The following is a 57,671-nucleotide window of genomic DNA, read 5'->3' as shown; positions in this document are numbered from 1 at the left end:
TTGTGTTAAGCGCCACGATTGCGTATGCCCTGGAGCCTGACACCTTTAACAGCTGGTTTAATGCGTTCTACTGGGTTATGACGACAATGTCCACTGTAGGCTATGGTGATTATTTTGCCGCCACGCCTTCAGGCAAGGTATTTACGATATTTCTGTACATCTTCGGTATCGGCCTTCTGAGTCTGGTGATCGGTAAGGTTGTCGAGGCAATGGGAGAGATACAGAGAAGGAGAGGGGCTGGAACCTTGAGCTTTCACGGGACAGACCATGTGGTGCTTATTAACTGGAGCCGGAAAACGCAGGCAGCCGTGGATGAAATTCTGTGCTATGCGCCGAAATGCCAGATTGTCATTATTGACGAATCGGGCAAGCATCCGCTGGAGCAGATGGAGCAGGTACATTTCATCAGCGGGGATGCCTCAAGCGATGAGATTCTGCTGAAGGCCAACATCGGCAGAGCGAGAGCGGCGATTGTATTCAGTGACATCCGTATTGACGAACCCTCGCTGGTTGACGGCAAATCGCTGCTAATCATTTCCAGTGTTGAGCGGATTGCTCCGCAGGTACATACGACAGTGGAGATTATGCAGGAGAAGCATATTCAGAATTTCCGGCATGTCCAGGTGAATGAATTTGTGCTGTCGCATGATGCCGTTTCCAGGCTTGCCGTAAGATCGGCGCTGCAGGAAGGGAATTCGGAGGTAATCAGCCAGCTGCTCAGCCGCGAGCATGGGGACGACATCTATGAGGTGCCGGTAAATGCAGGCTGGCGGACGTATGGGGAGGCCTTCCAGGCGCTGCTGCTTCAGGGGGCCACCCTGCTGTCAGACCGCGGCGATCTCGGAATCAACCGCAAGCTGGACCAGCCGATTCCGCCGGATGCCAGACTGTATGTCGTGTCAGATGAAGAAACGTATCGCAGAATTAAAGGATAAATGTTCTCATTTAATAGAGCTGCCCGGGTAGGCATAACCTGCAGGCAGTTTTTTTGTGTCCGGAAAAGCTTAGATCCCCGTTTAAAACTAGGAAAAAGGAATCATTTTATTATTTTGGCACAAAATGATGGAAAAAGAATTCAACTTTGTGACTTATATTACCGTAATATAATTATCGACAAAAAATTCCCTTTATGTAGAGGAGTGATGGTTTGGATAGAGGACGCAGCACATTTCTGGTCTGTCTGATGTTTATGGTCTTACTGGCTGGCTGCAGCAACAAGGCACAGCCTGCACCTTCAGCAAGTACAGCGGCTTCTTCTTCCCCGTCACAGGCTCCGGTCCAGCCGACTGAAGGGAAAGCTGCGGACATACAGAAGCTGTATAGCTTTATCGACAAGCAGCTTACCGGTCCCTATGGGGTGTATACGAATCTGCTGGAAACAGACCAGTCCGCAGAGGTGGCAACCGGCCATGAGATACTTAGTGAATCCGCCTCGCTGATGATGCTGAGTGCCGTCCGCAACAGGGATGCCGGGCGGTTTGCCGGGGAGTGGGCGCTCGCCAAACGGGTCTTCGCCATGCAAGGCGGGTTCAGCTACCGTTACAGCCCCGAACGGGATAAGCAGTATACGGTTAATGCCGCTGTGGATGATCTGCGGATGATCGGGGCCTTATATGAGGCCGGAGAGGTATTTGATAATCAGGAATATAAAGAGGAAGCCGCAGAGTATTCCAAGAAATTTTATAACAATAATGTTAAAGATGGCTATATGTTTGATATATATGACAATTATTACCACGACAACAACGGGTTTATAACTTTGTGTTATATTAATCTAAGTATTTTGCGAAATTTGTCGATTAGTAGCGAATCGAAAGGTATTTTGTTGCACAATATGAGTGAAATCATTGAGGGCGGGTATCTGTCCGATTCCTTTCCTTTCTATGAGACGAGATTTGATTATACATCGGGAGCTTACAGCTCAGACGGTATTAATACAGTAGAATCGCTGCTCAGCATTCTGAATCTGACCGAGGTCGGCCGGCAGAATCCGGAAAGCCTCCGCTTTATCAGGGAGCAGGTCGCGGCGGGTACGCTGTACGGGCAGTATACGCGTGACGGCAAGCCGGCGAATGATATACGCTCCACGGCGATCTATGCGCTGGCAGCGATGATTGGTGCAGCAGCCGGCGATGATGCACTTTATGCCGACAGCATCCGGAGGATGAATGAATTCAGAGTTACAGACCCGGAAAGTCCGCTGTATGGCGGGTTTGGGGACACGAATACCGGACAGGCATACTCTTTTGACAATCTGATGGCGCTGCTGGCTTATTCCTACTCCGCCAAAAACGAATGATAACGAAGGTGAATCCGCTTGATCTACAACACTGTTAAAACAACCTTGCGGCAGAGCGTTATGCTTGCCGGCTTCCGCTCTTCTCCGGCCTTCGTTGCCGCCTTCGGGGTGCTGCTGATCACGGTGATCGGACTGTTCACTGCACCCTATATCGGGATGGCCGATAACGGCGATTTTTTCCGGAATATATACAGCAACGGACTTTATTTCAGCCAGCCGGATTATGACAGCCAGTACTTTGGCTATTTCGTGAAGCAGTTCGGCATCTATCAGTACTATAACGAAAACGGGGCAACGCTCGCCTCATCCCAGTCCCTGTTCATCAGTCTGGCCATCGGCCTGAACAAGCTGCTGTTCAGCAGCACGGTGTTCGATATCCGCTTTCAGGCGGCCATTTATACTTTGCTCTATGCTGCTGCCGTTTATCTCCTGGTAGAAGCCATTACATGCCGCATGACCCGCAAACAGGGGATGCTGTGCGCTCTTCTGGCCATTTTTGTGTTTGGTGATACGGGTTATACTGCCTATTTCAATTCTTTTTACAGTGAGAGCATTGTACTGATCATGATGCTGTACGTGTTTGCCGCATGGCTGCTCCTGTACAGGAAGCGGTACAATGATTATTTTCTGCTGGCCCTGTTTGTCATCAGCGGGCTGCTCCTCACAACCTCGAAACAGCAGAATGCCCCGGTGGGCATTATTCTGGCTGGACTCGGAATTATGCTCTTTTGGGTAAGAAAGGACCGGATCTTCCGAGTAATGACGGTGATTTCACTGGTTCTGCTGTTTGCAGCCGGAATCGGCACTTACCTGAACATTTCCAAGGAGTTCGTCAACATCAACCAGTATCATGCCATGACCCGGGGAGTGCTGAAGGATTCTGCCAATCCGGAGACCTCGTTGAAGTCCTTCGGGATTAATGAACAGTACGCAATCCTGAAAAACAATATTTACTATGAGCAGTACGGAACAGTTGATGTCAATTCGCCTATTCTGGAGCAGGACTTCTACAGCAAATACGGATTTGTCTCCATCCTGAAATATTATCTTGCGAACCCGGACCAGTTCAGCTCGATTCTGGATGTGGCTGCCCAAAGCGCGTTTTCAATCAAACCGGCAGCCATGGGTAACTACGAGCAGTCAGCGGGCAAGGAATTCCGGGCCCAAAGCCACTTTTTTGCCCTGTACAGTCTGCTGAAGGGGATTCTAGCCCCTAAAACCTTCGGCTTCATCCTGCTCTGGATGGCGCTGGTGACCGGGCTCTATATGCCATCCTTCATCAAAGCGCTCAAGGCGCGGGATTCACGGGGGATGCAGCGCATGGCACTGATTGTAGCCAGCATGGCAGTAGGCTTGTCCGGCATCATGGTGTCCATTATCGGGGCAGGCGACGCGGATATCTCGAAGCATGAATTCCTGTTCACCCTGTCCTTTGATCTCGTATCGGTGCTGGGCCTGTCCGGTGTAATCGGGCGCAGAGTTTCCGGCAGTAGTGAGCCGGCGGCAGGGATGTCTGCCAACATGCCAAAGGTGCAGAAGGGCGTCAGCATATGAGCCGCCGCAGCCCGGGACTGCTTCTGCCGCTGCTGCTGATGTTAGCCGTGTTGCTGCAGCCGTCAGCGCCGGCAAAAGCGGCTGCGCCGCAGACCGCCGCTCCGCAGCCCGGCGTGCTGCTGCTGTATGACAGCCTGGCAGCAGGAACCCCGCGCGAAGGGAATGTGCGGGAGCTGGAGCGACTGCTTGCCGCCTATTCTGTTCAGGTGACCGTGGTTTCGCTCGATCATTATGAGCAGGGGATGATGGAGGCATACGCCAGGGTCATTACCGTTATTAACGACCCTGTGCTGACTGCCAGCGCATCCTTTGAAGCTGATGTTGACCGTTACCGGGGGCAATACCTGCATATCGGGTATAATCCTCCCGCCCGGCTGCAGCAGACCCTGCAGCTGTCTGCCGGCCTGATCGAGGAGGGAAGCGGCGGACTATCGGCCGGTGATTTCCGGTTGCCGGGTATCCAGCTGCAGCAGGTTCCGTATATTGCAGCTGGCAGAGCGGAGAAGACTTACGGCAGTCTGACGCTTCCGGGAACGTATGGCAAGGTTCCATACGCCATGAACTCAGGCAGCTATACCTATGCGCCTTATCTGGACGCAGGCTATGCCGGGAGGCTCGCGATCGCTTATGTGCTGAAGGACTGGCTGGGAGCAGCTGCTGCCGCCGGGCCTTATCTGGTTATTAAAGAGATCTATCCGTTCTCGGATCTCTCCCTGCTGGAGAAGCTGGCCGGCAGGCTGTATGATGCCGGGATTCCGTTCATTGCCAGCGTGCGCCCGGTATTCAGCAATACGGACTTTCCGGCCATGCAGCGTTATCTGGATGCGCTCAAGGTAGTGCAGTCCAAAAACGGGAGCATTTTGGTCAATGCTCCCGTTGTGATGCCCTCCATTAACAGCAGTGATCACACGCTTGGCGATAAAATGAACAGCTTTATTAATCTGCTGGCAGAGAACGGCATTGCGCCGCTGGGCATGGGGGCTGACCTTTATTGGACCTATGATAAGGAGTATTCCTCGGCCGGCATGAGGTTTTTTGACTCGGTCGTGCTGTTCCCGGACGAAAACGTGATCCATATGGAGAAAACCAATGTTTCCGCCGCCTTCACATCCTCGCTCTACAGCATGACGCCCGAATTTATGGCGGACCTTACGCATGAAGGCAAAGCCATGCCCCAGCTGCCGGTGAGTACAGCCGTGACCTTGAATCTTCCGGAGGATGAGGCTGGAATGGAGGTATTGCTGGAGACGGTGGATGCTTACTGGATCTCCTTTGCCGACTATAAACAGGCTGTGCATAAGACGGTTACAGACAGCTATACCGTTACCTCCGCAGACGGAGTGCTCAGAGTGAACGGTGAAGCGCTCAATGTGGATTATGTTCCCAAAGCAGTAAGCAGTGATTTTCAATATAAAGAGGAGCAATACCAGAGCTTTAAAGGGCTGTTCAATGTGCAAAACCAGTTTTTTATCGTTGTCATTATTATCGCCCTCCTGTTCTTCGGGGGATTGCTGACGGTCGGCTACAGGCTGTACCGCCGAAAATATTTGAAATAAGCTTGGTCAGGAGGCTGACATGACGATCTCGGACGTGCTGATGGTAATTGCGGTGATCTGTATCTGGTCGCTGCTGCTGGTCAATGTTGCCCTGATTATTGCGGGATACTTGTATTACATTCAAACGGAGCGGGAAAAGGTTCCGGAAATCAAGGGTGAATATCCGTTTGTGACGGTCATGGTTCCTGCCCACAATGAGGGTGTAGTAATCAGTAAGACTGTAGAATCGCTGCTTGCGCTGGATTATCCGCATGACCGCTATGAGATCATTGTCATTAATGACAATTCCTCGGATAACAGTGCAGTGCTGCTGGGAAATATACAAGATAGATATCCGGAACGCAATCTGCTCATCATCAATACCGATTCCGTCACCGGAGGAAAAGGAAAGTCCAATGCGCTGAACATCGGCTTTACCCGCAGCAAAGGGGAGCTGATCGCCATTTACGATGCCGACAATACGCCTGAGCGGACGGCGCTGAAATATCTGGTCGCCGAGATCGTATCCGATCAGCGTCTCGGCGCTGTCATCGGCAAGTTCCGGACACGCAACCGTGATGCCAGTCTGCTCACCCGGTTTATTAATATAGAGACGCTGTCTTTTCAGTGGATGGCCCAGGCCGGACGGTGGAAGCTGTTCAAGCTGTGCACCATTCCGGGAACCAACTTTATTATGCGCAGGTCCATTGTAGAGGCGATCGGCGGCTGGGATGTCAAAGCGATTGCCGAGGATACCGAAATCAGCTTCCGCATTTACATGATGGGCTACCGGATCAAATTCCAGCCGAAGTCGGTCACCTGGGAGCAGGAGCCGCAGACGGTAAAGGTCTGGTTCAAGCAGCGGACCCGCTGGGCCAAAGGCAATGTCTATGTCATTGTCAAAAATCTGCCGCTGCTTTTCGACCGCTCCGCCTCCAAAATCCGCTTTGATATTCTGTATTATGTGTCGATTTATTTTCTGCTGCTGATCTCACTGATCACCTCTGACCTGCTGCTGGTGCTGCATGCGATGGGATACGTGCATACCACAATTGCCGGCCTGAGCAGCTTTCTGTGGCTGCTGGCCATTGTGTTGTTCGTGGTCGGAATTTTTGTCACGCTGACGACAGAAAAGGGGGAGATGAGCTTATCCAATCTGGGCATTATTCTGCTGATGTATGTTTCTTACTGCCAGCTGTGGATGGCCGTTGCCGCATACGGGATGTATAACTACCTCAAGGACGTTATTTTCAAGCGGGAAGCCAAATGGTATAAAACCGAGCGCTACTAGGCGCTGATGGAAGATAAATAAGGGACACAGGAGATACGGATGACAATAAAAAAACAGATCATGCTGCTTACGCTCTGCCTCGCTCTTTTCCTGTCTCTGCTGCCCCCGGCTTCTGCAGCCGCAGTGCTTCCGGGTGCCGGCAGACTGACCTATGAAACCTCCTTCACCGGCACGGATACTGCGCTTTCCGGCGGAGCATCGTCACAGCAGTTTTTTACAGTGATGGATTACTGGAATGTGGAAGACGTAAAGATCAACCTGCATTTTCAGGTTTCGCAAATCACAAGGGAGCAGATGTCGAGTATAACGCTGTCACTGAACGGTATCCCGTTCCACTCCTTCCGGCCGTCGCCTGGAGACAACGGGGAGCAGATTATCAGCATTACTGCGCCTAGGGGTTTTTTGAAAAAAGACAGCAACACGCTGACCCTTCAGGGCGATCTGAAAACGGCGGCAGACAATAATCAGGTGTGTTACGTGGATCATTCGCCGGACAACTGGCTTCATTTCTTCAATACCTCAAGTATAGCTGTAACCTATAGCACCAAGGCGCTTACCGGCGGCATCGGCGATTTCAGCGAGCGGTTCTCCGGCATTGATAACGTGAAGAGCGGCAAGAGTCTGATCACCGTACCGGCGGGGGCTTCCGGTGCTGAGCTGGAGGCGGCTACTTATGCTTTGTCGGGCTTCGCCAAAGAGAATGCGCTGACAGACAAAACGATCGGTATGCTCCCTTACCGGGAGGATACTGTGAAGGACAAGAATGCTGTAGTGCTGGTGGCCATGTACGGCCGTGTACCCGCTGAACTGAAGCAGCAGCTTAGTACAGAGGAGGATCTGGGCACGCATGCGCTGATCCAGCTGATAAATAAGGACAGCCGGCCGACGCTGGTCGTGACCTCGCAGGATGAGAGCCTGCTGATCAAGGCCGGGAGAATGGCAGCCAGCACCGAGCTGATGAGCCAGCTTGCAGGTGACCTGAAGGTGATCGACGACTCAACGCAGGTGGACGAGCCGGCGGGCAGCATCAGCTCGGATGTAACCCTCACTGAATCCGGTGACAAGCTGTCCGGCCCGAACCACCGGGAGCAGACCTATTTCGTCGCCCTGCCGTCCAACCGGTCGATCGCTGATGCCGGAAGGATCAGCCTTGATTTCCGCTATGCCGGCAATCTCGACTTCTCACGCTCGCTGGTTACCGTGAGCATCAACGGTACACCGATCGGCAGCAAGAAGCTGGCGAAGGAGCTGGCCAACGGCGATACGCTCACTCTGGCAGTGCCTAAGAATCTCAATATCTCCGGCAATTTCTCGGTTACGGTGGCCTTTGATCTGGAGATGGAAAACGCCGTATGTACACCGAATACCGAACAGATGCCGTGGGCGTACATCGATAAGGAATCGCTGCTGCATCTGAATACCAAGGACCGGACAGACCTGCTGTTCAATAACTATCCGTATCCGTTTCTGCGGGACGGCATTTATAATCATGTAGCGGTGGTGCTGCCTCAGGAAATGGATGACTATGCCTATCAGAGTCTGGCCAATGTCTTCAATCTGCTGGGTCAGTATTCGGAAGGCAACACCGGTGACATCCACTATTATACTGACGAGGTCAGTGCCGATAATTTGAAGAATAACAACATCCTGGCCGTCGGCTCCTATCAGAACAACCGGATTATCCGGGATAACAACGATAAGCTGTTTTTCCGGTACAGCAAGGACGGGACAACCTTTGTTTCCAATGAAAAAATGAGCATTGAAGAGCAGTACGGCTCAGCGATAGGAACACTGCAGCTGGTGGAATCCCCTTACGGGAACGGCCGCGGCTATATGGCGGTTACTGCGGTAAATGCCGAGGGTTATTATCTTGCTTCCCGGCTGATTGCCAGCGAAAAGGACAAGTGGAAGGTATTCGGCGATGCTGTGGTTGCCGACAAGGATGGTACTGTCAGTGCCTACCGGTTCAAGACCGATACAGGGGCACAGCAGGATTCGGCGCTGGAGCAGATTGTGCAGCGCAGCGATGTGCTTAGCTTCGTCGTTGCTGTAGTCCTTGTAGTTGCCCTCGTACTTGCAGCTCTTCTTCTGCTGCTCCGCAAACATATGAAGAAACGTGGTGATAGACGTGAGACGTAACCGCAGCAGCCTGGCATCAGACCTTGGCTTCCTCGGCTTTCTGGTGCTGATGTTCATCTGTGTTGTGTTTATCGCCGGTTCCGGCAGCGGGTATATGCAGAATATCATCATTCTGAATATCGCGTTCCTGCTGGCGCTGGTAACGTACTTCACCACGGTAACCGCGGGGCTGACGCTGAACCTTGCTTTTATCTTCATCTACGGCCTCTTTACTGTATATCAGACGGTATCAAGGGGAGAGACGATCGGAGTCAGCACTTACTTCTGGCTGGTTATGGTTCCGCTTATCACAGTGATGCTGTGGATCTTCACCTCAAGCTCCAGGGAGCTGCAGGCAGAGAATGAGCGGCTGAAGAAGACAACCGCCAATCTGGCTACGGTGGATGAGAATACCGATCTGCGCAACAGCGTCGCTTTTCAGAAGGACGCCAGCCTGTTTACGGGGATTTCCACCCGCTACGGGATTCCGCTGACGCTTCTGGTCGTTAAGGTGAAATACTGGAGCGAGATCCGCAGGCTCATCCCGGAGGAGCAGCTGTCCGAGGCGATCTATGACGTCTCCCAGCTAAGCCAGTCGAGTATCCGCACGAATGATGCGCTCTATCTGCTGGATAAGGACGATGCGACCTGGGGGCTGCTGCTCTTTACGGACCACGATGGTGCGAGGATTGTAATTGAACGGATTAAGCTCAAGCTTCAGCAATTGAACGAAAATGAATTCTCCGGCAAATACAAGGTTAATCTTGGACTCAAGATCGGAGCTGTACAGTATGATGCGGCGGCGATCGAGAATCCGCTGGACTTCATTGTCCAGGCCAAGAAGCAGCTGGAATACGATGTGTAAAGGGGAAGCCGGACTGGATATCCTTTACGCTCTCTTTTACAATTGGTTTATCCCGCTGCAGACAGCCGGCGGAACTTGAACCAGGAGGCGGAAAAGAGATGGATCTAGGTCTGGCAGGCAAATCGGTATTTGTAGCGGCTGCGAGCAAAGGGCTGGGACTGGCTACTGCGCTGGAGTTCGCGCGTGAAGGGGCTAAAGTGACGATAGCCAGCCGCAGCCAGCTGCAGCTTGAAGCAGCTGCGCAGCGGATTGAGGCGGAGAGCGGCGCGGAGGTGGCGGTGGTAGAAATGGATGTTACAGACCCGGAGGCCGTACGCGAGGCCATTGCTGCTGCGGCCGGATGGGCCGGAGGCATTGATGTGCTGGTCACTAATGCCGGCGGGCCTCCGGGCGGGGGCTTCTCCGATATGGCCGAAAGCGACTGGGCCGGCGGCTTCGAGCTGACGCTGATGAGCACGGTGCGGCTGATCCGCGAGGCGCTGCCCTTCTTGCGCGCAGCCGGAGGCGGAAGAATTGTCACGATCAGCTCCGCATCCATCAAACAGCCGATCGACGGGCTGATTCTATCCAATGTGTTCCGCGCCGGCGTTCAGGCGCTGAATAAAAGTCTTGCCGCCGAGCTCGCGCCTGACGGCATTCTGATCAATACGCTCGCCCCCGGTCGGATCAGCACAGACCGGCTGGCCCAGCTGGACAGCAAGCGGGCCGAGGCCCAGGGCCGGGCGCTTGAAGAGATTCAGCAGGCCTCGCTGAAGAATATCCCGCTTGGCCGGGCGGGGACGCCGGAGGAGTTCGGAAAAGCGGCGGTTTTCCTCGGTTCTTTTGCCAATACGTATATCACCGGTCAGGCGCTGCTGATTGACGGAGGTGCGGTAAGATCGCTGTAATTGCAGCTGGTTTATGTTTGAAAGTCTGCTTTTACGGGTAATGATAAGCAGGTGGGAAGTGGAAGGCATCAATTAACGGATGGAACGGCATGTAATGTGTATTCCGAAAGGTAGTTGATTACCCATGTACTATCTGAAAGGGAAACAGAAAACAAAATCGAGATTTCGTCGGTTGTTTTCAGGATTTGTCCCCTAGCAACTGGAAACTGGCATAACTAAAAATTCGCTTCTCACCTTTAATATGACCCTGCGGGCTGCCCGCAGGGTCTTTGTCTATTTTGGGCAGAAGGTTCAATTGTGAACAGGAGTAGGATATAATAAGGCAAAGCTATTACTAAATTAGGAGAAATATGACATGCCATGGATGCAGGGTTATCCCTATTATTTAATTATGGGCAGTGTTCTAAGTCTCTACATGGGCGTCAGCTCCTGCCGGTACCGCAACACACCGGGAAGGCGTTACTTATGGATTCTCTTGCTGCTGGTCAGTGTAATTTTTGCGGCTACCGCCGGAGAAATTCTCTCGGAATCCTTCCGGGCCAAGCTGTGGTGGAGGAATCTTCAGCAGGCTCCGCTGTTCCTGAGCACCATCTTTACTTATGCTGTAGTCAAAGAATACATATCACGTTCATCGGACGGGCTGAACAGGCGGCTGGCTCTTTTTTGCATTCCGGTAGCTCTTTATGTGCTGCTGATTTTCACTGATTCGTGGCATCATCTGATGCGTAACGGGGTAGGCATGAATACCGTGGCGGGTGTGAGCGGGATTGTCGTACATCCGACCGTTCTTAATATGGCGCTCATTGCGTATGACCAGCTGTTTGGCGTATACGCAGTTTTTCTGCTGGCCGTTTCCTTGCAGAGTGCGTCCAAATATCATTTTAAATGGAATGTCCTCATGCTGCTCAGTCTGCTTATTCCCATCGGGTCTATCTTTCTGCTGCCGCTGCTCAGAATTACAATGACCGGCTTCATTGCCTTTACCTACCTGCCTCCGGTGATTGTGGGCTACTTCTCCATGTTCCGCGACCCGGAGCTCTCGCTCTATCCCCATGCTAAAAAGCAGATTATCGAAAATATGAAGGATGGCATTGTGCTGACCGACCGCTTCAACAATATCATTGATATCAATGAGGCCGGTGAGCTTATGCTGTCAGCACTGGCAGAGAGGACCGAGAAATCGTGGCTCGGCAAAAATATTTTTCTGCTGCTGGAACGCTACGGTGAGGTGGCGGTACATTATTACCAGCGGCTGGAGGGCCAGTTCGAACTTGATGTCCCCGGTACGGACGGGTCCTGTTATGGCCTGTCTCTGATTGCCACTGAGCCGGGACCAGGGATGTCGGCGGGGATGCTTATTGTATTCAGTGATCTCAGTGAGAAAAAAAGATATGAGCGTGAGCTCCTTTATCAGGCTACGGTGGACGATCTGACGGGACTGTATAACCGCAGGCATTTTATGCGGCTGATCGAGAATTATGCATTGCAAAATGAAGCGGGGATAGCCCTGCTGCTGTTTGATATTGATGATTTCAAGCTGATTAATGATACATATGGCCATATGGCCGGAGACCAGGCTCTGACTGATTTCTCGGACAAAATACTCCGGATGTACCAGAACCGGGGCATTGCCGGACGCATCGGAGGCGAGGAATTCGCCGTCTGCTTCTTTGCAGACCATGAAGAAGCTGCACTCGCGGAGGCAGAGAAGTTCTGCAGCGAGATGTCCCGTCATCTTGTCAGGCTCGACGGCGGCCAGCGGATCAGTCTTACGGTCAGCGCCGGCATTGCCTTTACGAAAGACAGCGGCGCAACGTTTGAAGCGTTATACCGCGAGGCGGACGAGGCGCTTTACCTGTCCAAGACCGGCGGCAAAAACAAAGTTACACTGGGACGGCAGCCTGCCTTACGGGAGGCCCGCAGCCTGTAGCTGAATGGATATGCTCCCGGCATGTGCCGGAACGTTAATAAACCGCTGACCCTGTCAGGATGACTAGGCCAGCGGTTCCTGCTGCTGCTTGTTCTACTGCTGCTGTGCTGGTATCACGACAATCTTCCAGGCTGTCCCGATAGCCGGGAGGCTTCTGGTCAGCATCGGGCCATAGAAGCCGATGACCTTTGCGCCCTGGACAATAGCGTCAGCCATGGCAGGCTCGCCGCTCTCATTGACGATAGCTGCGTCAGCGGGCAGGCGGAGCACGATTTCGCTTTGTGAGGTTTCCGTCAGGCCGGTACCGTTAATCCGGATCAGCAGCGCTCCGTCCTGAGAGGTGTTTATACTTTCTACAGTACCTTCTGTGCCCAGCAGACCTTCCGGCTGTGCGGAATCCAGAACGGTGATCTGATAAGCCGGCGTCTGCGGCGGCAGGCTTCTTGTAGAGAACAATGCATGCTCGGCTTCAATAGTCATGCCGATTTGCAGATCGGCTACAGTCAGCTTGGTTCCATCTGCCTTCAGGAGGACAGTATCTTCACTTAAGTTAAGTACAAGGCCGGAGGTGCCGGTTCCTTTAATCTGAATGGACGGGAACTTTGCGTCGGCATTAATAGCAGTAATAACACCATTTTCCGTCATGGCTGAGGCGATCACGATCTTTTGTCCCTCCACGGATACAGTCTGCTGCAGCACTTCGCTCACAAAGGAAGCGGGTACAAACAGCTTATTCTCAAGCGTCTGCGGTGCTGCTCCGAGCGTAGTGGACATTTTATTTACGGTGTAACGGTTCTCACCGCTCTTAACGCTTGTGAAGATATTGCCTTTGGTCACTTCTGCCGTTTTACTGGACTGGTTCCAGGTAAGGCTGAAGCCCAGGGCTTCTGCAACCGCGCGCAGCGGCACAAGCGGCTCTTTGGCTGCGGAAGGCTGGAAGCCTTGTTCTGTGAGCACTGAGCCGTTTAATTCAATAGTAAATGTGTTGGCGGCGGCAATGGTGCTTATGCCTGCAGCCTGCGGCGTTTTGCCTGTATTCAGGGAAGTGACCACAGGAGCGGCTGAAGCAGCTCCGGTAGACAGGGCAAGGGATAGGGTTAAAAGGGCTGCGCTTGTTTTCAGGGTAGTTTTCATCGTTGTAAGCTCCTTTGGTTTAATTTATCAGGTGTTAGTCATGTACTAAACGGCAGCGGCCTGGATTTTGTTGCATATATATTCAGCTTACCTGTTTATTTGTAGTACACTAGGGATGTTTATGTCCGGAATGCCGGCAGACCAGGCCGGATGATGTAGAGCCGATAAGGAAAGGGGAGAACAGGTATGTACGACACTTATATCTTTGATTTGTACGGTACTCTGATCGATATTGAGACAGATGAGGAGCATAGTGAGGTATGGGAGCGGCTGTCGCTGCATTTCAGCTATCACGGGCTGAATATTAACGGAGCAGAGCTGAAGAAGCAGTTTCTGGCAGAACGGGACCGGCAGCTTGCCGCTGCAGCCCGGCACTGTGAGTTTCCTGATTTCGTTATGGAGGAGGTCTTCCGGGAGATCGCCCGGGATTTGGGAGGTGAGCCCGGACAGGCCTGGCTCCATGAAACCGTACGCTGGATGCGGACCTTATCCATGATTCACATCTCTCTCTATGAGGGTGTGGCGGAAATTCTCGGGCGGCTTAGAAGCAGCGGCAAAAAGGTCTTCCTGCTCTCCAACGGCCAGAAGACCTTTATCGAAGCAGAGCTGACGATGCTGGACATCCTGCACCTGTTCGACGGGATTGCCATCTCCTCAGAGGCGGGGGTCAGCAAGCCTGATCCGCTGTTTTACCGTTATCTGACCGACAATTACGGTGCTGATCTGAGCTCGGCAATCATGATCGGTAACGATCCCCGCACGGATATTGCCGGAGCGAACGCAGTGGGCATTGCTTCCTGCTATATAGAGACGGCCTCCTCGCCGCGCGGTCTTCCGGTTAACAGCACGGTTCAGATTCTGAACGGTAGTCTGCGGCAGATTCCCGGCTGGAACGGGTAAGGCGGGCTGTACATTTGCCCGGCCGGGTGCAGCGCCGTATAATATGTCCATGATCTTAATCCAGCAGGAGAGAAGGACAAAAGGATGACCGTTATTATTATCATTGCAGTGTTAATCCTGGCGCTGATTGCCGCTGCATATATCGTTATGAGCCTCTATCCGGCCTTTGGCGGCCGGGCCTCAAAGGCCGAGCAGGTACGTACAAGCCGCTCGCTTCAATACCGGCAGGGAAAGTTTGTCTACCCCTTTGAGACGGCCGCAGCCGAGGACAAGCCGGAGGGCGGCCTCTCGATTCTCAGGGATTTCCTGAAGGGTAATCCCAATTCCAGGCCGAAGCAGCCGCTTCAGCCCGTGCCGCTGGTGGCCGGCTCTATCCGGCAGGGCAGGGATACCCGGGCCACCTGGTTCGGCCATTCGGCTGTACTGCTGGAGATTGCAGGGGCCGCCATTTTCCTTGATCCGATGCTGGGACGGGCACCCTCTCCGTTTCCGTTCATCGGCGGCAAGCGCTACAGCAGTCAGCTGCCGGTTGAGCTGAACGATCTGCCGCAGCTGGATGCCGTTGTACTGTCCCATGATCATTATGATCATCTGGATTACGGGACAATCCGCGCGCTGCAGCAGAAAACAGCATTGTTCATTGTCCCGCTTGGTGTCGGTGCCCATCTTAGACGGTGGGGAATAAACGCGGAGCGTATCCGCGAGCTGGACTGGTGGGAGGAGACTTCCTTTGCCGGGCTGACGCTAACCAGCGCCCCTGCCCGCCACTTCTCCGGTCGCAGCCTGCTGGACCGCAATACTACACTGTGGTGCTCCTGGGTGATCCAGGGCGGGCAGGATAAGATTTTCTTCAGCGGAGACAGCGGCTACGGGCCGCATTTTGCGGAGATCGGGCAGCGGTATGGCCCGTTTGATCTGACGCTGATGGAATGCGGGCAGTATGACCTGCGCTGGGCAGACATCCATATGATGCCTGAGCAGACGGTCCAGGCGCAGCTCGATCTGCGGGGCAGGCTGATGATCCCGATTCATTGGGGCGCCTTCACGCTAGCCATGCATGACTGGACGGATCCTGTAGAGCGGGTGCTGCGCGCGGCGCAGCAGCAGGGACTGCGGCTGGCTACGCCGAGAATCGGCGAGCCTGTTCAGGTAGGGGCTGCCCACTACCCTTCTATCCCCTGGTGGAGATGAGGCAGGAGCAGCGGTATGCTACAATAGATATTCATGGCGCATGCCTGCGCTATTTTCAGATAATGTAACGCTAAGGAGTGACTGAATAATATGAGCGATAAGATAAACGAACAAGAGCTGCTGGAGGTGCTGGCTGCCAAGACCAAGGTGGATCCCAAGCTGATCAAGCTGGTGCTGAAGCATGAGCAGACCTTTATCAACAATGCCAAAGCCAACAGCAAGGGCGAGGTTGATATTGATAATGATGATCTGGTCGATTATGTGACCGCCCAGCGCGATGTGAAGCTGGACGAGCTGACCGTTGAAACCATCCTTGATGCCGAAATGGATTATCTGATGGACAAGGGGCTTGCCGGGTATATCGATTAGAAGGCACTACCGGGCCGGAGGGCTGCTGCAGGGCCATGAATTCCTGAGTCACAGCAGCTTTCCTGGGCCGTTTTGTACGGCATATGTAGCTCTTTGGAATTAATTATAAAGTTTAATTTGCTTTTGGTAACGTTACGTGATATGATGTTGTTAATCATAAATTTAACCCTTAATTCACATATTGTAAAAGGTTATCATTTGTGCATATGAACCTTTTCCAATGTGTGAATTTTTATTTGTTCGTACAATACGTAAGAATAAAAGGACATGTGTTAAATAATCTATTGGAGGTAATACAAATGCAAACAGGTACAGTTAAATGGTTCAACGCAGACAAAGGTTTCGGTTTTATCGAGGTTGAAGGCGGAAGCGACGTATTCGTTCACTTCTCCGCTATCACTGGCGAAGGCTTCAAGTCTTTGGACGAAGGCCAACGCGTTGAGTTCAACGTAACTCAAGGCGCTCGTGGACCACAAGCCGAAAACGTTGTAAAACTGTAATAAGCCGCGACAAGCAAACGAAGCTGTCCTTAACATCTGTTGAGGGCAGCTTTTTTTATAAGCCATCTGCCTTAAGTTTCTGTATAGACTTAACAAATATGTGATTTAACTTGAGGAGGGTTTATTTATGTATTTTCGCAAAAAAGCTCAGGAAGATTTGCCGCAGGAGTCTACAGCGATCTGGTCATGCACGAAAGAGGGCTGCACCGGCTGGATGCGTGACAACTTTGCTTTTCAATATGTGCCGACCTGCTGGCAGTGCAATTCGCCGATGTCCCGCAGTATGAAGATCCTGCCTATGCTCGTGAATACAAATCATGACATGAAAGCAATCAAAAAGGGCATTTCAATTAAATAGGCCGCACAGGTCAGGCCTGTTCCTTCAGTGGAGCAGGCTCTTTTTTTGTTAGGACCGTTGACATTACGTGGATGTTCAACCATGATTAGGATACGGAACTTAAATTACATTAATAGAGAATAATTCAAATACTAGGAAGGGGAGAAGCCGGTGTTCATTAAAATTACGCTCAGAGTACTGCTCGGAATCATGATTGTAATAAATGTTTTAAATTTCAGCTATAAGAATCCGTGGCTCTTTATCATTACTTGTGTGCTAGGAGTAATTGTTGTTTGTCTGGATTTGTACCGGGAGTTATCCCGTAAGAAAGTACTCACCTATATGGCTGGAGCTGTTCTCTTAGCTGTATTATATGTGGCGATTGACCAGGGCTGGATTACGGCGCTGACGTTTGTGTAGGCTCTGATATGTTTTCAGTCAAAGGACCGGGAGAGAGCAGGAGAACCGGAACAGCTCCTCATCCTGTATAATAATCTGCTGAAAACCGTACCGGACGGCCAGCTCTGCAAGTATGGAATCTGCAGGAATCGGGTCATGGGCAGGGCGATAGCCAATCCGCGCTTGATGCTCCCGCAGGCCTTGCCTTGTACGTGAATGGGCAATCATAAAGGTCCCCCCGGATTTCAGGCAGGATGCTGCATTGGCAAACAGCATATCCAGCCTTGTAAAATGGGGGATGCTGTTGTAGAGCAAAACGAAATCAAAAGCATGTCCCTCATCAAAAGGCTCCTCGAAATCGGCAGCCTTTGTCTCTGCTTCCGGATAGTTACGGCGGAGTACCGCAAGCATCGCTGAGGAGATATCAACGGCCAGATAACGGCCCGGAAGGATACCAAGCGACTTCAGGGCTGCCGGGACAACGCCTGTGCCGGAGGCTACATCCAGCAGACTGTTGCCGGACTCCAGGCCAAGCATCCGGACTACCTTTTGTGCCAGAGCAATATCCAGGCCGGAGTTGCTCCAGTCTGCTGCGAGTGAATCGAACTGCTCTGCCGCGGTTTCTTTATGGGAATGCATGGTTATCATCCGTCCTTACCGTTATATATGTATGAATATGGGATTTATTATATACGCAAAAAGGCGGCCCGTCAGGTACATATACCTTGGCGGGCCGCCTTGTGTTTACAGATCAGTGAGCTGCAGCAGGTGCAGGGGCCACCGTCTGTGCATTAGCGTCATGCTGGATCAGGCCATGCTTTTCCCAGGCTCTGCTCTTCCAGCGGAAGTACATAATAACGGCTCTGACCCACTCGTCAAAAGCAGTGGCAATCCACACTCCGGCCAGTCCCATGTTCATCTGGAACACCAGCACGTAGCCGAGCGGCAGGCTCATGCAGACCATGGAGATCAGGCCCATGTAAACGGGAAACTTGGCGTCGCCGGAAGCGCGCAGGGAGTTGATGATGACCAGATTGCAGGTCCGGCCTGTCTCCAGAAAGAAGCTGAGCAGAATAACCTGCGCACCCATCATCACGATGGTCTCATTATCGGTGAACAGCCCGAACAGCGGAACACGGAACGCGATGACAATCACATCGATTACGACGGTGACGAGCAGGGCCCATTTTACACTGGTGAATACCCGGCTGTAGGCTGATTGTGTCTGCTTTGCACCTACAAGGTGACCGACAATAATCGAAGTCCCCATTGATACAGCTACACTGAAAAGGTAGATATAGTTAGAGATATTCAGCGCGTACTGGCGGGTAGCCATGGCTTCAGCGCCCAGATAAGTGATGTAGAGCGTGAATACGAGCTGGCAGGACTGATAAGTAATGGATTCAAAAGCGGCCGGGATGCCGATTTTGAGGATTTGCATCACATATTTTTTGGACAGGGAGATATAATAGCTCCACTTGACCTTTACTTCCATGATCTGATAGAGCAGGAGGAAGAACAGGACGAGACAGATCAGCCGGCTGGCTACCGTTGAGATAGCAGCTCCCTGCACGCCAAGTGCGGGCAGTCCGAAATGTCCGTAGATGAGTATATAGTTACCTGCTACGTGAATTACGTTCATCAGCAGCGAAACCATCATCGTCTGCTTGGTGAAGCCGTAGGTACGGATGGTAGTAGCCAGCGCATTCAGCAGGGCCTGCAGGAATATCCCGCCGCCGACAATATTCATGTAGACTTTAGCATGAACAAGAATATCACCCTGCACATTCAGTGCAGTCAGCAGATTACCGCCGAATAGAAGCAGCACTGTACTGAGAACAATACCCACGAGCAGGTTTAGCGTAATAGCATTGCCGGTGACATTTGCCGCCTCCAGCGGCTTCTTGGAGCCCAGGTACTGTGAGACGACGATAGCTGCACCATTGCCGATCACACTGAGGATCAGGATCGCCATGGCAATAATCTGATTGGCCGCCCCGACCCCGGATACCGCATCATCGGATACGGAGCTGATCATAAAGGTATCCACACTACCCATAAGCATGAACAGGAATAGCTCCAGAAAAATCGGCCAGGTCAGCTTAAAGAGATTGAACTGTTGGTCTTTCGTTTTCATCTATGCACCTCTTCGGATCATTACTGGGAGTCGTTTATTTTCAAATCTAATGTATGTTAGCACAGCTTTTATGAAATTGCAGTATTTTTCGTGAAAATAATGAAAGGATTGGTAGGATTTCTTTCATTAGTGCTATTAGCTGAAGCCGGTAACGGTCCAATAGTATCCTCCGGGTAACTACATCACGGGAAAGTGCCTACTTCCTTTTTTGACTGCATGAACTTACACTAAGTACAGAACTTACAAATATATATCAAAAAAGGAGCCACTATATATGAAATTGCAATTAGCGCTTGATCTTGTTGATATCGCCGGAGCCAAGGAAATCGTCTCGGAGGTTGCTGAATTTATTGATGTCGTTGAAATCGGAACTCCGATTGTTATTAACGAGGGCCTGCATGCGGTAAAAGCGATCAAGGACGCTTTTCCGGCGCTGACTGTGCTTGCTGACCTGAAAATTATGGACGCTGGCGGTTATGAAGTGATGAAGGCGGCGGAAGCTGGCGCAGACATCGTGACCGTGCTTGGCGTATCCGATGACTCCACGATTAAAGGCGCAGTGGAAGAAGCCAAGAAGAGCGGACGTGAGATCCTGGTTGACCTGATCAACGTTAAGGATATTGCCGGCCGTGCTGCTGAAGTAGATGCGCTTGGCGTTGACTATGTCTGCGTCCACTCCGGTTATGACCACCAGGCTGAAGGTAAAAACTCCTTTGCAGACCTGCAGGCAATCAAAGGTGTGGTGAAGCAGGCCAAAACAGCTATTGCCGGCGGCATCAAGCTGAGCACCCTGCCGGAAGTAATCGCAGCCGGACCTGATCTGGTTATCGTTGGCGGCGGAATCACCGGGGAAAGCGACCAGAAGGCGGCGGCGGCTGAAATGAAGCGCCTCGTTAGCCAGGCTTAATTCTCTATGGATACCGCGGGCTACGCACAGGAGATTGTAGGAGAGCTGCAGCGCTCGGCGGTGCAGCTGGATGCCGGAGGGGCGGAGCTGTTCGCTGAGCTGCTGCAGCGGTCGGGCCAGATTTTTGTGGCCGGGGCCGGCCGCTCGGGGCTGATGGGCCGGGCCTTCGCCATGCGGCTGATGCATGCCGGCCGGGCGGCTTACGTCGTCGGCGAGACCGTGACTCCGGGAATCGAAGCCGGCGATGTGCTGGTGCTCGGCTCCGGCTCCGGCGAGACGAAGGGTCTGATCGCCATGGCCGAGAAGGCCAAGGCGACCGGCGCAGCAGTCGCGCTGGTCACTATCGCGCCGGAGTCCACGCTTGGCAGGCTGGCCGATTACACCGTGCAGCTGCCGGGTGCAACGAAGGAGGCCAGCGGGGAGCGGGCCACCATCCAGCCGATGGCTTCGCTCTTTGAGCAGACGCTGCTGGTGTTCTACGATGCCGTCATTCTGCGGCTGATGGAATGGACCGGCCAGACCACGACCCAGATGTTCGGCAAGCATGCGAACCTTGAATAGAACAAGCGCCTGTCCGGTGTATCCGGGCAGGCGTTGTTTGATTTGTTGGCCTGCGTGCAGGGCGGATGGCCAGAGTTTTGGCTATTGCTTCATATGGGCTGATACAGAGAGCACAGCTTACATAGGCAGACCGACTGTACGCATATACATTCTTTGTATAGATACAGGCAACGCGCCAACGTAGAACGGCTCGAGAAAGCCGGAATTACGGGGCTCCGACTACACTGGCGGAAATGGTTAAGGATGTCTAGAAGATTACCGAAGCGGATAAAGACATCGGCGCTTAAGGCATGGCCGGCAAATTCAAGAGCGGCAGCGGCTTTGAACGGATCGCTCATTCGATTACAACGCTGAGTAAGGCGGAAAGACAGGTTTTTGTGCTGTATTGGCATATCCGGCGCATTGGGGCGGCGGTTTGGATAACGGTGGCGGTACCAGGACGGATGGCGTTGATGTGCGGGGGCCGGGTGTTTTGTAGTATGATAAGTAAGGATGAAAGGGGGCCGCATACCTTGGCAACTGAAATTAAAGACCGTATCAATCTGCAGGAAATTAACTGCGAGAAGGAGCTTACGCTTGCCGTTATCGGCGGTAAATGGAAGCTGATCATCCTGTGGCATCTGGGCCTAGAGGGCACCAAGCGCTTCAGCGAGCTGAAGAAGCTCATTCCCCATATTACGCAGAAAATGCTGACCAACCAGCTCCGCGAGCTGGAGGAGGATCAGCTTGTGCTGAGAAAAGTGTATGCCGAGGTCCCGCCGAGAGTAGAATACTCATTGACGGATTACGGGCAGAGTCTGCTGCCGGTGCTTCGGATGATGTACGACTGGGGTAAGGATTACGGGAACAATGTTGTCTGGAAGAATAACAGCCAGGCTGGAGAATAACGCTGTTATTAAATGCACGGGCAAGATGTAAGTAATATAGATAAAAATAATGGAGGGATTGTTCGAGATGCCGCAAACTGATTATCGTCCGCTACTGGACCCGTACGAATTTACTAATGGAATTACCCTGCGTAACCGTGTGGTTATGGCGCCTATGACCAACTTTTCTTCCAATGAGGATGGTACGGTCTCAGGGCCTGAGCTTGAATATTATATCCGCCGCTCCAAAGGCGCCGGTATGGTTGTTACAGCATGCGTCTATGTAAGCCGGGGCGGCAAGGGCTTCCACGGGGAATTCGGCGCTGACCGCGACGAGCTGATCCCGAGCCTGCGTCAGCTGGCTTCTGCGATCAAGGGTGAGGGTGCCAAGGCTGTGCTGCAGATTTTCCACGGGGGACGCCAGTGTCCGCCGGAGCTGCTGCCGGACGGCCAGACCGTCAGTGCCAGCGATGTTCCGTCAGAGCTGCCAAGCGGCGGGCATGGACCTGTACCGCGTACGCTGACCGATGAAGAGATTCAAGTGATTATCGCCGATTTCGGCGCGGCAACCCGCCGGGCCATCGAGGCCGGCTTCGACGGTGTTGAGATTCATGGCGCGAACGGCTACCTGCTGCAGCAGTTCTTCTCGCCGCATTCCAACCGCCGCGAAGACCGCTGGGGCGGTAGTCTGGAGAAGCGCCTGAGCTTCCCGCTTGCTGTCCTGCGTGAAGTGAAGCGCGTTGTGAACGAGTATGCCTCATCGTCGTTCATTGTCGGCTACCGCTTCTCTCCGGAAGAACCGGAAACACCTGGAATTACTATGGCCGAGACGTTCGCGCTGATTGATGCGCTCAAGGAAGAAGGGCTCGACTATCTGCATGTCTCACTCATGGAGCTGTGGTCGCTGCCGCGCCGCGGCACGGAAGATGAGCGGCCGAGAATCGAGCAGATCGTCGACCGTGTGGGCGGTACTGTGCCGGTCATCGGTGTCGGCTCGCTGTACAAGCCGGAGGATGCGCTGAAGAGCCTGGACACCGGCATCAGCCTGGTGGCGCTCGGCCGTCCGCTGCTGATTGATCCGGACTATGTGCAGAAGCTTGCCGAAGGCCGCCCCGGCGACATCGCGACTGAGCTGGATACCACAGCCCAGGCTGAGCTGGTCATCCCTGACCCGCTGTGGGGCGCGCTTGTTAACACGCCGGGCTGGCTGCCGCTTAAGGGGCAGTAAGCCGGAGAGGCATTCCGCGCACCGGCCGGCCTGGGCGCTAAGGTGCTGGTGGCGGGCCAGCTGGTGCCGGAATAAAGGGAAAAATCCCATTAATGGAGCTGGTAGCAACCTGCTAGTATCTCTGAGGACCGCTCCAGATCTGAACAAGTGGCGCAGTCCAGTCCCCTGGTTCCAGGTTCCCGCCAGACTTGGTGCCGGCCGGGCACCTGGCGTAAAGAGATGGAATCCCTCAGGAAATATAAAAAGGCATAAAACAGCCCCCGGCTGAAAGCATTCGCTTTTGCCCGGGGCTGTTTTATATCGCTAACAGGAGCTGCACATCTGAAAATCCTGCAAAACTGCTGACTACCATGGCTACCATACCTGCCACAGCGCCACACATGCGTACCTGCTACAGCAACTGCCAGATTACTTTAACTAACCGGGATTTGTGCAGCCTGCCTTGGCTACTGTAATTTGTGCAGCTCGCCGAAACCGCCGTAACCGCCGTAGCCGCGTAACTGCCGTAACCTCACCAGCAGCCCCAACCCGCCTGGACTGAAAAGCTAACTATTATTGCAATTATGGCACCAGCAACCGCCGCTATAACCACCTGCCAAATCCCAACTGGCAGTTAAGCTTTTTGCTCAAACAGCCTGGCGATTTCTACGATTACATTTACAGCCTTGAGCATGACATCGACCGAAGCATACTCGAATTTGCCGTGGAAGTTCTCCCCGCCTGTAAAAATATTAGGCGTAGGCAGTCCCATATAGGACAGCTGCGAGCCGTCGGTGCCGCCGCGGATGGGGCGGATTACCGGTGTAATGCCTAGGTTTTCCATCGCCTCGTGGGCGATGTCGACGATATGGCGGACCGGTTCGATTTTTTCGCGCATGTTGTAGTATTGGTCGTTCATCTCCAGCAGCACATTTTCATCGCCGTATGTGGATTTGAACTCTTCAACAATGGCGGAAATATTCGCCTTGCGGCTCTCGAAGCTTGCGCGGTCAAAGTCACGGATGATATAGGCCAGCTTACTCTGCTCCGCCGTTCCCTGCATGGAGATCAGGTGGTAGAAGCCCTCATACCCGTCTGTGAATTCAGGTGCTTCGCCGGCTGGCAGTCTGAGATGGAAGGCCATCGCGATTTTGGAGGAGTGCACCATTTTCCCTTTGGCGGTTCCGGGATGGACGTTGACACCTTTGAAGGTGATTTTGGCGGCAGCGGCGTTGAAGCTCTCGTATTCCAGCTCACCAAGCGGTCCCCCGTCTACAGTATAAGCATAGGAAGCGCCAAAAGCGGCGACATCGAACTTATGCGGTCCGCGTCCGATTTCCTCGTCGGGGGTGAAGGCTACACGAATTTTACCGTGCTTGATTTCAGGGTGGGCGATCAGGTAAGCCATGGCGGTCATGATTTCAGCGATTCCGGCCTTGTTGTCTGCGCCAAGCAGCGTTGTGCCGTCTGTGGTAATCAGCGTATGTCCTTTGTATTCAGGCAGCTCCGGGAAGCTGTCCACGGACAAAACAACGTTCAGCTCCTTGTTCAGCACAATATCGCCGCCGTCATAAGTTTCGACGATCTGGGGCTTTACGTTAGCTCCGGTAAAATCCGTAGCTGTATCCAGATGGGCCAGGAATCCGATCGTCGGCACTTCCTTTTCTGTGTTTGCAGGCAGGGTCGCCATAACATAAGCATGCTCGTCCACTGTAACTTCCGTTAATCCCAGCTGCTGCAGCTCGTCCACCAGCTTGCGGGCGAGCTCCATTTGCCCCGGGGTAGACGGGCAGGTATCGCTCTCCTCATTGGACTGGGTATCCATCTGCGCATATGAAACAAACCGCTTAATCAGTTCATCCTTCATGGGTAGATCATCTCCTCTTCATCTAAAAACATATAAGTATAGGATACCCTATACCTGAGCCTGATAATTGCCGCAAAAACAGGCTGCCCGGAGTAGCCGGTACAGCCGCTGCTTCTGCTTGCCGCAGTACTATATTATCATGTTCCGGGCGGTGACTCATCTTTTGCAGGGAGACTGCCTGAGGGGGCGTATTCCCGCGGCCTGGTTCCGTTCTGCTGCAGCACTTTATTTCCTTTTGACCAGTGAAGCAGACAATAGATACCGCTCCGGCGCCGGACCGGCATAGCCGAAAGGATAGCAGGTGATTAGCGTAAGCACAGGGGTGCTGCTTGGCTTGATCGCTCCCCGTTCCTCCCCGTCTACGATCGTGCTGCCGGTCACCTCGTAAATGAATGTGCCGTCCATTGTCTCTACTTCTATTAAGTCATGTATCTTAAGCCTGCCGATTCCGCGGAACACTGTATCCCGGTGTCCTGCGAGTACGCTGTTTCCGTCCGCGCCGATTGCTGCGCTTCCTGCATAATGCCCTGCGCCCTTTTTTAGCTGCGCCCGCTGTGTGCCCTCAAGAATAGCAATCCTCCGTTCCAGCGCCGGGAAATAAATCTCCCCGATAATCTCCCCGTCGGTATAATCCGGCTCACTACTTTTTGTTACCGGAGGGAGAGAGACCATGCTTGGCGGTAAAGGGGTTTCCTCCTCCTGAATGACGGGCATCAGGGCTTCCTCCCTCTTTTTGTCCCATTCCTTGAGTGTCTCGCGGGCTTCCGCGGGAGCTTTGAAAATCTGGAGCAGAGAATACAGCAGCACGCACAAAGAGAGTATGAAGATCAGACGCACGGCGGCAATGACAATCCCCGGACGCTGCTTCATACTCTCTCCTCCAGCCTTTGTTATTTCTTCGAATTCAGTCTGCGCAGCAGGATGATACTAACAATAGCAACCGCCATACTGATCAGAATCAGGTTATACCAAGGTTCTGCAGTATCAGGCAGTTCATCGCCGCCTTCCGGCCCGGAGAGCGGAAGCTCATCATCACCGATAACGACCTCCTGATCCGGAGAAGGTGCTGCGGTACTACCGGCATCCACACTGCCTGGGCCCGGAGTCGGTGCAGCTTCACCGTTATCTCCATCTCCTTCGCCTAGCGGAACAGGCGGATTTGTGACAGTTACCTCACTGCCTCCAGGCGTAGCCGATGGAGTGGCCGATGGAGTGGCCGATGGCACAGGAGTCTGAACTCCTCCCGGATAAGCGGTGGCATCCGGAGTTTGGGATGGTGCAGCCGTCGGATTTGGACTTGCCGTTGCAGTCGCCGTAGACGTTGGAGTCGCCTCAGGCGTATTGACAGGCCCTCCGGTTGGATCCGGTGAAGCGGAAGGGGCCGGGCTGGCTGTTGAAGACGGCTCCGGTGAGGCGGATGGCGTCGGGCTAGGTCCTGGTGTCGGCTCCGGAACAGCAGAAGCAGTGAAATTAAAGGCCACACTGACGGCTTTGCCCTGAAACTCATTTCCTGCCTCAACAGGGAAAACGACATCCATGCGGATGGTTTCCCGGCCTCCTCCAGGGAGTGTGCCGACGGCCACTCTCCCCTCCGCTTTGCTCATTACTCCTGTGTAGAGCGTTACTCCCTCTTTTTGCAGCTTCATCTGCAGGATATCATACAGTTCGGCGTCTCCCGAAACAAATTCGAAGTCCACAAAATAGTCAAAGCGCTCTGATCCTTCATTAATAACCGTATATTCTGACGAAACTGCATCTCCCGGCTGCATATTGGTCATCGCCGTTGTGCTCGTTATCTGCGAGTTGACAGTAAGCTTGATCGTATCCTCAGCGCTTACTCCACCGGCATGCCATACAACACCGGTTATCACTAATAAAATATACGCGCCAATTACTGCGATAGGAACCTTCCTTTTCACCCGCCGCCCCCTTTCTTCTGGAACTCCGCGCTGCTCCCGCGCATCTCGACAAAAAACCGCCTGTAATCCGTTAATTCTTACAGGCCTGTCGAAATGAGTGGTATTTTGGAGTACTACTACAATTGAGCTGACTTGAATAAAGAATTTGAATACAAACATGCCAGATGTGTAATGCTAAAGTATGTATGTTCGTTATAACGAATAACTACAGTATAATCAATAAAAGTAATAAATAAAAACGTTAAAAATACGAGTATATACTTAAAATAAGTTTTTTGAAGCGATTAATAATCAGTTTTCTTTGTGTAACTGTCTCGTTATCATTATTTCTCTGGTTTTCACATGTTTTGTTGTATTTTATTGAGAACATAGATAGCAGCAGAATATAAAAAAAGCAAGACAATGATTAAAGGAACTTAAAAAGCTTCCATTGCTTCATCATTGTCCTGCTGATTCATTTGGGATAGCTGATTTAGCTTTCTTTTATAAGCTCTGCTACCAGTTCGTAGGAACGCAGCCGTGCAGTATGGTCGTAAATCTGGGAAGCAATGATCCATTCATCCGCACCGGTTTCTTCAAGAATTTGCAGAAGGCGCTCTTTGATGTAGGCTTTATCCCCCGCAATGGAGTACTTCTGCTTATCAAGCAGCATGGCTCTTTCCTGCGGTGACCAAAGCGGCTCCATGTCATCAACCGGAGGCTGGAGCTTGCCGGTACGGCCCCGAATGATGTTCAGGAATTGCTGTTGCTGGGAAGTAGCCAGCCAGCGTGCGGCTGCAGTTGTATCGGCGGCGGTAATGCCGAGGCCGACCATCACATGCGGCTTGTCGAGCGCAGCCGATGGTTTGAAGCTGCTGCGGTACAGATGCAGCGCCGGCAGCAGATAGTCCGGAGCGAAATGGCTGGCAAAAGCGAACGGTAAACCCAGCTGGCCGGCCAGCTGTGCGCTGAAGCCGCTGGAGCCAAGCAGCCAAATCGGCACATTCAGCCCTTCGCCCGGAGTGGCACGCACGCCAAGGGGGCGCGAACCGGCACCGTTCGGGTCGAAGTAGGCTCTGAGCTCGCTTAGCTGCTCAGGGAATTCACTGCCGTCGCTGCCGAGGCCGCGGCGCAGCGCTCTGGCCGCAGCCTGGTCGGAGCCTGGCGCTCTTCCGAGGCCCAGATCAATCCGTCCGGGAAACAGCGACTCCAACGTTCCGAACTGCTCGGCAATCATCAGCGGTGCATGATTACTGAGCATAATTCCGCCTGAGCCTACGCGGATGCTTGAAGTTCCGGCAGCCACATGGCCGATGACGACAGAGGTCGCCGAGCTGGCGATGCCGGTCATATTATGATGCTCCGCCAGCCAGTAGCGGAGGTAGCCCCACTCTTCAGCGTGACGTGCCAAATCCAGTGTATTTTGCAGTGAATCCGCCGCTGTTCCGCCCTCTACAATCGGAGCGAGATCCAGCACGGAGATTGGGATATCCCGCAGTTGCTTCACAATAACCCCTCCAGTGATGAGAATTAAGCAATTTATAAGCTTACAGCAGTATTTGCAGCTATAAATAAATCTACCCTGAAATTATAACATGAAATAAAATTATTTACACACTTTAAGTAAGTTTGTGGCAGCCGGGAAGTGAGTGCAGCAAAAATATTGCAGAACTACATATTGAGGAATTATTGAAGCGAGCTTAAGATGGGGAGCCAATGGAGGGATAACTGGAGGCGGGTCTGCTTATTCTGTAGTTGCCTGATAAGCTTTTCAAAATAAGCCTGCAGAGAATGGACTAGATCCGGGTGTATATGGATAAACCGGGAGGAAGAGGACAAACATTCCTTGCAGGAACTCAAATAAAAGGCTGAATACCCAAAAAAAATAATTTTGAAAGCGCTGTATTTAGGCTATTGTAAATTAGCAGAGCCGCTGCTATAATCGCTTTGAAAAGCTTTTCTAAAAAGGAAGTTAGTCTATGAAACCAACCATTAGAGATGTCGCCAGAATGGCAGAGGTGTCGATCAGTACGGTATCCCGTGTGATGAATGCGCCTGAGACTGTCGTGCCGAGCAAGCGGAACAGGGTGATAGAGGCTATCAAGGAGCTGAAGTATCAGCCCAATGCATTTGCGCGCGGCCTGATTTACAAGAAGTCCAATACGCTGGGTCTGCTGATACCGGATATTGAGAACCTGTATTTTGCCGGAGTAATCCGCGGAATGCAGGATGCCTGTATCAAGCTCGGGTACAGTCTGATGATCTGCAACACCGACCGCGATATGGAGCGTACATTGTCTTACATTGATACGTTTCATGAGAAGCAGGTGGATGGAATTGTGTTCGCCAGCGATATGCTGTACCCGGAATATTATGAGAAGCTGACAGGCTTCAGAATTCCGTTTGTGCTGGTGTCCTCGCATTCCGACGAATACGAAGTTCCGTCCGTCGAGGTGGATGATGAGCTCGCCGCCTATGATGCTGTGAAGTTCCTGATCGAGCTGGGGCACAAGGAGATCGGAATGATCGGGTTCAATCACGATAATTCAGTGTCCGGGCCGCCGCGTGCTGCCGGATTCGTTAGGGCGCTGACAGAATTCGGCCTGGAGCGGAATACCGGCAGGATCAAATACGCCAACCACCGTTTTGAGCATGCTTATCAGGCAGCACATGAGCTGTTCAGTGAGTACCCGGAGCTTAGCGCCGTCTTCTGTGTAGCCGATGAGTTTGCAATGGGGACGATTTCGTACCTGAAGGACCGGAATATTCTGGTGCCGGGGCAGGTATCGGTTATAGGGTTCGACAATCTGCGGATGTCCGGGATGTTCATTCCGAAGCTGACGACCATTGCACAGCCGATCTACCAGCTTGGTTACCGGGCCGCAGAGAAGCTGCATGAACTGCTGACCACAGGCAATGTTGCTGTAATGAAAGAACAAATGGAGCATAAGCTGATTGTAAGAGAATCCTCACGGGAAAAATAAGCGTAACCGCATACCCATGAAACGCCGCTGCAGTTATCGTAAATCCGATGGCCTGGCTGTTTCCGTCTTAATGTGAAAAGCTTTTCATACCCTATACCGCAATAATGACCGCTTAAAGTAAGCTGTTTCCTCACTCTTCACAAGCTTTTATCTTAACTCTGGTATGGATAAAAATGTGAATACCTCCTTCTGTTTCAGCATCCGTAAATAATAAAAATTCAAAAACAAAAAAAGACAAACGAATCCGAAGAACATTATTGGAAACGCATACATTATATGCTAATATGGAAATGTAAGCGCTACAATTATGTTTATAATCCAAAAAGCGGTTGGAAAAAGCCCTTTGAAACATCGGCCAAGGTTTCATTCATGAATCAAATAAAATAGTTTAGCCCGTTCTGAAAACCTTTGCAAGGAGGTGAATCAGCAGCTGTATGGTGCGGATTCCGGAAGAGGCCGGAGCCTGATGCAATCTCTAATACAATTATAAGGGGATGGATGTACAAATGAAAAAGACTCCAGGACGTAAGCTGTCACTTGCGATGGTGCTGTGTTTATCGTTCACTATGATGCTGAGCGGATGCGGCGGAAACAACAGCAATAATGCGGCGCCAACCGATACGCCGGCTGCAACGGCAGCACCAACTGCAGATAACAGCAAGGAAACGACACCTTCAGCCGAGCCTGCGGCTGCGGGATCTCCGCTTGAGTTAGCGATGAAGGGTGAATACAAGGGAACCAAGGTCACGATGTTCGGGCCGTTCGTAGACGCTGACCAGGTGAAATTTGAGAGCAGCATCAAGGAGTTCGAGGAGAAAACCGGAATCGACATCCAGTATGAGGGCTCGAAGGAGTTCGAAGCCACCATTAATATTCGTGTTGACGGCGGCAATGCTCCGGATATCGCTGACTTCCCGCAGCCGGGGCTGCTCGCCTCCATTGCCAAGACCGGCAAGGTGGTGGACCTGACCGGGGTACTGGATCAGGAGAAGCTCAAGGGCAACTACAACCAGAGCTGGCTGGATATGTCCACAATGGACGGCAAGGACGGCAAGATTATGGCCGGGATCTGGAACCGCAGCAATGTGAAGAGTCTCGTCTGGTATCCGAAAAAGCAGTTTGACGAAGCAGGCTATACAATTCCGCAGACGTGGGATGAGCTGATGGCCCTCACTGAGCAGATTGCCAAGGACGGCGATCCGGCCTGGGCGATCGGGATTGAGAGCGGTGCAGCCACCGGCTGGCCGGCAACAGACTGGGTCGAAAATATTATGCTGCGCACAACATCGCCTGAGAATTATGACAAATGGGTCAGCGGTGAGCTGCCGTTTACCTCTCCTGAAGTAAAGAATGCTGTAGAGATTATGTCGAAGATCTGGCTTAACCAGGACTATGTGTACGGCGGTACCAAATCCATCGTAACGACCGCCTTCGGCGATGCGCCGAAGCCGATGTTTGACAATCCGCCAAAGGCCTGGTTCAACCTGATTGGTAACTTCATCACCAGCTTCTTCCCGGAAACGGCCAAGGTGGACACGGATTATGACTGGTTCTACCTGCCGCCGATTGATGAGCAGTACGGCAAGCCTGTACTTGTAGCCGGTGATATCTATGCCATGTTCAACGACCGTCCTGAAGTGCGTGCGGTTATGGAATTCTTCACCACCGGCGAATCCATTAAGAGCTGGGTGCAGTCAGGCGGCGTAATTGCCCCAATGAATGATGCTCCGCTTGACTGGTACCAGTCCGATTCCGACCGGCGGATGGCGCAGCTGGTCCAGGACGCTTCGACCCTGCGGTTTGACGGGTCTGACCTCATGCCGGGCAAGGTGGGTGCAGGTACGTTCTGGAAGGGCATGACGGACTATGTAAGCGGTACGGCCACACTGGATCAGGCGCTGGAGCAGATTCAGTCGGGCTGGAACAACTAAGGCCGGACACGGCGGCTGCAGGAGCGGCTATCACAATGAAGAGAGGCGGACAGCAGAGGCTTGCAGCCTGCCTCTCTTTTTCTAAATATAAGAATTGATATGTTTTACGCTATCAATAATCCTTATATTTCTCGCAGAAACGGTTACCGCCCCTTAAAGGACGGCATGGGCGTTTCTACTTGTCTTATAGGAGCAGGAGGAGCTAATATGGATGCGCAAATAAAAGCAAAGCCTGGGGTTAGAGGTACACAGGCAAAGCAGAAAATCAGCATCAGGGCAGTGCTGCTATCACTGGGTGTGCTGCTGGCGAATATTGTGGTGAACGGGCTGATCTTCCTCTTTTTCCGTGACTCCACGCTTAATCCGCTGCTTACTGCCGTGCTGGCTGTACTGTGGGGCGTTTTGGGGGTTTATCTGATCTATTACACACTGACCTGGGCGGCTGAGCAGTATCCCGATCACATCCGCAAGAGGGTGCTGCCGTTTATTTTCGTCGGACCGGCTGTGCTGATTCTTGGCTGGCTGCTGATCCTGCCTGCGCTGCGGACGCTGTATTTGAGCTTTTTTAATGCTTCCTCGGAAAAGTTTGTGGGCTTCGGCAACTATGCGGCGATCTTCAGTGACCGGCTGATGGCCACCGCGCTGCGCAACAACCTGCTGTGGGTATTTGTCGGAACGCTGGCCTGTGTATGCCTGGGGCTGCTTATTGCCATTCTGGCCGACCGCAGCAGCTACGAAAAAATCGCCAAATCCATCATTTTTATGCCCATGGCTATTTCCTTCGTGGCCGCAGGCGTCATCTGGAAATTTGTCTACTATTATCAGCCGGGCGATGAGCAGATTGGACTGCTGAATGCGATTGTCACCTTTTTCGGTGGTGAACCGCAGGCATGGACGAGTATGCTGCAGCCCTGGAACAATTTTTTCCTCATCATCATTCTGATCTGGATGCAGACGGGGTTTGCGATGGTAATTTTTTCGGCAGCGATCAAGGGGGTTCCCGATGATATCCTGGAGGCCGCACGCGTTGACGGCGCCGGTGAAATCAAGATATTCTTCGGCATTATGATACCGTTCATTTCCACCACCATTCTGACGGTGACCACCACCATAATTGTGTTTACATTGAAAATATTTGACGTCGTCATGGTGATGACGGGAGGTCAATACGATACAGAGGTTGTTGCGACACAGTTCTACCGGCAGTTTTTCATGTACCGCAATTTCGGGTACGGCTCGACGCTGGCCATTGTGCTCCTGATCGCAGTACTGCCTGTCATCCTGATAAATCTGCGCCAGTTCCGCAAGCAGGGGGGATTCTAAATGGTCGGTAAAAAGAAAAGAAAAGGCGGAAAGACACTCGTTAACATCGTCCTTGGCGTGATCTGTTTCCTCTGGCTGCTTCCCACACTGGGGCTGTTTATTTCCTCCTTCCGTCCGGCGGCAGATATTCTGCAGACCGGCTGGTGGAAGGTGTTCCCCCATCAGGAATGGACGGCGGGCGAGACGCTGCAGCTGTCCAAGGATGTGGATCTGCGCGAACCGATTGAGGTGAACGGCAAGACCTACAGCGATGATGAGTTAAAAGCGGGCGTGAAGGCGGACGACAGCCGCCTGATCTGGGAAAACCGCCGGGCGCGCACTGTTAACGTGCAGGAGCAGGGCTGGGAGACGGTTCCTGAGCTGACGCTCGACAATTACAACAATGTCCTATCCGGAAAAGAGTACACGCTGAAGGAAGCGGACGGCAGTGAAACGAAGCAAAAGGGCACGGGCTTATCCCAGGCCTTCTGGAATACGCTGACGATTGCCGTGCCGGCTACGGTCATCCCGGTGCTGATTGCCTCTTTCGCCGCGTATGCCTTCGCCTGGCTGCGGTTTCCGGGCCGTAAAACCCTGTTTGTCATTATTATTGCGATGCTGGTCATTCCGATTCAGGTCGCGCTGATTCCGGTGCTGAAGGATTACACGGCACTGGGGCTGAACGGCAGCTATCTCGGGATCTGGCTGGCGCATACCGCCTTCGGACTGCCGCTGGTTACGTATTTCATGTACAACTTTATCAGCCAACTGCCCAAGGATCTGTTCGAGTCGGCCTTTATTGACGGGGCCAGCCACTTTACCATCTTCAGCAGACTGATTCTGCCGCTGTCCGTTCCGGCGCTGGCTTCCATTGGCATCTTCCAGTTCCTCTGGGTGTGGAACGATTATCTGGTGTCGCTGATCTTTATCGGCAACCAGCCGTCGGTGCAGGTCATGTCGATGAAAATCGCCGATCTGGTCGGCTCGCGCGGCAACGACTGGCATCTGCTGACCTCTGCCGCCTTTATCTCGATGCTGATGCCGCTGGCGATTTTCTTCCTGCTGCAGAAGTATTTTGTCAGAGGGCTGATGGGCGGTTCCGTGAAAGGCTAACTGCGAATGGAGGAGAAGGACAGTCATGAAGATGAAGCCGTATGAGCATCCGCCCGCGCTGTACCCGTACCGGGAATGGAGTCTGGGCGAGGATACCTATGAGGAGGAGCATAATCAGCGCAGCGAGAGTGTATTCTCGCTCGGCAACGGATATATCGGGATGCGCGGGAACTTCGAGGAGGGCTATCACGGGACGGCCGGCACCACGGTGGCCGGCAATTATCTGAACGGATTCTACGACTCGGAGCCGATTGTATATCCGGAGGGCGCCTACGGGCTGCCTGCGGTCAACCAGTCGATGCTGAATGTGACGGAGGCACGGATTATCGGGCTGGAGATTGAGGGCCATACGTTCCGGATGGACAGCGGAAAGGTGCACAGCTTCCGGCGGCGGCTGGATATGCAGACCGGCCTCCTGCACCGCGAGGTGGAGTGGGAGTCGCCCGCCGGGCATCGGGTGAAGCTCGCGATCCGGCGGATGGTCTGTCTGCGGCACAAGCATCTGGCCGCGGTTGATTACGCCGTGACGGCGCTGAATTTCGCCGGCACGCTGCAGTTTGTCTCGGCGCTGGACGGGGAGATCCGCCGGGCCGAGGCCAGCGCTGATCCGCGGCTCGGCTCCGGCGGCGGCGAGCCGAGCCTGCTGCCGGAGGACAGCGGCTATGATGAAGCCGCTGGGATGTTATGGATGCGGCAGCGGACGCGGCATACGCGTTTTGCACTGCTGACGGCAGCCAGCCACAGGCTGCAGGCGGCATCAGGCCGCGCGCTTGAGCGGCAGCTGGGCGGCCAGCGCATCTCGGCCGGCTATACGGCAGAGGTGCAGCGCGGGGAAACCGTTATATTGACCAAATATATAACGTATCACACCTCGAAGGATTACCCGGAGGAGGAGCTGAGGGACCGGAGCGCCGGTGTGCTGGAGATGGCGGAACGCTGCGGATTTAACGGGCTTGCGAATGAACAGCGCGCCTATCTTGATCGGTTCTGGGCACACACCGATGTGGAGATCAAGGATGATCCGGCGCTGCAGCAGGGCATCCGCTTCAATCTGTTTCAGCTGCTGCAGTCCACCGGCCGTGACGGCGTAACCAACATTGCCGCCAAGGGGCTGACCGGCGAAGGATATGAGGGGCATTATTTCTGGGACACGGAAATGTACATGCTGCCGTTCTTCACCTACACCCAGCCGGAGACAGCCCGCAAGCTGCTGGAATTCCGCTATGCCACACTGGGTAAGGCGCGGGAACGGGCGGCCGAGCTGTCACAGAAAGGGGCGCTGTATCCATGGCGCACCATTGACGGAAGCGAGAACTCCGCTTACTTCCCGGCGGGAACAGCCCAGGCGCACATTAATGCCGATATTGCCTACGCGATCAAGCAGTACGTACAGGCGACGGGAGATGTGGATTTCCTGGTCAGCCAGGGGGCGGAAATCCTGTTTGAGACCTCGCGCTTCTGGGCGGATCTGGGGTTCTTCAATCCGGCGCGCGGCGGGGCCTTCTGTATTAACGGGATCACAGGCCCTGATGAGTACACGGCCATTGTGAATAACAATGCCTATACGAATCTGATGGTTCAGGATCAGCTTAACTATGCCTATGAGACGTCCCTTCTGCTGGAGCGGGAGTATCCGTCTGATTATGAACGGCTCCGGCAAGGAATCGGATTGATTGACAGGGAAGCGGAAATGTGGAAGGAAGCCGCTGACCGGATGTTTATCCCTTTTGACGATGAGCTGGGCATCTATGCCCAGGATGACACCTTCCTGAGCAAGGAGAAATGGGATTTTGAGCATACGCCTGCAGATAAATACCCGCTGCTGCTGCATTTTCATCCGCTGGTGATCTACCGTCATCAGGTGCTAAAGCAGGCGGATCTCGTTATGGCCATGTTCCTGCTGGGAGACAAGTTCCGTCTGGTCGATAAAATCCGGAACTATCAGTACTATGAGCCGCTGACGACCCATGATTCCTCGCTGTCGCCCTGCATACACAGTATTATTTCGGCCGAGATCGGGGATCTGGCTGCGGCGTACGGCTATTTCGACCGTACAGTGCGGATGGATCTGGACGATATTAACCGCAACGCCAAGGACGGGCTGCATATGGCCGCAATGGCCGGATCATGGATGTCGATCGTGAACGGGTTCGGCGGCCTGCGGCAGTTGGGCGGAATACTGTGCTTTGACCCGGCGCTGCCGGAGCAGTGGCAGAGCTTCCGCTTCAAGGTTACCGCCCGCGGCCGGCTGCTCGATGTCTTCATCGGCAGCGAAGCAGTGGTCTATACACTGCTGGAAGGGGAAGAGCTGCAGATCAGGCACAGAGGCCAGCCTGTGCTGCTGCTTCCGCAGCAGCCTGTGCTGCTGCTTCCGCAGCAGCCGGTAAGCCTGCCGCTGGCCCGGCAGCTGGAGGCGGTGATCTTCGATCTGGACGGCGTTATCACCGATACCGCCGAGCTGCACTATCAGGCCTGGCAGGCGCTGGCCGATGAGCTGGGCATCCCGTTCAGCCGGGCGAAGAATGAACGGCTGAAGGGTGTCAGCCGCAAGGAGTCGCTGGACATTGTGCTGGAGGACAGCCCGCTCCCATGGACAGATGCGGAGCGGCTGGCACTGGCGGAGAAGAAGAACGCCAGCTACAGGCAGCAGCTGGAGCAGCTGTCACCGGCAGATGTCCTGCCGGGAATTCTGGAGCTGCTGGACTCCCTAGCGCAGCGGGGCATCGCCTGCGGCCTGGCCTCGGCCAGCCTGAACGCGCCGCTGATTCTGCAGCGGCTCGGCATCGCCAGCCGGTTCCAGGCCATCGCCGATCCGGCGGCGCTGCAGAAGGGCAAGCCCGATGCGGAGATATTCCTCACCGCAGCGGAGCTGCTTGGAGTCCCGCCGCGCAACTGCATCGGTATAGAGGATGCGGCGGCCGGCATCGCCGCCATCAAGGCCGCCGGCATGCAGGCTGTCGGCGTCGGCAGCCCGGAGCAGCTCGGCGCAGCGGATCTTCTCCTGACTTCCACAACAGAGCTGACGGTGGAGAAGCTGCTGGCGCTGTTCGGAGATAGCGGGCAGGGAAAGCGGCGGTAAGGAGCAGCACCAAGCATTACTATGTGAAGAATCAATTAGTAGATTAAAGGGCCAGCTTTCCACCTGCTTGTGGAGGGCTGGCCCTTGTTTACATACGTCACTCCATAATAAACACACATCGCTCCGTAATAAAAAACACACGTCGCTCTGCCATGCTACCTTACAGTTTCAAGCCGCGTCATCCCCCTCATTCATCCCCTCCATCCTTTTTTTGCAGCTACTTTACTCTGCTTACTGGGAGATTAGTTGGAAATAAGGGAAATAAGGGAAATAAGGCACTTAATCTGTCGCTTTTGGATTGTTTAAGAAAACTAAGTGGATTTTCGCCTACTAATTTGGCTGATTTTTGGTTTTTGGGGTGTGATGGAAGCTTTTAAGTGGCGATTTTCCACCTAGTTCTAGGATGCAGGGGGAAACCGGGGATTTAAGTGACGATTTTCCACTTAGATTCTCCACTAGATACGGGAGGTGCGTCAAACTTAGAGACTCAACAGAGCCTTTACTGTCTGAGCAATGATTTTTCGCCTGAATCGACGATGAACGTGTATTACCTGGGTACCTGCCGATCCAGCCGAAGCCGTCCAGCGCACTGCTCCCCCACCGCTCTCACTTTTCCGCATCGTTAGCCCTTTCAAGTCGCGTGGCCTAAACGGGAGTGCTCCAGACGATCCAGATGCCTGCTTACTCAGGCAACCACTCCTAATAATTAGGAGTGGTTGCGAATTGTACGACTAAAGATCACATGCTGTCGAAACAAGCGGCGGTGTGTCATAACGGGTGCACTGGCGGATAGATCTAACAGCGTCTGTAACCCGGACGTTGAGAGGGGCTGGATACTTCTGCGTTGTAAATAATCCTCATTGCTCCATCAGCCCGCCCGCGGCCCGTCTGCCAGATTGCCCCTCATCAGCCGAACTGGCGCCGCTCCCGGGATTGCCCCACCGCAGCCGAACGTGCGCCGCTCCCGGGGATTGCCCCACATCTGCGCCTCCGCAAGTTTCTCCCTCATCAGCCCGGCCACAATCCGGCAGCCCCTAAGTCGTCGCCCCCTCCTCCAGCTCGACCGGAAGGACGTATTGCGGGGAGACCGGGCCGCCGTGGATCTGGCGGATGATCAGCTCGACGGCCAGCTTGCCCATGGCCTCGATCGGCTGGCGGATGGTGCTGAGTGCGGGCCCGAGCATGCTGCGCAGGGCAATGCCGTCATAGCCGACAATCCGCATATCCTCCGGCACCCGCCGGCCGTGCTCGCGGCAGGCTTTGAGCGCATAGGCTGCGATGATATCGCTGCCGGCGAAGATGCCGTCCGTGCCGGGCTGCTCGTGGAACAGCTGTGCCAGCAGCCGCTCGTAGGCCTCGACATCGAAGCTGTTGTGATCCGTATGCAGCAGGGTATACGGGATATTATGCGCCCCTGCTGTAGCGGCGAATGCCTCAAAGCGGAGCCCTGACAATATGTTCAGGCCGGGATGGCCGCCGATATGAGCCAGCTGCCGGCAGCCCTTTTCAATCAGAAGCGTAGTGGCAAGCACGCCGCCCTGGTAGTTGTCCGAGCAGACGTAAGGGATGCCCGGCGAAATCTGCCGGTCGAAGGTGACGAGCGGCAGATTCATCTGCTGGTAGGCTTCTACCTCCAGCGTGTGGCTGCCCATAATGATGCCGTCAACCCGGCTTGCGCGCAGCATATCAATATACTCCAGCTCCTTGTGCTTGTCCTGTCTGGAATTGCAGAGCAGCAGCTTGCAGCCGTTACGGTAGGCGTGCTCTTCTATGTAGCCGGTGAGTTCCCCGAAAAAAGGATGCGCTACGCTGGGAATAATCAGTCCGATAATATTTGACCTTGATCGGCTGAGTGAACGGGCCAGCTCATTAGGGCGGTAGTTCAGCTCATCCATGGCCTGGAGCACCTTTTTTTTCAGCTTCTCGCTTAAATATCCCCTGTTGTTCAGCACCCGGGAAACGGTCGTGACCGAGACCCCCGCCTTTAGCGCCACGTCTTTAATTGTAGGCATATTAAGCCTCCTGTCCTGAGCGGTTCTTAGCAGCTTTATTCTATCGTGATGCCGGGGCCGGTGTCTATTTAAGACCGGCGGTTTTCGAAATATAAGAATGTATATGTTGCACGTTATCAATAATCCTTCTATTTCGCGCAGAAACCGATACCGTCCCTTATAGGACGGCAAAACCGTTTCTACTTGCGCTTTTCTTTATTTCAAAAATTAGTGTTTCACCCTATAATTAAAGATAAGAAAGTCATAGAATGCCGCACAAATCATCTACTCTCTACCAGCCTATACATAAGCAGGATGTCTTGAACATAGTGGCTTTTAACGTTTTCCCGAACGAAAGAGGATGGGGGAAGGGGTCCGGCGAAAGAGATATTGTCGAAGCCTTCCGTTTTTAACTTTGAGATGGATGAATGGGAGTGTGCAAATGGACTTAAAGCAAACCGATCTCAAGGTGTTCAAAAGCCTCCTGCTCTTAATACTGCTCTGCGGGATCCTTTATCAGCCTGCGCAGGCAAGTGCAGATGAGCTGCCACCAAAAAATGTGCTGGTGCTGCATTCCTATCACAAAGGGTTTGCCTGGACGGACGAACAGGGTGCCGGCATTGAACAAACCCTCAAGAGTGCGCCCGGACAGCCGTTGATCTACAGTGAGTATATGGATTGGAAACGGTACCCCGGCCAAGAGAATCTTGAGCACTTTTATCAGACTATCAAGCTTAAGTATCAGTCCGTGCACATTGATGCGATTATGACCACGGATGATGCTGCGCTGAGCTTTGCAATCAAATACCGCGGGGAAATTCTGGACAATGCACCGATTATCTTCAGCGGCATCAATGAACTGGGTGTGGAGAATCTGGGGAAGCCCGGCAATATTACCGGTGTAATCGAAAAGATCAGCCCGGCCCGTACCCTTGAAATGGCGCTTGAAATTAACCCGGAAATAAAAAACGTATATATCTTATATGACAATTCCGAAAGCGGCCTGTCCACCGGCCAAATGGTCATGGAGCAAATTTCCTCCCTGGACCCTGCTCTGCACCTGTACCCGCTAAACCGCCTCTCCAAGCAGGAGATTATTGACCAGGTATCCGCACTTTCCTCTGACAGTATTGTGCTTATGACTACATATTACAGCGATTCGACAGGACGCACCGTTGAATTTGACCAGTTTTCCAGTGAGCTGGGTGAGCGCAGCAGTGTTCCGGTATACCATATTTACGATTTCGGTTTAAATCACGGCGCCTTCGGCGGCAGCCTGATCAGCGGCTTGATCCAGGGTCAGACTGCGGCCGGGCTGGCCGTACGGATTCTGGAGGGCGAACAGGCGAATCAGATCCCGATCGTTAATAACAGCAGTGTACGCAGTGTGTTTGATTATAATGAGCTGCAGCGGTTTGGAGTCTCTGTCAAAAAGCTGCCGGAAGGCAGCGAGGTGATCAATAAGCCGTTTTCCTTTTATGATACGTATAAGGGGCTTGTGCTGAGTATTATCGCCGCTTTTGCCGTTCTGGTGTCCTTTATTCTGATCCTGTTGTTTTATGTACAGCTTGTGAAGAAGATCCGCAGCAATCTGGAAAAAAGCAATGAGCGCTTTGCCCTGGCGACCTACGGCTCGGATGCGGTAATCTGGGATCTCGATATGTCGAATATGGTCTACTATTTCTCGGACAGCTGGTATGAGCTGCTTGGATATGAACGGGATGAAGTGAATGAAGCCCACGGCGGCTGGAGGGACCTCATCCACCCTGAGGATGGGGAGGAGGAGAGCCGCCAGCGTACGAATCATCTCGAAGGCAGGACTTCTTACTACTACTGTGAATTCCGGTTACGGGGTAAATCGGGGGAATATAAGTGGTTCCAGACCCGGGGCAAGGTGCTGCGCAATGCGGAGGGCAGATTTGTCCGGTTTGCCGGTTCCATGGTGGATGTGACGGACCGCAAAGGCTATGAGAGCAAGCTTCAGATGAGCTATCAGGAGCTGGAATCCACCTATGAGGAGCTTACCGCGCTGCAGGATGAGCTTCTGGAGCAATATAACAAGGTAGTCGAGAATCAGTCGCTGCTGCAGACCAGTGAGGAAAAGTACCGGCAGCTGGCTTACAATGATGTGCTCAGCGGATTGCCGAACCGTCTGTCCCTGGCGGAAGCGCTGGAGCTGTTCATCAAGGAGAACGCCGGCGGTCATGCTGCCCTGTTCTTTCTTGATATTGATAATTTCAAATATATCAATGATACTCTGGGGCATACCTTTGGCGACGAGCTGCTGGTAAAGGTAGGCGAGCGGCTGCTGCAGCTGGGGGATGAACGCAGCAGACATTTCCGGTTCGGCGGGGACGAATTCGTTATCCTGTTCCAGGATAACAGGGGATTCAGTGAAGTGATCAAGTATGCGGAAACCCTTGTACAAGGCTTTAAAGAACCGTTTGAGCTGGAAGCCAGCATCGTGCATATCTCCACCAGCATCGGGATCGCCCAATATCCGGAGAACGGGGTGAACGCGGAGGAGTTGCTGAAGAATGCGGACATCGCGATGTACAAGGCGAAGGAGGCGGGCAAGGGAACGTATGTAGTCTACGGACGGGATATGCAGCAGCATTTTGACGAACGTATGGTTATTGAATCGCATCTGCGCAATGCGATTGCCAATCAGGAGCTGTCCCTGCATTATCAGCCGCTGGTGGACACCGCTTCCGCAGAGATCTGGGGATTCGAGGCGCTGATCCGCTGGAACAGCCCGGCGCTTGGCTTTGTTTCCCCGCTCTCCTTCATCAAAATCGCCGAGGACTGCCGGCTGATTGTGCCGATCGGCGAATGGGTGCTCCGTACCGCCTGCCGCTTTATTAAAGAGCTGAACAGCCAGAGCAAGGGACGCTACCATATTTCCGTTAATATTTCGGTCATTCAGCTGATGCTGGAGGATTTCACCGATATGGTGCTGGGCATTCTGAAGGAGACCGGCCTTGCGCCGCAGTATCTGGAGCTGGAGATTACCGAGTCCATCTTTATGGAATCCTTTGAGGCGATCAGCTCGAAGCTGGAAGCGCTCAAGGAGAAGGGAATCGGCATTGCCCTGGATGATTTCGGGACAGGCTATTCGTCCCTCAGCTATCTGAAGCAGCTGCCGATAACCACACTCAAAATCGACAAGTCTTTTATAGACAGCATTGATTCACCCAATAACATGTCACTCGCACGTTCGATTGTCACCATTGGGCATGATATGGGGCTTAATGTTACCGCTGAAGGGGTGGAGACACCGGAGCAGCTTGCTTTTCTGGAACGGACCCGCTGCGACAAGATTCAGGGCTACTTCATCAGCCGGCCGATCCCGCAAAAGGATGTGGCGGACTGGGTTAAGGAGAGACGGGTGGGCTGAGGCCGTATTGCCTATAGCAGTCAAGTGTTGATGGCCACGAATAGAGTATAAAAGGCTGCTGTTCTCTGAATAGAGACAGCAGCCTTTTATCTTTAGACGGATTGCGGTATAAACGCCTCTGCCTCAATCTCGATCAGCAGCTGCGGATCAATCAGTGCCTTGACCTCGACCATAGTGGCAACAGGCTGAATATCACGGAAAAATTCACCGTGTGCCCTCCCGTATTCCTCCCACTGTGAGATGTCCGTAACATACATTCTTGTTCTGACAACATGGTTCATGCCGGCGCCCAGCTCCTTCAGAGCCTGCTCAATCGTCTGCAGAATGAATTTGGTCTGTCCATAGGGATTGCCGGCGAAGGCGACTTCCCCATTCCGCATGGCTGTCGTCCCCGCTACTTCAATCCGGTCTCCGATCCGGAGTGCACGGCAGTAACCTACAGATGATTCCCAGGGCGAGCCTGTAAATACTTGTTTTCGTTCCATCCTCAAATCCCCCGTTTTCCGTTCATATACTGCCGCAGCATCACTACTTCAACAGCCTGCGAACCAGATTAATCTTGTTGCCGTAAGGCGGGTATACGATGCCCGGATCAACCTTCGCGCTGCGTTTCACAACGCTCTTGCGGTGCGAGAACAGGTCGAAGCTGTGCTTGCCGTGGTAGCCGCCGATGCCGGAGTGGCCTACGCCGCCGAACGGCAGACGGGAGCTTGCGACGTGACTGATCGTATCATTCACACAGCCTCCCCCGAAGGATACGTTGTCCAGCACCTTCTGCTCCACCTGCTTGTCTTCAGTGAACAGATAAAGCGCCAGCGGCTTGGGCCGCTGCTTGATGCTGCTGATGGCCTCCTCCAGCCGGTCGAATGTCAGGATCGGCAGCACTGGCCCGAAGATTTCATCCTCCATCAGGGCATCACTCCAGTTAGCCGGATAGAGCAGTGTAGGCTCAATGTACAAATCCCCGGCGTCCACCGTCCCGCCCATAATAACCTTTGAGCGGTCCCTGTCAATCAGCCCGGCGATCCGCTGCAGCTGCCGGTCGTTGACAATCCGCCCGTAATCCGGGCTTTTTCGGGCATCCTCCCCGTAGAAGGCGGTGATCTGCTGCTTCATTAACTCAATCAGCCGGCCGGCAACCTCGCTGTGAACAAGCATGTAATCGGGGGCAATGCAGGTCTGCCCCGCATTAATCAGCTTGCCCCAGACAATCCGCTTTGCCGCCGTTTCCAGATTGGCGCTTTTGTCGACGATCACCGGGCTTTTACCGCCCAGCTCCAGGGTGACAGGTACAAGCTGCTTGGCGGCAGCCTCCATGACAATTTTACCGACAGGTACGCTGCCGGTGAAGAAGATGTAGTCAAATTTGGCGTGTATCAGCAGATTTGTCGTTTCCTTCTCGCCCTGGACAACCCTTATATAACCGGGCTCGAACGTTTCATTTATCATATCCTCAATGACGGCTGACACGGCCGGCGTACTCTCCGAAGGCTTGAGGACGGCGCAGTTGCCGGCGGCCATAGCTCCAATCAACGGCTCAATCAGCAGCTGGAACGGGTAGTTGAAAGGGCCGATAATCAGGACGGTGCCGTAAGGCTCACTCAGGATAAGGCTTTTGGACGGAAACATATGCAGCGGCGATTTAACCCTGACCGGCTTCGCCCAGCGGCGCAGATGCTTCATCATATAGCTGATGCTCTCCAGCGTAAAACCGATTTCTGTAGCATAGGCTTCAAACTCGCCTTTGTGCAGGTCCTGGTGGAGTGCTTCAATAATACGGGTCTCATAGCTGCGGATGGCATCCTTCAGCTTTTGCAGCTGGCGGATCCGGAAGCCGGGGTCTTTGGTGACTCCGCTGTCAAAATAATCCCGGTGGCCGGCCAGCAGCCGGCTTATGCTGTGTTCTGTTGCTTCAGACATGGCTAATACCTCCAACATATAAATCAAATGGTTATTTATCCTGGCCTGCCGTCGGCTGGTCTGTACGGATGTATTCGTGCATCGCTTCACGGTTCAGCAAGGTAATATGGCTGCCTTTGAACTCGATCCAGCCCATATCGCGCAGATATCCCATTTCGCGGGAGAGCGACGGTCGTGCTGTGTTCAGGTGCTCGGCCCACTCCTTGCGGCTGAACGGCAGGCGGATCTGGCCGGAGGCCTGCTGCACCGCCTGCTCCAGCAGAAAATAAATCATCCGCCGCCGCAAGGGGCCTGCGGACAGTATTTCAATTTTGCGGTTGACCAGCACGAGGCGTTCGGACAGATTTTCGATAAAGCGGGTCAGGATGTCCGTATCGGCGGAGAATAGCCGCAGCAGCTCGTGCTTGCTGATGAACATGATCTGGCAGGGGCCGGTGGCGGTGACGGTGGCCGGAACGAGATTTTCCTTGCGGAACAGCACGGCTTCGCCGATGGTCTGCCCCACACTCAAGTGGGCGATCGTTACACTGCTTCCGGTAGGGTGGGTCTTCTGCACCTCAACCCGTCCCGAGAGGATGATGCCGATCCGGTCTGCAGTATCACCTTCGGCAAAGATCAGCTTATTTTTCTGATAAGCAGTCACCGTATAGATTATGTTGTGCAGGAGGAGCTCCAATTCTTCCGCAGACTTGCCCCGGAACAGCAGACAGGACTGCAGGACGGCAGGGTCAGGTATCATCGGTTTCCTCCAAATTTAAATTTAATCGGTAACATCCGTTACCGATTGTATGGCGAAAGTCTACTACAATAATCAGTAACTGTAAAGGCGGGAAGAACCGGGGTCCTGCCCTGTGTGACGATATTATTTTAGAGGAGTGAACGCCAAGTGAGCAGCATGTTTTGTTTTCAATGTCAGGAAGCGGCGAAAGGAACAGGGTGTACCATCCAGGGGGTATGCGGCAAGACCAGTGAGGTAGCCAATCTTCAGGACCTGTTGGTTTATACGCTCAAAGGAATCTCCATTTTTGCCCGCAAAGGCCGGGAGCTTGGCATGACCGACTCTGTTACCGATAAATTCATTATAGAGAGCCTGTTTGCAACGATAACCAATGCTAACTTTGTCCCTGAAGCCTTTACATCCGGTGTCCGGAGAGGACTTCAGCTGCGTGACCAGTGGAGCAGCCGGCTGAAGCTGGCCGGGGTAACTGCAGCGCTTGCAGATCATGATGCTGCGCTCTGGACTGCAGAGACAGATGAAGAGCTGCTTGCCAAGTCGGAGACTGTGGGCGTTCTGGCTACAGAAAATGAAGATGTACGCTCCCTGCGCGAGCTGCTGACCTACGGGCTGAAGGGGATGGCGGCTTACATGGAGCATGCGGCAGTGCTGGGCTTCGGTGATGCTGGCGCGCATGCTTTTATGGAAAAAGGCCTTGCTGCAACGCTGGATGACACTCTGAGTGCAGGAGAGCTTACAGCTCTGGTTCTGGAATGCGGCAAGTATGGCGTTGATGTGATGGCTCTGCTTGATCAGGCCAACACAACCACATACGGCAACCCGGAAATCACCAAAGTTAACATCGGCGTAGGCCGTAATCCGGGGATTCTGATCAGCGGGCATGACCTGAAGGACATGGAGGAGCTGCTGAAGCAGACGGAAGGCACCGGAGTGGATGTGTATACACACAGCGAGATGCTGCCGGCCCACTATTATCCTGCCTTTAAGAAATACAGTCACTTTGTTGGCAACTACGGTAATGCCTGGTGGAAGCAGAACGAGGAGTTTGCCAGCTTCAACGGTCCGGTTCTGATGACTACCAACTGCATCGTGCCGCCTAAGGACAGCTATAAAGACCGTCTGTATACAACAGGAAATACCGGCTTCCCTGGAGTGCAGCATATTCCGGCTGATGAAGACGGCAAAAAGGACTTCTCGGCGATTATCGCCCAGGCCAAGGACTGCGCGGCTCCGACCGAGATTGAAACCGGCGAAATTGTCGGCGGTTTTGCCCATGCTGCAGTGATGAACGTGGCCGATCAGGTGGTTGAAGCGGTGCAGACCGGTGCAATCAAGCAATTCTTCGTGATGGCCGGCTGCGACGGCCGGATGAAGAGCCGCAATTACTACACGGATTTTGCTTCCGAGCTGCCGGGGGATACGGTGATTCTTACCGCAGGCTGTGCGAAGTATAAATATAACAAGCTTGATCTTGGCGAGATCGGCGGTATTCCGCGTGTGCTGGATGCCGGCCAATGCAATGACTCCTATTCCCTTGTTGTTATTGCCCTCAAGCTGAAGGAAGTATTCGGCCTCGATGATGTCAATGATCTTCCAATCGCCTACAATATTGCCTGGTATGAGCAAAAAGCGGTGATCGTGCTGCTGGCCCTGCTGCATCTGGGCGTCAAGAACATCCATCTCGGACCAACACTGCCAGCCTTCCTGTCGCCTAACGTGGCAAAGGTGCTGGTTGATACCTTCGGAATCGGCGGCATCACCACGGTTCAGGAGGACATGGTGCGGTTCATGGCCGCAGTGTAACTCATATTGTTATGTAAAAAAGCCTATAGCTGCACCTCCGCCGGATTCCGGCAGGGGTGGCTATAGGCTTTTTGGCGTCGATGCTTACGGCAGCCGGTAGAACGCGAACGGCTCGCCGCTTCTGAAGGGCTGGCTGACCTGGTCCAGCCGCTCCAACGTCTGCTTGTCCAGCTCCAGGGCAGCGCTGGGCAGGTTCTGCTGCACCTGCTCCACGCGTGTAGCGCCGACAATGACGGTGGATACGACCGGCTGATGCATCAGCCAGGCCAGGGACAGGGAGGTAGGGGGCGTGCCGAGCTCCGCGGCAATCCGGCTGACCTCATCGCCCAGCTCAATCCGTTCCCGGCTGAGGAAGCGGTTGAAGTTCGGGTCTGTTTCTGCACGCGATCCGGCCGGAGCAGCGCCGCTGACGCTGTATTTGCCGGTCAAGATACCGCCGGCGAGCGGGAAGTAAGGGATGATGCCCAATCCCTGATCCAGGCAGAGCGGCAGCAGCTCAATTTCCGGTGTCCGGTCAGCCAGCGAGTAGCTGCACTGGATCGAGGTGTACTTCATATAGTTCCGCGCTTCGCTGATGCCCAGCGCCTTCATCAGCTCCCAGGCGGCATAATTGGAGGCGCCGATATAGCGTACCTTCCCGGAGGAGACCATATCATCCAGGGTGCGCAGCGTTTCGTCAAGCGGAGTATGCGGGTCAAAGGTGTGGATCTGGTAAAGATCCACATAATCTGTCTTCAGGCGGCGCAGACTCCCCTCCAGCTCCAGCATCAGATGACGGCGGGAGGAGCCGCTGCCATACGGGCCTTCAGCCCGCGGCAGTCCTGCCTTGGTGGCCAGTACCGCTTCCTGCCGTCTTCCCTCCAGCGCCAGTCCGATAATCCGTTCCGATTCGGTGCCGGCATAAATATTGGCGGTGTCGATAAAGCTGATTCCTTGATCCAGGGCGGTATGGATAATCCCGATTGAGGTTTTTTCATCGGCCCGCTTGCCGAAGGCATTGGTTCCAAGGCCGAGGGCAGATACCTGCAGCCCGCTGTTGCCTAACCGTTTAAACTTCATGCTTATCACTCCTCTTTAAAGGTGTATTGGCGGATTCAGCTTCCCGTCCGCAGCGAACATATCAAGCGCAGTATCAATGAGCAGCCTGACGGCAATAGAGGCCTCCTCCAGTGAATGGACGGCAATGTGAACATCGCGGTAAGCATCCGGAGACAGCTCGCGGATCATAACATTGCCGGGCGGCGCAAGCAGCGACAGCTCGGACAGCACGCCGACCGCCAGACCCTCTTTGATCATGTTGATCGCGGTGCTGTAGCTGTTGACCACATACTTTACATTAAGCGTACTGTCTGCCCGTCTGAACAAATCAACGACCGGAGGCTCATAGCCGGCTCTGCAGATCATCATGGGTTCATGCTCCAGGTCCTTTACATGGACAATCCCGTTCCGGCCGAGAGGGTGTCCCTCCGGCAGCACGGCAAACAGCTTCTCCCGGAACAGCGGAATGGTTTCAAACTCCTCAAGCGGCGGGATGATCAGTCCGGCATCAATCTGGCGGGTCTCCAGCCACTCCTTCACCTCCGCGACCGAGCCTTCATGGACAGAAATGTCTATGCCCGGATACCTGTCCGTAATGGAGCGGATGATCTTGGGTACAAAGTAAGCGGCTGCCGCCGGGTAGGCACCGATCCGGATCAGCCCCTTCTCCAGCCCCTTTTCCGCAGAAACCTCCTGCTCCACCTTGTTGAACCCGCTGAGAATCTCCCGGAAAATAATCAGGATACGCTTGCCAACCTCTGTAAGCACCAGCCCGCTGCGGCGGTCACGCAGCAGCAGCTTGACGTCAAGCTCTGTCTCAAGAGCGGAGATGGCCCGGCTGACCGCCGGCTGGGTCATGTTCAGCTCCTGGCCGGCTTTGGTGAAGCTGCCGGTTTCGGCAATTTTGACAAATAAAAGGATCTGATTATTGTTCATAACAAATTTGGTATGCACCTCATGATTATTATTCATTTCAATTATGATGATAGTTATTGTATCATTTGGAATGAAAATGATACAAGAGGTGAACGCAATGTCACAACGCAGCCGAACAGCTCTGCTGCTTGCTTTTCTGGTAATTGTCTGGGGCATCAACTGGCCTCTTTCCAAAATCGCCTTGACCTATGCCCCTCCACTGCTCTTTGCGGGTATCCGTACAGTCATTGCCGGAATCATCCTGATTCTAGCCGCACTTCCCAAATGGAAGCAGCTTGAATTCCGGCGGCTATGGCCGGTCTATCTGGCTTCGGCAGTGCTCAGCATCGTCTTTTACTACGGGTTTCAGACCATAGGGCTGCAATATGTCCCTTCCGGCCTGTTCTCGGCCATTGTCTTTCTGCAGCCTGTTCTGCTGGGTATCTTTGCCTGGATCTGGCTCGGGGAGAGCATGTACGGGCTGAAAATATTCGGCCTCCTGCTCGGCTTCGCCGGGGTAGCCGCGCTCAGCATCGGCGGTTTTACAGGCAGCATCTCTGCGGCCGGTGTACTGCTGGCTCTGGCCAGCGCGTTATGCTGGGCGTTAGGTACCGTATATACGAAGCGGAATGCGGCGCGGGTGGATATGCTGTGGCTGACTGCCATGCAGATTATGATCGGCGGTGTCATTCTGCTGGGTGCCGGCTCCGTAACAGAGAGCTGGGCAGCCATTACCTGGAGCGGCGCTTTTATTATGAACACGCTGTTTATTGCCGTATTCGTTATCGCCCTCGGCTGGATGGTTTATTTCAAGCTGATTAATGAGGGTGAGGCCGGTAAAGTGGGCTCCTTCACCTTCCTGATCCCGCTGATGTCCATTGGCTCAAGTGTGGTGCTGCTGCACGAACAGATAACGCTTAATCTTATCGCAGGGATGGTGCTCATCGTTGGCAGTATTCTGCTGGTGAATGTTAATCTTGGGCGGAAGCGGCGGCCGAAACATTCACTCTAAAAGAATTGCTCCGCCGGGCGGTTCCTGGTTATGAGCAGACAAAAGAGCCTGCAGGCTGCCTTTGTGCGGCATTCTGCAGGCTCTTTTCGTATAGTCAGGTCCGGGTTCTTAATCGCAGGCTCTGGGCGGTGAAGACGGCCTCTCCCGCAGGTAGAATGAACTCGGCGGTATGTTCGCCAATGGTTATCCGGGTATCTTGGATTTGGCGGACACTGATTTTGCGGCCGGCGGCAAGCACGGACTGCCGGCCTGCTGAAGCTCCGGCCTGCTGCAACGCTATGGAGTCTCCGGCTTCGACTGCAGAACCGTCGCATACCGATTGTGCCATCAGGAAGCGGACATTGCCCGCTGCCAGCAGTGTGCTGTTTACAGCGCCCTCTCCATGGATATAAAGGTCGCCTCCCGAATGGAGCAGACTGTCCTCTGAGCAGGCAAGATCAAGCCGGACATTCCCCTCATGCATTTGAAGAATCCCGTCACGAAGCTCCTCAAGCAGGTCCAGAAAGGTTGCGAGTACGGCATCGTTAATGAACTCAGTGAAATGTCCGGGATGCAGGAAGATATCCAGCATATGCTTCAACTGCCCGGAGTCAACTGGAGATGCAGGCTCGCCCCCGGCAAGCAGCTCCTGCAGCCCCTTCATCAGGCCGGGAAGATGGACGTATTTGCTCTCCAGCAGGAGCAGTACGACCAGCCCGTATTTCACGGGCTGCTGCCGGGAGCGGAGATTCTCCTCCAGAAGGAGGGCGGCGTTCCTGAGCAGGTTCAGCTCATCAATCAGCTGTCCGGGAATTTTATACAGCCGGTGCTGTCTTGCCCCGCAGTCGCCGCAGTAGATACGGCAGTCCGTTACTTTGCCGCGGATGACTACACTCCCGGTAGCGGCAATGACGGCATGACGGACATCGCCGAATATGTATACGTTTCCCAATGCTTCTATCATGCAATGATCACCGATTCCGCCCGGAGCCATTACATCTCCTGCGAACGGATTGATGCAGTCAGCAGTGGTCATGCTCTTCTGTACGATATGAATATCGGGAAAATCAATGCTCATCGTCCGTGTTCCCCAGCCGGTAATCCGCGGACGGCCGTCGCGGAGGGCGGCAATATCCCCGTTCGGGAGCAGAGAGTAGCATTCAGCAGGCTTCAGGGTAATATCCGCCGGCGGGGGAGGGGGCAGAATGCTGCCGTACACGTCGGAACCGGGCAATCCCTCCTGCGGAGGCAGCTTGCGGGCCAGTATCCCGCCTGCCCGGACAGACGGGACCCCGGGGTAATCAAGTACATTCTCCGGATCAGGTGCTGCGCTGCTGCTGAATACTTCAGCCATGGACAGTTCGGCCAGGGGCTCCAGCCGTCCGTCTGTCCCCGGCAGGGGCGGCTTGCCCACTGCGATGCAGACCGGGAGATAGGTCGGATTATTCAGCTCGGCATACAGGGCAGGGATGTTGAGATTGGGAATGAAGGAGCTCTTGGAGAATTCGGCCAGAATCTGATTAACGGTCAGCTTGGAGAGCAGTACATCATAGTTCGGCTCCGCCCGGACACAGACCTCCGCCGAGGCCGGGCAATTGACCAGCCTCCAGGCATACTTTTCGACCCGGTAAAGGGTAAAACAGGCGCTTAGCCCGTCTTCGGAAACAGTAATCTGGTATTGCGGCTTCTCGCTGATTTCCCAGCTCAGATGGTCAGAGGAAGTGACAGCAACAGGCTCAGCGGCTCTGATCTTGTTAATCCTGAGGACAACGGGGTGTAGGGCAGAGATAACGGCAGCTTTGCCGCCGGGCAAGGGAGGTGTTATAAAAATCTGGTCATTCTGCACGATAATTCTCCCGTTCTTGTCCTCATTACCGGCTGTTCCAAACGGGTTGGAGCGGATGGAGGACTGTATGGGATCAGCGGCACTGAAGGCAGGCGTGATACTGAACGCATGCCGCGGCTGTTCGAGAGTGTGGTTCGGCATTGTGTTAACCTCGCTTCTAGGATTATCAGAAACCGGCAGCCTGGCAGCCATAAATGCGGCAGCGCATTGTTAGGCCCATTGCTTTGCGTCCTGCCCTTTCGGACAGTTTGCCATTATACATGAGACATTGATAAACATTCAGCATGAGGTCTATTATTCGACCAGAATCGGCAATAAAAGATTCATAACTGGTGCTATAGTACTGAATTCCGACAAATGCTGCAAATAAACCTAATTTTAATACTTGTGCAGTGAGTTTTCAACTGTAAATTCATCGGAAAATTGCAGCTGGAGTACGGTGTAAGAGCCGGTATTGGGCCTTTATCTCCAGTCAGGTTCCAGGACGCGGTTCTTGGCATGGAAGTTGACTCCGGACCTTTATGGAGACTACAAAACGATAAGTTTTTTATCCTAAAAAAGACCCTCCCAAGCTTAAAGCTTGTGGGAGAGTCCTTTGCTTCCGAGACGGATGCTGCGGGCTGATCCGCTTCTTACCGGAACCGCCGCTGCAGAAACGGCTGTGTAATCGGCCTGCTCAATAACATCAAGCACCCGGTTCAGATGTGAAAAGACAGCGCCCAGATCACGGATGGCTGTCAGCGGACATTCCGCCTGCAGCTCGGAGAACCAGGAGAGCTGCAGCTCCCGGGCCCGGCGCAGACATTCCGGCAGCGGCTGCCGGGCTTCGGCGTCAGAAAGCGTCCTGGTTCCGTAGAGAGCGATACAATCTGCTGCGGCGGTCATCACCTCATTCATCCGGTCCGAACCGGCGTAGTGTGCAGGGAGCAGCTTCAGCTCTTCGGCAATTTCCTGGATATAGAAGTGAACCTTCTGCAGATGCACCGTGGCCTGGGTCAGCCTGCGCAGATCCTTGCGGCACGGATAGTGCGACAGGGTGTACAGCAGCTCCTTCTGCAGGCTGCTGCTCTTTGCGAGCAGGTCGCCGGAACGCTTCAGCATGTCACGGTCCGGCTCACCGTTTCTTCCACCTGAAGCGAGCCCGCTTAATGAATCGGCCAGCAGCAGGCTTCCTTGAAGCGCCAGTCCCTTAACCGTGGCGAAGCCCTTGGGCGGTACAACGATCATATTGATTAACAGGGCGATGAGTACCCCGATCAGTGTCTCGGCAAGTCTCCACACGACATAATGATCATGGTAAAAGGTAAGTGCGAGCACAGAGGTTACGCCGACCTGGGAGACGGCCTGGATATTAATCCGGCAGGCGGTTGCAACGCCTATGCCGATCAGCAGAATCAGCAGGAGGGAGACAATTCCGACATCCAGAAAGCGTCCCACAATCAGGCTGACGGTTCCGCCAAGCACAATGCCAAGCAGCCGGTAACAGCCCTTTTCGAGGGAAGCCTTCACGGTGCCCTGTGTAATCAGAATCGCAGCCAGCGGTGCGAAGTATAGATAGTGATCGCCATACAGGCTGTGGACGGCCAGCCATGATAGGGAGGCAGCCAGGGTAATGCGTATCATATAAAGGGATAATCCAAATTTCTCAAGGCGGTCCTGTAACCCCTCGTTCATGTCGGTCATCTTCTTTCGTAAAAGGAGGAATTTTCAAGCTGTTTTCAGCCGTTTTCATTATAGCACTTCAACCGGAGCGTGCAGCGGATATATTTTACGAACTTGTTAAGATTCGGCCGGAGTTTTTATATTCTACGTTATCGCATATATGGGATTCATCCGATATGCTATATAATATGAAATGTTGTCGAAGCAGGGGCGGTATTGTCGGTACAGGCAGGGCTACGTCTGGAAGGAACCGATTGCGCACTGTCAGATAAGGGTAAAATAGGTTGTAATACATAAGGTAAGGGAGGTTGTTAGCTATAGCTACCCCGGATGGCACTATTATTTCTTTTGACCAGGTTACTAAGCAATATGATGATGAGGAGGCCGTGTTGAAAGGCGTCAGCTTCGAGATCGAACGCGGCAAATTCTATACACTGCTGGGCCCCTCCGGCTGCGGCAAGACAACCATTCTGCGTCTGATTGCCGGCTTTGCCGAACCGACAGAAGGCTCCATTTATCTGAACGGTAAAATGATCAACCATATTCCCGCCAACGAGCGGCAGGTGAATACCGTATTTCAGGATTATGCCCTGTTTCCGCATCTGAACGTGTTCGAGAATGTGGCCTTTGGACTGCGCATCAAGAAGCTGAAAAAGGATGTTATTACGCAAAAGGTACAAGAAGCGCTGCGCTTTGTTAACCTGGTCGGCTACGATCAGCGTGCGATCAATGAAATGTCGGGCGGCCAGAGACAGCGTGTGGCAATTGCCCGTGCGATCGTCAATGAGCCGCAGGTGCTGCTGCTGGACGAGCCGCTATCAGCGCTTGACCTGAAGCTGCGTACCGAAATGCAGTATATCCTGCGTGAAATGCAGCAGCGGCTCGGAATTACATTCATCTTTGTTACGCATGACCAGGAGGAAGCGCTGGCGATGTCGGACTGGATCTTTGTCATGAACAAAGGGAAAATCGAGCAGAGCGGCACGCCGAACGATATTTATGATGAGCCGATCAACCGGTTCGTCGCCGACTTCATCGGGGAGTCGAATATTGTGCCGGGCGTCATGATTGAGGATTACCTGGTGGAATTTAACGGACACCGGTTTGAATGTCTGGATGCCGGGCTGCGTCCGAACGAATCGGTCGAGATCGTTATCCGCCCGGAGGATCTGGAAATTTCCACGCTTGAGCAGGGCAAGCTGAAGGTACGCGTCGATTCCCAGCTGTTCCGCGGCGTGCACTATGAGATCAGCTGTTATGACGAATCCGGCCACGAATGGCTGGTTCACTCCACCCGCAAGGCGGAGGTAGGCAGCGAGATCGGGCTTTATTTTGACCCGGAGGCCATTCATGTTATGCGCTTCGGCGAAACGGAGGAAGAATTCGACAGACGTCTGGAAGCCTACGGCGGGGTAGAGAGCCATGAATAATAAGGGCCGTTCGTATTATCTCATCCCTTATTACTTATGGATCGCCTTGTTTGTCATTGCGCCGGTGCTGCTGGTCATTTATTATTCCCTGTTTGATCTGGACGGAAATCTTACACTGGACAACTACGCGAATTTCTTTACCCCGGTGTATATGAAAATGATGCTGAACTCCTTCTGGTATGCGTTCCTGATCACGGCGTTCTCGCTGCTTGTTGCCTACCCTGCGGCTTATCTGCTGACCCGCACGAAGCATAAACAGCTGTGGCTGCTGCTGATTATCCTGCCGACCTGGATCAATCTGCTGCTGAAGACGTACGCGTTCATCGGGATTTTCGGCACGTTCGGGCCGGTCAACAGCCTCTTTGATGTCCTGGGGATCGGGGAACAGCAGATTCTGTTTACCGGATTCAGCTTTGTGTTCGTTTCGGTGTATATCTTCATCCCGTTCATGATTCTGCCGATCTTCAGCGCCCTGGAGGAGCTGAACCTGTCGCTTGTGGATGCTGCGCGCGATTTGGGGGCTTCCGGGTGGACGACGTTCCGCCGGGTTATTTTTCCGCTGACGATTTCCGGAGTCCGCTCCGGCTGTATGGCGGTCTTCATTCCGGCGCTGTCGCTGTTTATGATTACGCGTCTGATCGCCGGCAACCGGGTCATCACGCTGGGCACTGCCATTGAGCAGCATTTTCTCGTTACCCAGGACTGGGGCATGGGCTCGACCGTCGCCGTGTTCCTGATTGTGATTATGGCCCTGTTCATGCTTCTGACCGGCAGCTCGCGGAGAGGAGTGCGGCATGAAAAATAAAAACGGAATTGCCAACATCTATCTGGTACTGGTCTTTGTCGTCCTGTACGCACCGATCTTCTACCTGATGTACTATTCGTTCAACAGCGGCGGTACGATGCATAAATTCGAGGGCTTCACGCTCGATTATTACCGGGAGGTGCTGCGGGATACGCGCCTGATTATTATTGTGATCAATACGCTGGTTATCGCGCTGCTCTCCTCCTCCATCGCTACCGTGATCGCAGTCATTGGAGCATTGGCTATTCACCGCAGCCGCAGACGGCGCTCGAAGAACGCCTTGCTGTCGCTGAATAACGTGCTGATCGTCAGTCCGGACGTCATCATCGGGGCATCCTTTCTGATCCTGTTCACGATTGCCGGCATTCAGCTTGGCTTCACCTCGGTGCTGCTCTCGCACGTGGCGTTCAGCATTCCAATTGCTGTGCTGATGATTCTGCCGCATCTGCAGGAGATGAGCCCGACGCTCACCGATGCCGCCCGGGACCTGGGGGCCAGCCGGATGAGTGTTCTGACTAAAGTGATTCTGCCGATTATTAAGCCGGGGATTTTCAGCGGATTTTTTATGGCGCTTACCTATTCCCTGGATGACTTTGCGGTAACGTTCTTTGTAACGGGCAACGGGTACTCAACCCTCCCTGTAGAGATTTATTCCCGGGCACGGCAAGGGGTATCGCTGTCGATCAACGCACTGTCCACCCTGATCTTCCTCTTTACGATCCTGCTGGTCATCGGCTACTATTTCCTGAACCAGCGGAAAAACAAGCCGTCCGCCATAATAGCGGAGCCGATTGCGGAAGCGGGGGTGCCTAGATGAAACAGCTGGTAAATGCTTTTCTGGCGATTCTGCTGGTTGCTTTCGGCCTGATGTTTCTCGCCTCACGCCTGAACTCGGCTGAGGGATATACCGGCGGCAATACGCTGACGATTTACAACTGGGGTGACTATATCGATCCCGATCTGCTGGAGCAGTTCCAGGAGGAGACGGGCATTACGGTCATCTACCAGACCTTTGATTCCAACGAGGCGATGCTGACCAAGGTAGAGCAGGGCGGAACCGTCTTCGACGTTGTGGTTCCTTCAGACTATGCCATCGCCAAGATGCGTGAGGAGAACCTGCTGCTGCCGCTCGACCACGCCCTGATCCCGAATCTGGCCAATATCGACTCTAGCTTCATGGATTTGTCCTTTGATCCGGGCAATATGTATTCTGTACCGTATTTCTGGGGGACAGTAGGCATTATATACAACCCGGAGATGACCGGGGATATTGATTTCAGCAGCTGGAATTCCCTTTGGGACAGCAGGCTGCACAACGATATCTTCCTTGTAGACGGAGCCCGCGAAGTGATGGGGATGGCCTTGAACAGTATGCATTACTCGGTTAACGACACCGATGAGGCCCATCTTCAGGAGGCGCTTGCCAAGCTGAACAAGCTCTCGCCTAACGTCAAGGCCATAGTCGGTGACGAGATCAAGATGCTGCTGGCCAATGAAGAAGCGGCTGTCGGGATCGTCTGGTCCGGCGATGCCTCAGAGATTATGGACGAGAACGACAAGCTCGACTATGTGGTGCCTGAAGAAGGCACAAACATATGGTTCGACAACATGGTCATTCCGAAGACGGCGGCTAATGTAGAGGGGGCGCACAAGTTCATCAACTTCATGCTCCGGCCTGAAGTCGCCGCCCAGAATACCGAGTACGTGGGGTACTCCACCCCTAACACCCCGGCACTTGAGCTGCTGCCGGAAGACATATCCGGCGATGAACGCTTCTACCCGCCGGCCGAGATCACCGACCGCCTCGAGGTCTATGACAACCTCGGCAAACGGATGCTCGCCCATTACAACGAGCTGTTCTTGAAGTTTAAGATGAACAAGAAGTAAAGAAGTTATAGCTGGATAAACAGGCGCCTGATTGCGGTATGACCGCGGTTGGGCGCCTGTTTTGGTGTGGGCGGGAGTGGATAGGGGGT

Annotated in this window: 47 protein-coding genes and 1 riboswitch (1 of these 48 running past the window's edge); of the genes, 31 read left to right on the top strand and 16 right to left on the bottom strand. The window is 53.6% G+C overall.

The window, feature by feature from the left end; translation table 11 throughout:
• The 9 genes from BLR64_RS15935 to BLR64_RS15895 all read left to right on the top strand — a co-directional run.
• Nucleotides 1–935: the 3' portion of a potassium channel family protein gene (locus BLR64_RS15935; protein WP_090715613.1), read on the top strand. It extends 79 nt beyond the left edge of the window; only the last 935 of its 1,014 coding nucleotides appear in the window; its start codon lies beyond the left edge, outside the window; its stop codon occupies nucleotides 933–935.
• A gap of 212 nt (nucleotides 936–1,147) precedes the next feature.
• A complete protein-coding gene (locus tag BLR64_RS15930) occupies nucleotides 1,148–2,299 on the top strand; it encodes a glycosyl hydrolase family 8 (RefSeq protein WP_090715611.1) in 1,152 nt (383 codons plus the stop codon).
• An 18-nt stretch (nucleotides 2,300–2,317) separates the two neighbouring features.
• Nucleotides 2,318–3,853 (top strand): glycan biosynthesis hexose transferase WsfD, encoded by a 1,536-nt coding sequence (gene wsfD, locus BLR64_RS15925; RefSeq protein WP_244157725.1) that lies wholly within the window; start codon nucleotides 2,318–2,320, stop codon nucleotides 3,851–3,853.
• Nucleotides 3,850–5,409, top strand: coding sequence for a hypothetical protein (locus tag BLR64_RS15920; protein WP_090715610.1), 1,560 nt, complete (start codon nucleotides 3,850–3,852; stop codon nucleotides 5,407–5,409). Before wsfD ends, BLR64_RS15920 begins: the two co-directional genes overlap by 4 nt.
• 19 nt (nucleotides 5,410–5,428) lie before the next feature.
• Nucleotides 5,429–6,679 carry a glycosyltransferase family 2 protein gene (locus BLR64_RS15915; protein ID WP_090715608.1) on the top strand — a complete coding sequence of 417 codons (1,251 nt, stop codon included), beginning with the start codon at nucleotides 5,429–5,431 and terminating at the stop codon, nucleotides 6,677–6,679.
• 39 nt (nucleotides 6,680–6,718) lie between these two features.
• Nucleotides 6,719–8,818, top strand: a complete 2,100-nt coding sequence (locus BLR64_RS15910) for a cellulose biosynthesis cyclic di-GMP-binding regulatory protein BcsB (RefSeq protein WP_090715607.1) — start codon at nucleotides 6,719–6,721, stop codon at nucleotides 8,816–8,818.
• Nucleotides 8,808–9,662 carry a diguanylate cyclase domain-containing protein gene (locus tag BLR64_RS15905; RefSeq protein ID WP_090715606.1) on the top strand — a complete coding sequence of 285 codons (855 nt, stop codon included), beginning with the start codon at nucleotides 8,808–8,810 and terminating at the stop codon, nucleotides 9,660–9,662. Before BLR64_RS15910 ends, BLR64_RS15905 begins: the two co-directional genes overlap by 11 nt.
• Before the next feature lie 98 nt (nucleotides 9,663–9,760).
• Nucleotides 9,761–10,549, top strand: coding sequence for an SDR family oxidoreductase (locus BLR64_RS15900; protein ID WP_090715604.1), 789 nt, complete (start codon nucleotides 9,761–9,763; stop codon nucleotides 10,547–10,549).
• Between the two features lie 355 nt (nucleotides 10,550–10,904).
• Nucleotides 10,905–12,479 (top strand): sensor domain-containing diguanylate cyclase, encoded by a 1,575-nt coding sequence (locus tag BLR64_RS15895; protein WP_090715603.1) that lies wholly within the window; start codon nucleotides 10,905–10,907, stop codon nucleotides 12,477–12,479.
• A 93-nt stretch (nucleotides 12,480–12,572) separates the two neighbouring features.
• On the opposite strand, the gene BLR64_RS15890 is transcribed toward BLR64_RS15895, so the two are convergent.
• Nucleotides 12,573–13,613: a copper amine oxidase N-terminal domain-containing protein gene (locus BLR64_RS15890; protein ID WP_090715601.1), complete on the bottom strand. Its 1,041-nt coding sequence runs from the start codon at nucleotides 13,611–13,613 to the stop codon at nucleotides 12,573–12,575.
• A gap of 186 nt (nucleotides 13,614–13,799) precedes the next feature.
• On the opposite strand from BLR64_RS15890, the gene BLR64_RS15885 reads away from it, so the two are divergent.
• The 6 genes from BLR64_RS15885 to BLR64_RS15860 all read left to right on the top strand — a co-directional run bounded on the left by BLR64_RS15885 (nucleotide 13,800) and on the right by BLR64_RS15860 (nucleotide 17,330).
• Entirely contained in the window at nucleotides 13,800–14,513 is a 714-nt protein-coding gene (locus BLR64_RS15885; RefSeq protein ID WP_090715599.1) for an HAD family hydrolase, read from the top strand.
• Nucleotides 14,514–14,597: 84 nt separating this feature from the next.
• Nucleotides 14,598–15,704: an MBL fold metallo-hydrolase gene (locus BLR64_RS15880; protein ID WP_090715598.1), complete on the top strand. Its 1,107-nt coding sequence runs from the start codon at nucleotides 14,598–14,600 to the stop codon at nucleotides 15,702–15,704.
• Between the two features lie 90 nt (nucleotides 15,705–15,794).
• Nucleotides 15,795–16,073 carry a hypothetical protein gene (locus BLR64_RS15875; protein WP_090715596.1) on the top strand — a complete coding sequence of 93 codons (279 nt, stop codon included), beginning with the start codon at nucleotides 15,795–15,797 and terminating at the stop codon, nucleotides 16,071–16,073.
• A gap of 299 nt (nucleotides 16,074–16,372) precedes the next feature.
• Nucleotides 16,373–16,573 (top strand): cold-shock protein, encoded by a 201-nt coding sequence (locus tag BLR64_RS15870; RefSeq protein ID WP_036722718.1) that lies wholly within the window; start codon nucleotides 16,373–16,375, stop codon nucleotides 16,571–16,573.
• Nucleotides 16,574–16,700: 127 nt separating this feature from the next.
• Nucleotides 16,701–16,931, top strand: a complete 231-nt coding sequence (locus BLR64_RS15865; RefSeq protein WP_090715594.1) for a cold-shock protein — start codon at nucleotides 16,701–16,703, stop codon at nucleotides 16,929–16,931.
• A 150-nt stretch (nucleotides 16,932–17,081) separates the two neighbouring features.
• Nucleotides 17,082–17,330, top strand: a complete 249-nt coding sequence (locus BLR64_RS15860) for a hypothetical protein (RefSeq protein WP_090715593.1) — start codon at nucleotides 17,082–17,084, stop codon at nucleotides 17,328–17,330.
• 18 nt (nucleotides 17,331–17,348) lie between these two features.
• On the opposite strand, the gene BLR64_RS15855 is transcribed toward BLR64_RS15860, so the two are convergent.
• Both BLR64_RS15855 and BLR64_RS15850 read right to left on the bottom strand, forming a co-directional pair.
• The gene (locus tag BLR64_RS15855) at nucleotides 17,349–17,948 is read right to left on the bottom strand and encodes a class I SAM-dependent methyltransferase (protein WP_167360697.1); all 600 of its coding nucleotides are present in this window, start codon (nucleotides 17,946–17,948) and stop codon (nucleotides 17,349–17,351) included.
• A gap of 112 nt (nucleotides 17,949–18,060) precedes the next feature.
• Nucleotides 18,061–19,446: an MATE family efflux transporter gene (locus BLR64_RS15850; RefSeq protein WP_090715590.1), complete on the bottom strand. Its 1,386-nt coding sequence runs from the start codon at nucleotides 19,444–19,446 to the stop codon at nucleotides 18,061–18,063.
• A 274-nt stretch (nucleotides 19,447–19,720) separates the two neighbouring features.
• Between BLR64_RS15850 and hxlA the strand changes: the two genes are divergently transcribed.
• The 4 genes from hxlA (at nucleotide 19,721) to BLR64_RS15830 (ending at nucleotide 23,008) form a co-directional block, all read left to right on the top strand.
• A complete protein-coding gene (gene hxlA, locus BLR64_RS15845; protein ID WP_068721432.1) occupies nucleotides 19,721–20,353 on the top strand; it encodes a 3-hexulose-6-phosphate synthase in 633 nt (210 codons plus the stop codon).
• 6 nt (nucleotides 20,354–20,359) lie between these two features.
• On the top strand, nucleotides 20,360–20,914 hold the full coding sequence (hxlB, locus tag BLR64_RS15840) for a 6-phospho-3-hexuloisomerase (protein WP_090715588.1): 555 nt from the start codon (nucleotides 20,360–20,362) through the stop codon (nucleotides 20,912–20,914).
• A 512-nt stretch (nucleotides 20,915–21,426) separates the two neighbouring features.
• The gene (locus tag BLR64_RS15835) at nucleotides 21,427–21,801 is read left to right on the top strand and encodes a winged helix-turn-helix transcriptional regulator (protein WP_039877816.1); all 375 of its coding nucleotides are present in this window, start codon (nucleotides 21,427–21,429) and stop codon (nucleotides 21,799–21,801) included.
• Nucleotides 21,802–21,868: 67 nt separating this feature from the next.
• Entirely contained in the window at nucleotides 21,869–23,008 is a 1,140-nt protein-coding gene (locus tag BLR64_RS15830) for an NADH-dependent flavin oxidoreductase (RefSeq protein ID WP_090715586.1), read from the top strand.
• A gap of 613 nt (nucleotides 23,009–23,621) precedes the next feature.
• On the opposite strand, the gene pepT is transcribed toward BLR64_RS15830, so the two are convergent.
• The 4 genes from pepT to BLR64_RS15810 form a co-directional block, all read right to left on the bottom strand.
• The gene (pepT, locus tag BLR64_RS15825) at nucleotides 23,622–24,854 is read right to left on the bottom strand and encodes a peptidase T (protein WP_090715585.1); all 1,233 of its coding nucleotides are present in this window, start codon (nucleotides 24,852–24,854) and stop codon (nucleotides 23,622–23,624) included.
• A 225-nt stretch (nucleotides 24,855–25,079) separates the two neighbouring features.
• On the bottom strand, nucleotides 25,080–25,724 hold the full coding sequence (locus BLR64_RS15820) for a sortase (RefSeq protein WP_090715583.1): 645 nt from the start codon (nucleotides 25,722–25,724) through the stop codon (nucleotides 25,080–25,082).
• Between the two features lie 20 nt (nucleotides 25,725–25,744).
• Nucleotides 25,745–26,773 carry a hypothetical protein gene (locus BLR64_RS31025; protein WP_090715581.1) on the bottom strand — a complete coding sequence of 343 codons (1,029 nt, stop codon included), beginning with the start codon at nucleotides 26,771–26,773 and terminating at the stop codon, nucleotides 25,745–25,747.
• Between the two features lie 472 nt (nucleotides 26,774–27,245).
• On the bottom strand, nucleotides 27,246–28,262 hold the full coding sequence (locus BLR64_RS15810) for an LLM class flavin-dependent oxidoreductase (protein WP_090715580.1): 1,017 nt from the start codon (nucleotides 28,260–28,262) through the stop codon (nucleotides 27,246–27,248).
• 469 nt (nucleotides 28,263–28,731) lie between these two features.
• Here BLR64_RS15810 and BLR64_RS15805 point away from each other — a divergent pair, with 469 nt between their 5' ends.
• The 5 genes from BLR64_RS15805 (at nucleotide 28,732) to pgmB (ending at nucleotide 37,161) form a co-directional block, all read left to right on the top strand.
• Nucleotides 28,732–29,736, top strand: coding sequence for a LacI family DNA-binding transcriptional regulator (locus tag BLR64_RS15805; RefSeq protein WP_090715578.1), 1,005 nt, complete (start codon nucleotides 28,732–28,734; stop codon nucleotides 29,734–29,736).
• A 506-nt stretch (nucleotides 29,737–30,242) separates the two neighbouring features.
• On the top strand, nucleotides 30,243–31,667 hold the full coding sequence (locus BLR64_RS15800; protein ID WP_090715576.1) for an ABC transporter substrate-binding protein: 1,425 nt from the start codon (nucleotides 30,243–30,245) through the stop codon (nucleotides 31,665–31,667).
• A 207-nt stretch (nucleotides 31,668–31,874) separates the two neighbouring features.
• Nucleotides 31,875–32,990 carry a carbohydrate ABC transporter permease gene (locus tag BLR64_RS15795; protein WP_090715575.1) on the top strand — a complete coding sequence of 372 codons (1,116 nt, stop codon included), beginning with the start codon at nucleotides 31,875–31,877 and terminating at the stop codon, nucleotides 32,988–32,990.
• A complete protein-coding gene (locus BLR64_RS15790) occupies nucleotides 32,991–34,082 on the top strand; it encodes a carbohydrate ABC transporter permease (RefSeq protein ID WP_068721952.1) in 1,092 nt (363 codons plus the stop codon).
• 25 nt (nucleotides 34,083–34,107) lie between these two features.
• On the top strand, nucleotides 34,108–37,161 hold the full coding sequence (gene pgmB, locus BLR64_RS15785) for a beta-phosphoglucomutase (protein ID WP_090715573.1): 3,054 nt from the start codon (nucleotides 34,108–34,110) through the stop codon (nucleotides 37,159–37,161).
• Between the two features lie 868 nt (nucleotides 37,162–38,029).
• Here the strand turns inward: pgmB and BLR64_RS30340 are convergent.
• Together BLR64_RS30340 and BLR64_RS15780 are read right to left on the bottom strand one after the other, a co-directional pair.
• Entirely contained in the window at nucleotides 38,030–38,170 is a 141-nt protein-coding gene (locus tag BLR64_RS30340; protein ID WP_167360696.1) for a hypothetical protein, read from the bottom strand.
• A gap of 25 nt (nucleotides 38,171–38,195) precedes the next feature.
• Nucleotides 38,196–39,173 carry a LacI family DNA-binding transcriptional regulator gene (locus BLR64_RS15780; RefSeq protein ID WP_090715571.1) on the bottom strand — a complete coding sequence of 326 codons (978 nt, stop codon included), beginning with the start codon at nucleotides 39,171–39,173 and terminating at the stop codon, nucleotides 38,196–38,198.
• A 421-nt stretch (nucleotides 39,174–39,594) separates the two neighbouring features.
• Between BLR64_RS15780 and BLR64_RS15775 the strand changes: the two genes are divergently transcribed.
• Nucleotides 39,595–42,549, top strand: coding sequence for an ABC transporter substrate binding protein (locus tag BLR64_RS15775; RefSeq protein WP_167360695.1), 2,955 nt, complete (start codon nucleotides 39,595–39,597; stop codon nucleotides 42,547–42,549).
• A 92-nt stretch (nucleotides 42,550–42,641) separates the two neighbouring features.
• On the opposite strand, the gene BLR64_RS15770 is transcribed toward BLR64_RS15775, so the two are convergent.
• The 3 genes from BLR64_RS15770 to BLR64_RS15760 are packed head-to-tail and all read right to left on the bottom strand — an operon-like array spanning nucleotide 42,642 to nucleotide 45,208.
• Nucleotides 42,642–43,034: a RidA family protein gene (locus BLR64_RS15770; RefSeq protein WP_090715567.1), complete on the bottom strand. Its 393-nt coding sequence runs from the start codon at nucleotides 43,032–43,034 to the stop codon at nucleotides 42,642–42,644.
• A 43-nt stretch (nucleotides 43,035–43,077) separates the two neighbouring features.
• On the bottom strand, nucleotides 43,078–44,469 hold the full coding sequence (locus BLR64_RS15765; protein WP_090715565.1) for an aldehyde dehydrogenase: 1,392 nt from the start codon (nucleotides 44,467–44,469) through the stop codon (nucleotides 43,078–43,080).
• Nucleotides 44,470–44,500: 31 nt separating this feature from the next.
• Entirely contained in the window at nucleotides 44,501–45,208 is a 708-nt protein-coding gene (locus BLR64_RS15760) for a Crp/Fnr family transcriptional regulator (RefSeq protein WP_090715563.1), read from the bottom strand.
• 156 nt (nucleotides 45,209–45,364) lie between these two features.
• Here BLR64_RS15760 and hcp point away from each other — a divergent pair, with 156 nt between their 5' ends.
• Nucleotides 45,365–47,008, top strand: a complete 1,644-nt coding sequence (gene hcp / locus BLR64_RS15755) for a hydroxylamine reductase (protein WP_090715684.1) — start codon at nucleotides 45,365–45,367, stop codon at nucleotides 47,006–47,008.
• A gap of 84 nt (nucleotides 47,009–47,092) precedes the next feature.
• Here the strand turns inward: hcp and BLR64_RS15750 are convergent, their stop codons facing one another.
• Together BLR64_RS15750 and BLR64_RS15745 are read right to left on the bottom strand one after the other, a co-directional pair.
• On the bottom strand, nucleotides 47,093–48,067 hold the full coding sequence (locus BLR64_RS15750) for an aldo/keto reductase (RefSeq protein ID WP_090715562.1): 975 nt from the start codon (nucleotides 48,065–48,067) through the stop codon (nucleotides 47,093–47,095).
• A 15-nt stretch (nucleotides 48,068–48,082) separates the two neighbouring features.
• Nucleotides 48,083–48,982: a LysR family transcriptional regulator gene (locus BLR64_RS15745; RefSeq protein WP_090715682.1), complete on the bottom strand. Its 900-nt coding sequence runs from the start codon at nucleotides 48,980–48,982 to the stop codon at nucleotides 48,083–48,085.
• A gap of 97 nt (nucleotides 48,983–49,079) precedes the next feature.
• Here BLR64_RS15745 and BLR64_RS15740 point away from each other — a divergent pair, with 97 nt between their 5' ends.
• Nucleotides 49,080–49,973, top strand: a complete 894-nt coding sequence (locus BLR64_RS15740; RefSeq protein ID WP_090715560.1) for a DMT family transporter — start codon at nucleotides 49,080–49,082, stop codon at nucleotides 49,971–49,973.
• Between the two features lie 94 nt (nucleotides 49,974–50,067).
• Here BLR64_RS15740 and BLR64_RS15735 read toward each other — a convergent pair whose 3' ends face one another.
• Nucleotides 50,068–51,939, bottom strand: a complete 1,872-nt coding sequence (locus tag BLR64_RS15735) for a flagellar assembly protein A (protein WP_090715559.1) — start codon at nucleotides 51,937–51,939, stop codon at nucleotides 50,068–50,070.
• 31 nt (nucleotides 51,940–51,970) lie between these two features.
• Nucleotides 51,971–52,061, bottom strand: a riboswitch (cyclic di-GMP riboswitch).
• Nucleotides 52,062–52,371: 310 nt separating this feature from the next.
• Nucleotides 52,372–53,472, bottom strand: coding sequence for an FUSC family protein (locus BLR64_RS15730; protein WP_167360694.1), 1,101 nt, complete (start codon nucleotides 53,470–53,472; stop codon nucleotides 52,372–52,374).
• A 296-nt stretch (nucleotides 53,473–53,768) separates the two neighbouring features.
• On the opposite strand from BLR64_RS15730, the gene BLR64_RS15725 reads away from it, so the two are divergent.
• Genes BLR64_RS15725 through BLR64_RS15710 form a run of 4 tightly spaced genes read left to right on the top strand, consistent with a single transcriptional unit; the run spans nucleotide 53,769 to nucleotide 57,582 of the window.
• Nucleotides 53,769–54,890, top strand: coding sequence for an ABC transporter ATP-binding protein (locus BLR64_RS15725; RefSeq protein WP_208607185.1), 1,122 nt, complete (start codon nucleotides 53,769–53,771; stop codon nucleotides 54,888–54,890).
• Entirely contained in the window at nucleotides 54,883–55,695 is an 813-nt protein-coding gene (locus BLR64_RS15720; protein ID WP_090715556.1) for an ABC transporter permease, read from the top strand. Before BLR64_RS15725 ends, BLR64_RS15720 begins: the two co-directional genes overlap by 8 nt.
• Complete coding sequence (locus tag BLR64_RS15715; RefSeq protein ID WP_090715553.1) at nucleotides 55,685–56,512, top strand: ABC transporter permease; 828 nt, start codon at nucleotides 55,685–55,687, stop codon at nucleotides 56,510–56,512. The genes BLR64_RS15720 and BLR64_RS15715 overlap by 11 nt, the downstream gene beginning before the upstream one ends.
• Nucleotides 56,509–57,582, top strand: a complete 1,074-nt coding sequence (locus BLR64_RS15710; RefSeq protein ID WP_090715551.1) for an ABC transporter substrate-binding protein — start codon at nucleotides 56,509–56,511, stop codon at nucleotides 57,580–57,582. The genes BLR64_RS15715 and BLR64_RS15710 overlap by 4 nt, the downstream gene beginning before the upstream one ends.
• Nucleotides 57,583–57,671 lie beyond the last annotated feature (89 nt).

It is taken from the genome of Paenibacillus typhae (genome assembly GCF_900099765.1).
GTDB classification, from domain to species: domain Bacteria; phylum Bacillota; class Bacilli; order Paenibacillales; family Paenibacillaceae; genus Paenibacillus_AQ; species Paenibacillus_AQ typhae.
The sequence above is the reverse complement of the archived record's forward strand: the minus strand, read 5'-3'. Positions and strand labels throughout refer to the sequence as shown.

Coding starts and splice junctions, on each gene's coding strand:
- BLR64_RS15740 (WP_090715560.1), top strand. CDS start 49,080: ATGTCACAACGCAGCCGAACAGCTCTGCTGCTTGCTTTTCTGGTAATT.
- BLR64_RS15875 (WP_090715596.1), top strand. CDS start 15,795: ATGAGCGATAAGATAAACGAACAAGAGCTGCTGGAGGTGCTGGCTGCC.
- BLR64_RS15745 (WP_090715682.1), bottom strand. CDS start 48,982: ATGAACAATAATCAGATCCTTTTATTTGTCAAAATTGCCGAAACCGGC.
- BLR64_RS15915 (WP_090715608.1), top strand. CDS start 5,429: ATGACGATCTCGGACGTGCTGATGGTAATTGCGGTGATCTGTATCTGG.
- BLR64_RS15715 (WP_090715553.1), top strand. CDS start 55,685: ATGAAAAATAAAAACGGAATTGCCAACATCTATCTGGTACTGGTCTTT.
- BLR64_RS15830 (WP_090715586.1), top strand. CDS start 21,869: ATGCCGCAAACTGATTATCGTCCGCTACTGGACCCGTACGAATTTACT.
- pepT (WP_090715585.1), bottom strand. CDS start 24,854: ATGAAGGATGAACTGATTAAGCGGTTTGTTTCATATGCGCAGATGGAT.
- hcp (WP_090715684.1), top strand. CDS start 45,365: ATGTTTTGTTTTCAATGTCAGGAAGCGGCGAAAGGAACAGGGTGTACC.
- BLR64_RS15735 (WP_090715559.1), bottom strand. CDS start 51,939: ATGCCGAACCACACTCTCGAACAGCCGCGGCATGCGTTCAGTATCACG.
- BLR64_RS15870 (WP_036722718.1), top strand. CDS start 16,373: ATGCAAACAGGTACAGTTAAATGGTTCAACGCAGACAAAGGTTTCGGT.
- BLR64_RS15880 (WP_090715598.1), top strand. CDS start 14,598: ATGACCGTTATTATTATCATTGCAGTGTTAATCCTGGCGCTGATTGCC.
- hxlB (WP_090715588.1), top strand. CDS start 20,360: ATGGATACCGCGGGCTACGCACAGGAGATTGTAGGAGAGCTGCAGCGC.
- BLR64_RS15885 (WP_090715599.1), top strand. CDS start 13,800: ATGTACGACACTTATATCTTTGATTTGTACGGTACTCTGATCGATATT.
- BLR64_RS15865 (WP_090715594.1), top strand. CDS start 16,701: ATGTATTTTCGCAAAAAAGCTCAGGAAGATTTGCCGCAGGAGTCTACA.
- BLR64_RS15780 (WP_090715571.1), bottom strand. CDS start 39,173: ATGCCTACAATTAAAGACGTGGCGCTAAAGGCGGGGGTCTCGGTCACG.
- BLR64_RS15770 (WP_090715567.1), bottom strand. CDS start 43,034: ATGGAACGAAAACAAGTATTTACAGGCTCGCCCTGGGAATCATCTGTA.
- BLR64_RS15800 (WP_090715576.1), top strand. CDS start 30,243: ATGAAAAAGACTCCAGGACGTAAGCTGTCACTTGCGATGGTGCTGTGT.
- BLR64_RS30340 (WP_167360696.1), bottom strand. CDS start 38,170: ATGAGGGAGAAACTTGCGGAGGCGCAGATGTGGGGCAATCCCCGGGAG.
- BLR64_RS15820 (WP_090715583.1), bottom strand. CDS start 25,724: ATGAAGCAGCGTCCGGGGATTGTCATTGCCGCCGTGCGTCTGATCTTC.
- hxlA (WP_068721432.1), top strand. CDS start 19,721: ATGAAATTGCAATTAGCGCTTGATCTTGTTGATATCGCCGGAGCCAAG.
- BLR64_RS15775 (WP_167360695.1), top strand. CDS start 39,595: ATGGACTTAAAGCAAACCGATCTCAAGGTGTTCAAAAGCCTCCTGCTC.
- BLR64_RS15900 (WP_090715604.1), top strand. CDS start 9,761: ATGGATCTAGGTCTGGCAGGCAAATCGGTATTTGTAGCGGCTGCGAGC.
- BLR64_RS15855 (WP_167360697.1), bottom strand. CDS start 17,948: ATGCATTCCCATAAAGAAACCGCGGCAGAGCAGTTCGATTCACTCGCA.
- BLR64_RS15765 (WP_090715565.1), bottom strand. CDS start 44,469: ATGTCTGAAGCAACAGAACACAGCATAAGCCGGCTGCTGGCCGGCCAC.
- BLR64_RS15795 (WP_090715575.1), top strand. CDS start 31,875: ATGGATGCGCAAATAAAAGCAAAGCCTGGGGTTAGAGGTACACAGGCA.
- BLR64_RS15920 (WP_090715610.1), top strand. CDS start 3,850: ATGAGCCGCCGCAGCCCGGGACTGCTTCTGCCGCTGCTGCTGATGTTA.
- BLR64_RS15720 (WP_090715556.1), top strand. CDS start 54,883: ATGAATAATAAGGGCCGTTCGTATTATCTCATCCCTTATTACTTATGG.
- BLR64_RS15760 (WP_090715563.1), bottom strand. CDS start 45,208: ATGATACCTGACCCTGCCGTCCTGCAGTCCTGTCTGCTGTTCCGGGGC.
- BLR64_RS15750 (WP_090715562.1), bottom strand. CDS start 48,067: ATGAAGTTTAAACGGTTAGGCAACAGCGGGCTGCAGGTATCTGCCCTC.
- BLR64_RS15910 (WP_090715607.1), top strand. CDS start 6,719: ATGACAATAAAAAAACAGATCATGCTGCTTACGCTCTGCCTCGCTCTT.
- BLR64_RS15790 (WP_068721952.1), top strand. CDS start 32,991: ATGGTCGGTAAAAAGAAAAGAAAAGGCGGAAAGACACTCGTTAACATC.
- BLR64_RS15890 (WP_090715601.1), bottom strand. CDS start 13,613: ATGAAAACTACCCTGAAAACAAGCGCAGCCCTTTTAACCCTATCCCTT.
- BLR64_RS15805 (WP_090715578.1), top strand. CDS start 28,732: ATGAAACCAACCATTAGAGATGTCGCCAGAATGGCAGAGGTGTCGATC.
- BLR64_RS15730 (WP_167360694.1), bottom strand. CDS start 53,472: ATGAACGAGGGGTTACAGGACCGCCTTGAGAAATTTGGATTATCCCTT.
- BLR64_RS15895 (WP_090715603.1), top strand. CDS start 10,905: ATGCCATGGATGCAGGGTTATCCCTATTATTTAATTATGGGCAGTGTT.
- pgmB (WP_090715573.1), top strand. CDS start 34,108: ATGAAGATGAAGCCGTATGAGCATCCGCCCGCGCTGTACCCGTACCGG.
- BLR64_RS15850 (WP_090715590.1), bottom strand. CDS start 19,446: ATGAAAACGAAAGACCAACAGTTCAATCTCTTTAAGCTGACCTGGCCG.
- BLR64_RS15710 (WP_090715551.1), top strand. CDS start 56,509: ATGAAACAGCTGGTAAATGCTTTTCTGGCGATTCTGCTGGTTGCTTTC.